Raw genomic sequence first — 57,671 nt, 5'->3', positions numbered from 1 at the left:
TGGGGTTTCGTCGCCTCGGGATCAACTGCGAGATCGATGGCACCGACCTACACGTCAACGGATCAGCCGAACACGTGGTGCAAAACGACGCATTTGGTCACGTGCCTAAGCTCGACGACGGGCCGTGGCCCGCATTCCCGGCGGACCTGACCTCGATCGCAGTCGTGGCGGCAACACAGTGCAAGGGCACCGTGTTGCTCCACGAAAAGATGTTCGAATCGCGAATGTTCTTCACCGACAAGCTGGTCGGGATGGGCGCCTCCATCATCCTATGCGACCCGCACCGAGCTGTAGTTGTCGGCCCGACTCCATTGCAGGCTGGTGTGGTTGAGAGTCCTGACATTCGAGCGGGCATGGCACTCTTGATCGCCGCACTAGGTGCCCACGGCACGAGTCGGATTCGCAATATCCGCCAGATCGAACGGGGTTATGAGTCCATCGACAGTCGACTGTCTGCGCTTGGAGCGAAGATTGTTCGCGAAGACGATGGGTCTGATTAGACACCTTGTGTTGAAGCACATCGTCCACGAATTACGTAGGGTTTGGGAGTGGCGAAACGCTGCCAAGCCAATTGACCTAAGGGGTTGTCATGACTGACGACACGAAAAGTGCCAAGGACAAGGTGTCCGACGGTATTAAGCAAGGAATCGGGGTCCTGTCCGCGTTCAAGGAAGCCTTGGAGGAGACGATCAATGAAGCGCGCGAGCGCGGAGATCTGTCCACAGACCGCGCCAAGGAGGTCATGAAAGATGCTCTGGACAAAGCCCATATGGCCGCGGAAGGTGCTAAAGAGAAGCTCGACCTTGTGCATCAGAAGGAGTTCGACGGGCTTCGCGACGCCGTTGATGCTGTGAAGGATCGAGTCAGTGCGCTCGAGGCCCACCTAAAGGGGGATGACACTACTGCGGAGGCGGAGGGTGACGGCTCCGCTGCGGTCGCGGCAGAAGGCCAATCAACTGAAGCGTAAGAAGGCGCGGAGGAGTCCACGACGGAGTATCAACCGAGAGGCCCGGAACGCCAACCTTGAGTGCATTTCGGGCCTCGCCTATATTATCGCGCAGGAAGGGGCCGCCATCGGGCGGATTTTTGAAGTGGGGGAGCAGTTCCGCCCCCGCTTTTTTGTTCGATGAGAATTTTGGGGGTATGTCGCTCCGGCGGTGTACCCCTGTTGATTGGGAGCCGTTGATGCGCGCTGTAGCGAAAGTTGAGCGTGACCTCGAAGCCAGGGTGGAAGACCTCGGCTACGAGCTCGTTGAACTGCGCTGGGGTGGCAGCAAGAGGCGGCCTCAGTTGCAGTTGCGGATCGATAGGCCGGACTCGCTACCGGGAGAGGGCGTCAATGTTGACGACTGCGCCGTGGTGAGCCGGGCTCTCGAGGCTTGGTTGGATGAGCATGAAGGGTTGTCTGAGAGGTATGTGCTCGAGGTTTCGTCTCCGGGACTGGATCGTCCGTTGACGAAGTCGCAAGATTTTGAACGATTTCGCGGCGAGAAAATCGCTGTGAACGGAGACGGGGTGCTGGCTGATCGAGCGACTAGGCTTGAGGGCGAGCTCCTTGGATTAGAAAAAAAGGAGGGCGAGGCAGAGGCAGTTGTGCTTCGGCTGGCCAATGGTGACGAGGTGACGGTTCCGCGATCGAAGATCCGGAAAGCGCACCTGGTCTTCACCTGGAAGTGAGGGAATAGAAATGGCGAACGCGGCCCTGATCGTTGCGGCGTTTAGAGATGTTGCGGCCACCAAGAACCTGACCGACGACGAGATGACCGATCTCGTCAAGGACGGTATGCTTGCTGGCCTCGGAAGGATCTATGGTCCCACCGTGCAGGCTGAAATCGACATCAACGACATCACCGGCGAGTTCGACATGGTGGTGCTTCGTCGCGTCGTAGCTGAGGTCGAAGACTCCGCGTGTGAGATTTCGCTCGAAGAGGCTCACTGGGATGATGAGACCTTCGAAGTCGGAGACGTCATGGAAATTCCGGTGAACTTTCAGGAGTTCGGCCGAAATGCTGTGATGGCCGTGAAACAGCGCATTGTGCAGCGAGTTCGGGAAACCGAGCGCGAGCGCATCCGGGACGAGTTCACCGGCGAGGTTGGCGAACTCCTCTCCGGTGAAGTCCAGCAGACCGAAAGGGGCAAGCTCGTCGTTTTACTGAATCGTTCCAGGGATGCCGATGCGATCATCCCGTGGAAAGACCAAAATCCGCGCGAGCGTTTCCGTCAGGGTGATCCGATCCGTGCGGTGCTTAAGAAAGTAGACGAGACGCCGAAGGGCCCTCGTCTGATCTTGTCCCGGGCCGATCCTCTGTTCGTTGCTGCGCTCTTTAAGCTCGAGGTCCCTGAGATCCATCAGGGTATCGTCGACATTCGGGAGATCGCTCGAGAGGTCGGTGGGCGCACGAAGATCGCGGTGTACAGCTCTGACGAGTCGATCGATCCTGTGGGCGCCTGCGTAGGGCTCAAGGGTACTCGGGTCCAGGCGGTTGTTTCCGAGTTGGGCGGTGAGCGAATCGATATCGTGCCGTGGCATCCGGACACCGAAGTCTTCGCCCGTCGGGCTTTGGCCCCCGCTCGGGTGTCTAAGGTCATCAGTGACGTCGAGCGTCAGGTCATCACTGCGATCGTGGACGAGGATCAGCTCTCGCTGGCGATCGGACGAAACGGACAAAATGTGCGACTCGCGTCTCAGCTAATCGGGTGGCAGCTGGACCTCTACGGGTCGCGTGAGTGGCTCGAAAAGGGCCAGGACTTGGCCCTCCTTACAGTGTCCCCTGAAGATCAGTATGAGACTGCGGATTTCCCGCTTTCTGAGCTGGATCTGGAGCTTCCGACTCTGGCGGCTCTCCGGGACGCTGGATATGATACTTTTTTGCAGATCATTGACCTGGAGCGTCGGGATTTCCTTGTGATTGAAGGACTTGGCGAGCCGGACGCCGATCGACTCTTACAGTTGATCGACGAGTTGACGGTCGTCGAGGGCGATGCGGCTGAGGGCGAGGAAGCGGCGGCTGAAGAGCCAGTGGGTGAGCTTGCAGAAGTGACGGCCGAGGTTGATGGAAAGGAGTCCGGGGAAGAGGCGGTAGCCGAAGCCCCGGAGGAGACGGATGAAGGAGAGCCAGAGGCCTAGCGCCTTTCGGCTCTTGGGCCTGGCCCGACGGGCCGGCGCAGTGGCTCCAGGCACGGATGCTACGCGCCGATCAATCCGTAGGGGCGAGGCCCGATTGGTTTTGGTGGCTAGGGACGCTTCGAGTGTCCAGATGGATAAGGTTAGGAAATTGATGGTGAAGCGGCCGATCCCTCAGGCAGTGTTGGGGGATCGAGCCACGTTGGGCGCTGCGATCGGGAAGGGTCCGACTTCGGCGATAGCAGTGACAGACGAATCGTTCGCAAAACTGCTTCTGGATTATCTCGAAGCAGCCAGCGAAGTAGAGGATTAGCGACAGTATGCGGGTTATTGAGCTAGCGCAGGAACTAAAAGTCGACGTGGGGGCGCTTATCGCCTTGCTGCGCCAGATGGGTATTCCTGTCTCGGATGCGGACGCGGAGATCACCAGTGGCCAGCATGCCAAGGTGCTCGCGAAGGTAGAGCGGGAACGGCGCGCGGGGCATGAAGATCCCTCTGAGGCGATTCAAGCGGCCATGGGGGAGTCTGCAGCGCCGGCGACTCGCCGCCGCCGCCGCCGCAAGGTCGAAGAAACGCCCGAACCAGAGCCCACCGAGGAGGCTCCGCTCGAAGCGGAGGCTGAGGCGGAAGGCGAAGAGGCTGGGGGCCAAGAGTCCGTCGAGGCTGTGCCCGAGTCGGTCGATATTGATGTCGTCACGGAATCCGAGGCTGAAGTCGAAGTCGAGGTGGAAGAAGTAGCGACTGCGGAACCTCCTGCGGCTGAAAAGACGGCTGAGCCGGAAACCGCCGAAGCTGAAGAAGTAGTCGTCGAGGTCGAGGTTGAGGCTGACCCCGTCGAGGCCGTTCCTGCGAGTGAAGCCGCGGCCCCGGCCGCCGCCGACACACCTGCGCCCGCGAGACTTGGCGCTCCGGATGGTGCGGTCCGCACGATTCGTCGCCCGACTCCGGCTCCTGCAGCCAGCGCGGGTCCCGGCGGGCAGGTTCGCATTCAAGCCTCGGGGTATACCCCTGACGGACGACGTGAGCAGAAGGACAAAGGCAAGAAGAGCCGAAAGAAGGGCGTCGATCAGAATTCCGTGCAGTCCAATATCCAGCGGGTCATGGCCGAGATCAAAGGCGGCGGTAAGAAGCGTCGTCGCAAGAAGGGCCGGATCTCTGCCGAGGAGGCCGAGGCGCAGGAGGCGCAGCATGCCGAGGAGCAGGAGCGCGAGCGCACCACGGTTCGTGTCAATGAGTTCCTGACGGTCGCTGAATTGTCAGAGCTCGTCGATGTTTCGTCGACCGAGATCATCGGGTCTGCGTTCAAGAACCTCGGGTTGCTCGTCACAATCAATCAACGTCTGGACTTCGACCAGATCGAACTGCTGCTCGACGCGTTCAACTTCACCGCGGTGAAAGAAGAAGCGTACGAGGCCGAAGAAGTCGTTGACGTCATTCTAGACGCTCCCGAGTCTCTCGAGCCGCGTTGGCCGGTCGTTACGGTGATGGGTCACGTCGATCACGGTAAGACGCTCCTCCTCGACCGCATCCGAGAGACGAACGTGGTTGCCGGTGAGGCTGGCGGCATCACGCAGCACATTGGTGCGTATCACGTCGAATTGCCGGACGGCCGCAGTGTCGCTTTCCTCGATACGCCCGGTCACGCCGCGTTTACCGCTATGCGTGCTCGCGGTGCGGACATCACCGACGTGGTCATCTTGATCGTTGCGGCAGACGACTCCGTCATGCCTCAGACGATCGAGGCGATCAGTCACGCCAAGAACGCCGGTGTGCCTCTCATCGTTGCGATCAACAAGTGTGATCTGCCGGCTGCGGATCCGATGCGGGTGAAGCAGGAACTCCTGCAGCACTCGATCAATGTTGAGGACTTCGGTGGTGACGTCATGGTCTCCGAGATCTCGGCTAAGACGGGGCAGGGGATCGATGAGTTGCTAGACAAGGTCCTTCTGCAGGCCGAGATGCTCGAGCTGACCGCGAACCCGAACAGGGAAGGCACCGGTACGGTGGTCGAAGCTCAGTTGGACGTGGGTAAGGGCGCCGTGGTCACAGTGCTCGTACAGGCAGGAACACTGAAAGTGGGTGACTCGTTCATCTGCGGCATGTTCGACGGGCGTGTCCGCGCTATGCTCGACGAGCGAGGCCACCCCATCGAAGCCGCCGGTCCTTCCACGCCGGTTCAGGTGCTTGGTGCTGGCGGGGTGCCGCAGGCCGGTGACTGGTTCCAGGCGATGGAGGCCGATAAGGCTGCTGAGATCGCGGGCACGCGTCAGCGTCTGGATCGTGAGAAGCAGCTCCGGATTCGCGAGCGTGGTGTCAAGCTCGGAGACTTCGGAGCTTTGGCCGCACGCGGTCAACTCTCAACGCTTCCCTTGGTCATCAAGGGAGATGTGGACGGTTCGGTTCAGGCGCTTTCGGATTCGCTCGAAGCTCTCGGAACCAAGGAAGTGCAGGTCGAGATCATCCACAGCGGCGTGGGTGCGATCAATGAGTCCGACGTACTCCTGGCGCAGACCGCAGGTGCAGTCATCATCGGCTTCCGGGTCCGTCCGCAGACAGCGGCGCGACTACAAGCCGAGCGAGAGGACGTCGAGATCAATGTGTACGAGGTCATCTATGAGGCCGTCGACGAGATCACCGCAGCGCTCGAAGGACTTCTTTCACCAGAGAAGCGTGAGACCGTCGAGGGTAGCGCTGAGGTCCGCGAAGTGTTCAAGGTCAGCAAGGTCGGGACGATCGCGGGTTCGTATGTCACGGACGGTCGCATTGACCGGAAGGGACACGGTCGGGTTGTTCGCGAGGGAATCGTGGTCTATGACGGTGCGATTTCCTCGCTCAAGCGCTTCAAGGATGACGTCAAGGAAGTCCGTGAGAGCTTCGAGTGTGGAATCGGTATTCTGAACTTCAACGACCTCAAGGTCGGCGACGTCATCGAGTGCTACACCATTGAGGAGTTTGCGCGGACTCTCGCCCAAACGCGCTGAGTCCGGGGTTAGGGCTCGGACATGGTTGTGGCTTCGTTGACGTGGGACTTGGCGTTGCCAGGCTGTAGCTCGTTGAAGGAGAAACGCTCTGTGGTACGTTCTCTTCGGGACCGGTTGGCGCACAAGTTCAACGTGTCGGTCGCTGAGACTGCCCATCAGGACGTTCATGCCCGCGCCCAAGTCACCGTGGCGCTCGTGGCCTCCGATGGTCGGCTTGCGGAGTCCATGCTCGATAAACTCGACCACTTCGTTGAAGAGTACAGCGGCGCGTTGATTACGTCCGTCCGAAGGGAAAGCTACTAGTGGCCAGCAAACGCATCGCCAGACTGAACGAGCAGCTCAAGCGCGAATTGTCGGACATGATCCGCGTCCAGGTTCGAGATCCCAGGGTGGGGCCAGTGACCGTAACCGCCGTCGACACGGCGGGTGATATTGGGTCGGCCAAGATCTATGTGCGGATCATCGGAGATGAGGGCCAAGTCGCTGAGTCTGTGGCGGGCTTGGAAGCCGCGGCGGTGTTCCTGCGGCATCAGTTGGGTCAGGTCCTGCGCCTTAGGAAAGTACCTGAGCTTCGATTTCGAGAAGATCGTTCGCTGGATCGTGCCCAACGTATTGAGCAGATCCTGTCTGAAGTGATCTCGGAGGAATCCTCGGAAGACGAAGACGCAGCGGCCCCCTCGGAGGAACAGCCGAGCGAAGAGGCGTGAGCGGGAACTTCATCCTTCCGGTGGATAAGCCCGTAGGTCCGACGTCTCATGACATCGTTGCCCGGGCTCGCCGCGACTTGAACGTCCCGCGGATCGGACACACGGGCACACTCGACCCGTTCGCTTCGGGTCTGCTATTGCTGTGCGTGGGACGTGCGACGCGGCTCGCTGAATACCTGACCGGGCTCGCGAAAGGATACGAAGCGGTTGCGCGACTCGGGGTCTCGACTGACACGGAGGACCATCAGGGTGAGATCGTCGAAGAACGGTCCGGCTGGGAGTCTCTGACAGAGGACTACATTCGTGCTGCCATGACCGACTTCACGGGGACCATCGATCAGATCCCACCGCAGTTCTCGGCGAAGAAAGTAGACGGCGTTCGGATGCACGAACGGGCTCGCCGTGGAGAACACGTGGAACTCCCGGCGCGGTCCATCACCGTGCATGAACTCGAGTTGATCGAGTTCTCTGCACCGTTCGTGCGTTTTCGCACCGTTTGTTCGTCAGGGACGTATGTGAGGTCTTTAGCGCGCGACCTTGGTGAGGCGCTCGGTGTGGGTGCACACCTCACCGAACTGCGGCGGACGTCTATTGGCCGCTTCTCTGTGACCGACTCGGTTTCTGTCGACACGATTCAGGATCCCGGAGCTGTCGATACCGCTGCGATCGCACCGTTGGCGGCGATGGCGCATCTACGCACGCTCGCGGTGGGACAGGACGATGTGACCCGCATCTCCCACGGCCAGAAGGTCACTGTGGAGGGCGAGCCTGACGGTCCGGTAGCGGTCGCCTTCGGTGAAGATCTCGTGGCGGTGGGAGAGGTTAATGATGGTAGGCTCCGTCCTAAGAAGGTCTTTGTGACATGACCGCCTCGGTCCGATGGGAGCACGGCCCGGGGATCCCGACCGATCGGGGGACGGTTGTGACTGTGGGGACCTTCGATGGTGTGCACCGAGGGCATTGGGCCGTGCTGCAGGAGATCCGCGCGCGTGCGGCATTAACAGGACGGCGAAGCGTCTTGGTAACGTTCGATCCGCACCCGCTTCGTGTGGTCCGACCGGACCAAGCTCCGCCGTTGTTGACGACGCCCACTGAAAAGAAGGAGATCCTCGCCGAGAGTGGCCTCGACTACGCGGTCTTCGTGTCGTTTACAGAGACGCTGAGTCGCTACGAACCACGACGATTCGTCGAAGAAATTCTTCTCGGTCGCCTCAATGTGGAAGAACTGGTCATCGGGTACGACCACGGGTTCGGACGGGATCGCTCCGGAAACGCAGATACTCTTCGGGAGATCGGTGTTGATCTGGGCTTCGACGTGGATGTGGTTCCCCCGGTTCAAGCCGATTCTGAAGCGATTTCCTCGACTCGGATCAGAAGCGCGGTTGCCGAGGGGCGCATGGATGAGGCACACCGATGTCTCGGTCGTCCCTACTCGGTCCGCGGCATCGTGGTTCGGGGCGAAGGTAGAGGAAGGGAACTCGGCTTTCCGACGGCGAATCTGCGCGTTGACGGGGGAGGGAAGCTGATTCCCCCCGCAGGGATCTATGCCGTACGTGGTATTCTGAAGTCTGGGACGTTCGATGGTGCCCTACACCTAGGGCCGCGACCGACCTTTAAGGGCTCGCCTCCGTCGGTCGAGCTCTTCTTGATGGATTTCGACGCGGACATCTATGGGGAAGAGCTGCGCGTGGACTTCGTTGAATACCTGCGCCCGGTGCTCCCTTTCGACAGTGTGGAAGCGTTGGTGTTTCAGATGAGCGCAGACGTCGCCAAGGCGAGGGACGTGCTGGCCATTGACGACAACGCCCGGCCGTAGACGCAAGCCTCCGATTGATTAGCTTTTTAGGCTAACACGACAACGGACACGCACTCTGCGGGTCCCGCATCGCTTCCCCTGTAGCATACTGACTCCTGAGGAGGCACGACGCCCATGGCGATCGTCAAGGAAGAAACAATCAAGAAGTACCAACTCCACGAGAACGATCGTGGAAGCGCCCCGGTCCAGATCGCGCTCCTCACCGAACGCCTCAACGATCTGCGGAGCCACTTCGACGCGCACAAGAAGGATCATCACAGCCGTCGCGGCCTGCTGAAAATGGTAGGACGTCGCCGTCGCCTCCTCGAATACTACAAGCGCATGGACCTCGAAGGGTACCGCGGGCTGATTAAGGACCTCGGCCTGAGACACTAGAAGTACCAGTGTCGGCCGTCACGAAGGCGGTCGTCGCTGTTTTTTAGCCGAACGTTGTGCGTCTCGGTTGGGAGACGGCCTACAACCTGCTGCAGAACCGGGCCCACGGGTTTAAACGTGCCCCGCGCGGCGGTCGCTCTCTCCTCCAGTTCCACGACGCTTCGGCATTCAATCCAAGCTGGGGACGTTCCCCGGCGACACCGAAGTGAGTAACACAACATGATTCAACGGATAGAGCGCCAGTTCGCAGGTCGGACGCTCTCGCTCGAGTTCGGCCGCATGGCCAAGCTCGCGCAGGGTTCCTGCCTCGTTCAGTATGGCGACACCGTCGTTCTTTGTGCCGTTACGGTACAAAACAAACCGTCACACCTTCCTTTCTTCCCGCTCACGGTCGAGTACCGTGAGAAGTCTTACGCAGCAGGGAAGATCCCGGGTGGCTTCTTCAAGCGTGAAGGCCGCCCCGGAGAGAAAGAAATTCTCTCCGCCCGCTGCATCGATCGGCCCATCCGGCCGCTCTTCCCGAAGGGATTCAAGTACGAGACGCAGGTCGCGTGCTTCATCCTCTCGGCAGATCAGGAAAACGACGCGGACACGATCGCGCTGTTGGCTGCCTCCGTGGCCCTCAACATGTCGAAGATCCCGTTCAGCACGCCTGTCGCGTCGGTCCGCGTGGGCCGCATCGCTGGCAACTGGGTGCTGAACCCGACGTTCCAGCAGCTTGAGTACTCGGACGTCGACATCGTCATTTCGGGTACCGCTGACGCCATCACGATGGTCGAAGGTGGCGCGATTGAGGTGCCGGAAGACGAGATCCTCGAAGCGCTTCAAGTCGCGCACGATGGCATCAAAGAGCTGTGCGCCATGCAGCTCGAGTTCCTGGACGGACACACCGTTCCGGACATGGAGTGGACCTCAGTCGCGCCTGACGCTGATCTTCAGGCCAAGGTTTCCGAGCTGGCGGCCGCTGGTGTTGCGGAAGCGCTGACGCACGGTGATAAGGCTGAGCGCGGCGCGGCAATGTCTGCGGTTACCGCAGAGGTCATTGCGACGCTTACTGCAGAGGACGAAGCATACGCTGATCAGAGCAAGGACATCGGCGAGATCGTCCGCGACGTCGAGAAGACGACGCTGCGTCGTGTGATTCTCGAGACGGGTGTTCGTCCAGATGGACGCGGTGTCGACGACATCCGGCCGATCACTTCCGAGGTGGGTGTTCTTCCCCGGACGCACGGTTCTGCCCTCTTCACGCGCGGTCAGACACAGGCGTTGGCCGTGATCACGCTCGGTACCTCGCGTGACGAGCAGCGCATCGACTCGATCGATTCGCGCGAAGAGATCAAGAAGTCCTTCATGCTTCATTACAACTTCCCGCCGTTCTGCGTGGGTGAGGCGAAACCGTTCCGCGGCACGTCTCGTCGCGAGATCGGTCACGGAAACTTGGCGGAGCGCGCGATTCAGCCGCTCCTGCCAGCGTACGACGACTTTCCTTACACGATTCGTGTCGTCTCTGACGTGCTCGAGTCGAACGGTTCTTCGTCGATGGCCAGCGTCTGTGGTTCTTCGCTCGCCCTGATGGACGCGGGTGTGCCGATGAAGGCGCCGTGTGCAGGTGTTGCGATGGGCCTGATCAAAGAAGGGGACGACATCGCGATCCTGACCGATATTCTCGGTCTTGAAGACGCACTCGGCGACATGGACTTCAAGATTGCCGGTACGCGTGATGGTGTGACTTCGATCCAGATGGACATCAAGATCGATGGCCTCACAGTCGACATCATGAAGGAAGCGCTGCAGCGGGCCAACAAGGGCCGCATGCACATCCTGAACCTCATGGATGAGACGTTGAGTGCCGGGCGAACTGAACTGTCCGACTACGCACCGACCATCGTGTCCATCCAGATCAACCCGGAGAAGATCGGTGAGATCATTGGGCCAAAGGGTAAGACGATTCGCGCCATCCAAGAGGAGTCGGGTGCGCAGATCGACATCGATGACAGTGGTATCGTGAAGATCGCAGCCGTGTCCGGTGAAGCCGGTGCGCGTGCACGCGAGATGATCGAGGCGATCGTGAAGGATCCCGAGGTGGGTCGCATCTACGAGGGGCCGGTCAAGAACACGACGACCTTTGGCGCCTTCATCGAGATCATGCCTGGCACCGAAGGCCTGTGCCACATCTCAGAGCTGCAGGAAGCGCGGACGGAGAACACCGAGGACGTGGTCAAGAAGGGTGACATCGTCAAAGTGAAGCTCCTGTCGATCGACGAGAAGGGTCGCCTCCGGTTGTCCCGGAAGGCCGCACTCGCCGAGGAAGCCGCTGGTTCGGATGACGCTGATGCTGAAGGCGACGCCTGACCGCATGAAGCACAGCAGGAGCACGAGGGGGCACGGGCGCTTGTCCGTGCCCCCTTCGTCGTCCATCGACCTGCGTGTCGGTGATGAGGAGTTCGTGTCGGAGACTGAACTCGACAATGGCGTGCGCGTGCTCAGCGAACGGATCCCGTCGGTGCGATCCGCATCGGTCGGGGTGTGGGTTCGGCAGGGTGGTGCGCACGAAGGTCTGGATGAGCATGGGGCCAGCCACCTGCTAGAGCACATGGTGTTCAAGGGGACTCGGAAGCGAAGCGCGGCTGATATCGCGATGGCGCTGGAGAGTCTCGGTGGTTCACTCGACGCGTATACGAGTCGGGAGCACACCGCCTACCAAGCCCGGGTCCTTGATGAGAACCTCGGAGAGGCGCTCGATGTGTTGGCGGACATGGTGTTGACACCGACGATTGAGCCGGATGATCTAGCGTTGGAACGTGAGGTCGTACTCGAGGAAATCGCCCAAGTAGAGGACACCCCAGACGACCTCGTCTATGAGATGCACTCGAGCCTCATGTGGGATGGGCATGCATACGGAAAGCCGATTCTCGGGAGCAAGGAGTCGGTAGCGGAGATGTCGTCGGACACCCTGCGTGCGCTCCATCAACGCCGTTACCGGGGTGAGAATCTGATCGTCGCGGCGGCTGGGAATATCGATCACGATACGTTGGTCGACTCCGTAGGTGATCTCTTTGCTCAGGCAGGAGGCGGAGAGCCTGCCGAGGCGGTGTCCACGCCGCTGAGTACGCGATCTGGACGTGAAGTGGCGCATCGCGATAGCGCCCAGACTCACGTCGTTTTCGGCACCGATGTGCCTGGACGAGGGCACGAAGATCGGTACCCGCTGTCACTGGCCTCTTCGGCTCTTGGCGGTGGAATGAGTTCGAGGCTCTTTCAGAAGGTCCGGGAAGAGATGGGACTCTGTTATTCGGTATACAGCTATCAGTCGTTCTATAGCGCCTCCGGAGTTTCGGGCGTCTACGTGGGGACCCGCCCGGCCACTGCGGATGCGGCAGTGTCTGCGATCGAAGGCGAACTCACACGGTTGGCGGAGGACGGCCTGGCTGACGAGGAACTCGCCACGGCCAAGCAGCAGATGAAGGGACAGGTCATGCTTGCCCTGGAATCGACCGGGTCGCGGTTGTACCGCCTCGCGTCGTTCGCGCTTCACGGGGAGTCGTTTCTCACCCTCGACGACCTGCTCGAACGCATCGACGCGGTGACAGCCGAGGAGGTGAAACGGGTGTGTCGGAGATACTTCGACCCGAGTCGCCAGATGGTGCTGCGACTGGGCCCGACGCAGGCGAGTTAGGTCGTTCCGATAAGCGGGAAACGCCGATACTTTTAGTGACTTTGCACGCTCGAAACCAACGAAACGCAACAACAGCGAGATACAAATGCTGATCGGTGTACCGAAGGAGATCAAACCCGACGAATACCGGGTCGCTTTGACGCCCGCTGGCGCTGAAATGCTCAGCCAGGCTGGCCACGAGGTAGTGGTTGAAAAGGACGCCGGCGTGGGGAGCGGATTTACAGACGACTTCTACGAGGGTGCCGGAGCCACGATTCTCGACACGGCAGACGAAGTCTGGGCCAAGGCCGAAATGATCATGAAGGTCAAGGAGCCGATCGCTCCTGAATGGCCCCGGATGCGGAAGGGGCAGCTGCTGTTCACCTACTTCCATTTCGCCGCCGACCAGCCGCTGACCGACGCATGTGTTGCCTCGGGCGCGACCGCGATCGCCTACGAAACCGTTGAACTCTCGACCGGTGAACTTCCGCTCCTGACACCCATGAGCGAAGTCGCTGGGCGGATGGCGATTCAGGAAGGCGCCAAGTATCTCGAGAAGCCTCAGGGCGGTCTCGGTGTGCTGCTGGGCGGAGTCCCGGGCGTTCTCCCGGGAAAGGTCCTGATCTTGGGTGGTGGTGTCGTGGGGACACAAGCCGCGAAGATGGCGGCTGGCCTGGGCGCTAGGGTCCACATCATGGACATCAACCTCGAGCGGCTGCGCTATCTGGACGACACGATGCCGGCCAACGTCCATATGCTCTACAGCACGCGCTACGCCATCCGTAAGCAGATTCAGGATTCCGACCTCATCATCGGCGCGGTCCTGATCCCGGGAGCGAAGGCGCCGAGCCTTATTACGAGAGAAGACCTCGGTCAGATGCGGCCGGGAACGGTCATCGTCGATGTCGCGGTAGACCAGGGCGGCTGTGTCGAGACAGTCAAACCCACCACACACCATGACCCGGTCTATACGGTCGATGGCGTCATCCACTATGCCGTGGCCAACATGCCGGGCGGCGTGCCGCGCACGAGTACGCTTGCGCTCACGAACGCAACGCTTCCGTACGCCATGTCCCTCGCGGGTAAGGGTTGGAAGCAGGCCTGCTCGGACAACGCAGCGCTCAAATTAGGCGTCAACGTCGTGGACGGGCACGTGACCTATCGGGGCGTTGCGGACGCCTTCGATATGGAATGCCGCAACGTGGACGACTTCCTGGCTTAAGAGTTGGGTCACTTCGACAATCGATCACCGAGGAGATGATGTGGGCCTAGTGCGATTTCAGCGACTGCCATCGAACCCTGATTTGCCGCTCCCAGAACGGGCCACACCTCAAGCGGCAGGGTACGATATTCGATCAGCTGAGGATGAAGTTGTGCTCGCCCCGGGGGAAATCAGGTTGGTGGGCACGGGTTTGCTCATGGAATTACCTGAGGGCGTCGAATGCCAAGTGCGCCCTCGGTCGGGTCTGGCGCTGAAACACGGGATCACCCTTCCCAACAGTCCCGGCACGATCGATCCTGATTACCGTGGTGAAGTCAAAATTATCATGCAGAACTCGGGGACGAAGTCCGTCACCTTGTCTCGGGGCGAGCGAGTCGCGCAGTTGGTGTTTGCGCGATTTGAAGCCCTGGATGTCGAAGAAGTCGACGGATTGTCGGACACCGAACGGGGTGCCGGAGGGTTCGGTTCAACCGGTACGGCGTAAAGCCATACGGGACACTGGCATCCCGGCAGAAGAAAACATATGTTCTCAGGCCCATCCGCCCTGAATCGACGGAAAATAAGGGCTTGATTGAGCCCAAAACACAGCTTGGAAACTGATTTTGTCCGCACTGAGCAACTGGATTAACTCGGGGCGTATCGTCCCGGTCAATGACATTGCCGTCGATCTAGGCACGGCGAATACCCTCGTCTATGTCAAAGGTGAGGGGATCGTCCTCAATGAACCCTCGGTTGTTGCAGTAGAGAGGGGCAACCGGAAGATCATGGGCATCGGGCTCGAGGCGAAGCGGATGCTCGGGCGCACGCCTGAGGGAATCGAGGCGATCCGGCCGCTCAAAGACGGCGTAATCGCCGACGTTGATGTGACCGAGATGATGCTTCGGCACTTCCTGAAGCAGGTCACTCAGAAGCGGGTCTTCCGCATCAAGCCAAGGGTGATTGTTGGTGTGCCATCCGGGATCACCGAGCTGGAGCGACGGGCCGTTCGTTCGTCGGCTATGTCCGCGGGGGCCAAAGGTGTGTACATGGTCGATGAGCCCATGGCGGCTGCGATCGGCGTTGGGCTTCCTGTGGAGACTCCCACCGGAAACATGGTCATCGATATCGGCGGAGGGACCACCGAAATCGCTGTTATCGCGCTCTCGGGTATCGTCTCGAATACGTCGATCCGGGTCGGTGGCGACGAGCTGGACAGAGCCATCGTGACCTTCTTGCGCAAGAACTACAATCTCCTCATCGGTGAACCCACCGCTGAGGCCGTCAAGATTCAGATCGGCTCCGCGTTCGATTTTGGCGAGGACCGCGAGATGGACGTGAAGGGTCGTGATCTCGTTTCCGGGATCCCGAAGACGGTCCTTGTGCACTCTCAAGAGGTACGCGAGTGCATCCAGGAGCCCATCCAGGCGATCGTGGAAGCAACCCGGAGAGCGCTCGAGATCACGCCTCCGGAGTTGTCGTCGGACATCGTCGATCGTGGTATCGTGATGACCGGCGGTGGATCTCTCATCCGTGGGTTAGACAAGCTACTCCAGCACGAGACCAACCTCCCGATTCACGTGGACGAAGAGCCACTCACGTGTGTGGTGCGAGGGGCGGGCAGAATCCTCGACGACCTGCACAAGTTCCGCACCGTCCTGGTTCCGTAGGTCGGCCGGGTGCGAGGATAGAGCGGAGTGCCGGCGTACGTTTCTGAGCCGGAGCGCGCGGGGGTCCGCCGTCAGGGCATGCTAGCCATCATCGTTCTGATCCTCGCTCTCGCAACTTCCTACCTCCCAGAAATCGCGCAACAGCGCGTCGCTTTCGGGCTGCAAATGACGATTTTGCGCCCGTTCATCGCGATCCAAGAGCGCTTGGTGACGGCGCGCTTTCGTGCGAGCCAGGTTGAGGGTCTCCAAGAGCAGGTCGACTCACTCATCGCTGTGACGTCCACTCACGGGATGTTACTCGATGAGAATCGCACCCTGCGGGAATCGCTCGATTTGGGAGCCCGGGTCGGGCCGTCGTTCCTTTCTGCCACCGTGATTCGTCCCGGCACGCCGGGATCTGAGAGCATGTTCTTGGTGGAACTGGGCTCTGCCGATGGAATTAGGGTAGGTGCACCTGTTCTAGGCCTTTACGGTCTGGTCGGAGTGATTCGTGAAGTGCGAGAAGGTATCTCGGTCGGGATGGACTGGACCCATCCGGATTTTCGCGTGAGCGCCATGCTGGCCGATGGGACTACGTATGGGATGGTCGAGGTGAGGAGAGGGAGCTTCCGTGAAGACGACCGACTCATCCTGAATGGGACGGCATACCATGAATCTGCTCCGGCGGGCACGGTCGTACTCACGAGTGGCTTAGGCGTGATCCCGCGCGGTATTCCGATCGGCAAAATCGACGGGGTAGAGGAGGTGCAAGGAGGATGGCGCAAGAGTTATTGGCTCAGGCCGATGATTGAACCGGGTTCGGTGACGCATATCTTGGTCGCGACTCACGATTCTGGGTCTGATGTCACGGATCGGTGGGTCGCAGATTCTCTGTTGACGAGGGACGAGGCGATCACGGGACGGGTGCCGTGAGGACGAGCAGCCGAATGTGGCTTTCGGTCCTGGTTCTTTTCGTCTTGCACTTTTTTCTTCACGTCGGTCTCGGATTTGAGTCCGGCGCGCCTGACATGCTGACGGTTGCGTTGCTCCTCTCGGCCCGAGAAATCGGCATGGGACGTGCCGCGGGAGTAGGGCTCTGCTTCGGGCTGATTGAAGACGCCTTGAGCGTTCTCGCCTTTGGCGCCAACACCGTTGCGATGACCGTGATTGGAGTGTTGGGCGCGGGGACACGAGACCTCTTTGTGGGCGATTCACTTGTCTTCCTGGTCTCCTACTTCGTGCTCGGGAAGTGGCTGGGGGATTTGGTCCGCTGGGTGATGGTCGGAGAAGACCTGAGACAGCCGTTCGTCGATCAGGTGATGGTGCAGGGTCTCGTGGGAGGGTTGTACGCAGCCGCAGTCGGGATCGCGCTCATGGCGATCACCGGACTGTGGAGGAAGACGCCCGCATGAACGTGTACCATTCGCACGAACGCCGTCGGCGTGCGATGGGCGCCTACGTCATCATTGCGCTCTTCATGGGTGGGCTCTCCGTGTCCTTCTTTCGAATCCAGGTGCTCGGTTCGGATCGCTGGGAATTGCGCGCGCGTTCGAACCGGATCCGACAGCTCCCCGTCCCGGCGCCCCGCGGCACGATCTATGACCGGAACGGCCGCATCATCGCGGACAACGCGCCCGGATATGCGATCACGCTAATGCCGGGGCCTCCCGACTCCATTCGTGCTACACTCGAGCGGATGCGCGAACACATGGAGATGTCCGAGGCGAGGATCGATCGGCTGCTCGGTTTCCTGGCTCGCTACGGGAGGCAGGCGCTCGTCGTAGACACGGACGCAGACTTCCGGGTCGTAAGTGCGCTCGAAGAACGAAGAGTTGAGTTCCCGGACGTCCACATAGAGATGCGCCCCAGGCGTCGGTACCTGACCGGTGAAGCTACCGGACACGTGCTCGGCTATGTGGGCGAGATCACTCGCGAGGAACTCGAGTACGATGAGTACGCTGACGAGCGCTACGAGCAGGGCATGGTCGTCGGGAAGACCGGAATCGAGAAGCAGTACGAGGCTCTTTTGCAGGGTCGCCAGGGCCTGAAGTACGTCGAAGTTGATGCTCGCGGGCGCATCGTGGGCGACTTTGCGGCCTTCCGCACGGATCCCGGCGAGTCCGGCCAGGATCTCCATCTGAACGTCGATATCGAGCTGCAGGAGTGGATCCACTCCATCTTCCCAGATTCGATGTCGGGGGCGGTAGTTGCGCTCGATGTCGAGGACGGCGGGATCTTGGCGATGTATTCGGCGCCTTCGTACGACCCGAACGCGTTTGTTGGCGGCGTAGACAACGAGTATTGGACCGCGCTCAACCAGAACGAGCGCTTGCCGTTGTACAACCGGACCGTGATGGGACTCTATCCACCTGCGTCCACGTGGAAGTTGGCGGCGGCAGCGATAGGTCTGGATCTCGGGGTGATCACCGCGGACGAAGAGATGCCGATCCCGTGCACGGGAGGCATGTCCTTTGGTTCCGATTATCGCAGGTGTTGGAACCCTGCGGGGCATGGCTTCAACAATCTCTCTGAGGCCATCGGAAACTCCTGCAACGTCTACTTCTATCAGCTTGGCCTGAGAATCGGTTTTGAACCGCTCATGCAACGGGCGACCGAGATCGGATTCAGCGAGCGTTGTGGCGTCGACCTTCCTCAGGAGATGGAGGGCGTCTTCCCCGCAGGACCGCAGTTCTTTGAAGACCGCTTTGGGTACAGGCCGCTCGAGAACGAGGTCCTCTCGCTTTCGATCGGGCAGGGGCCCAACTCACAGACGCCGCTCAAGATGGCCCAGTTCTATTTGGCTCTTGCGCGCGACGGTTCAGCGCCGACACCCGCCTTGGCGCGAAACATGGACCTGGGCCCAGGGTGGGTGCTCGATCTTCAGGCAGAGGACATCGGGTCGATCTATCAGGGGCTTGCGGCGGTGACCGCGCAGGGCGGGACGGCACATGTGGGCACTTCGCTTGAGCACTGGCAGGTTGTGGGAAAGACAGGCACCGGGCAGAACGCGCAGAGTGTCCAGGGAACAGCTGGCAACCATGCGTGGTTCGTGGGCATGGCAGGGCCATGGGGTGAGCGGCCCGAGATCGTGGTGGCCGCGCTCATCGAATACGGGGAGAGTGGGTCGGGAATGGCTGCTCCCATCATGGCCAAGACGGCGGACTTCTATTTAAGGAAGAAGCACAACATCCCCATCGATACGATCCAGACGTATGGGGAGCACCTTCGGCGCGGTACCGTACCCCAATGGTACCGCGACCGGTACCGCCCAAGAGCCGCACCCGGCGGATGATGCGACTGCTGGAGAAGTGGGCCATCGACCCGCCGCTCGTCTTCGCGATTCTGGGGATGACGCTCTTTGGTATCGCCATGATCTACTCGGCGGGTGCCATTTACGTGCCGAACGACGTGACTGAGCTCGCTTGGCTCCGACAGGCCAGATGGCTCGTTATCGCGCTCGTCGCGTTCTCGGTCCTCTCCCGAGTGCCGCTTCGATGGATCGAATGGGTCGCGGTCCCGGCTTATGTGTTCTCACTCATTCTATTGGTGGCGACGCTGGCGATTGGTACCGGTGCCGGCACCGCGGCAGGCGTGAAGAGCTTCCTCGGCTTTGGTGGATTCCGCTTTCAGCCGTCAGAGGTCGCGAAGATCTCTACCGTGCTGGTGCTGGCACGACTGCTGTCGCAGCGGAAGGAGCCTCTGACGACGCTCCGCGAGCTCTTGGTCCCGTCCCTGCTTGTGGGGGCCCCGCTCGCGCTCGTCATGCTGCAGCCGGACCTGGGCACGGCGATGGCGTTCGGTGGAATCCTCTTCGCCATGCTCTTTTGGGCGAGTACGCCGGTTGCACTCCTTTTGTTGGTAGCGAGTCCGATTGTGGGGTTGATCCTCTCGTTCGACACCTTGATCTGGTCTGCATACATCGTCGGAGTAGTCGGATTTCTCTACTTCTACCGCTATCGGCTCTTTCTCTTCGAGTCGGTGGCCGTTGTGTTGGCGAATATGGCGGCCGGCACGATTTCGGGACCGCTGTGGCGATCTCTGAAGGAGTACCAGCAGAACCGCATCTTGGTGTATTTGGACCCTGAAGTGGATCCACGAGGGGCGGGCTATCAGGTCATCCAGTCCAAGGTGGCGATCGGAAGCGGGGGCATGACCGGACAAGGGTTCACAATGGGCCCACAGAAGCGTTTCGATTTCCTGCCCGAGCAGCACACTGACTTTATTTTTAGCGTGGTAGGGGAGGAACTCGGGTTTATCGGGACCGCAGGAGCCATCCTGGGATTTGCGTTCATTCTTTCGCGTCTGGTGCGCATGGCGGAGCAGTCTTCTGATCCCTTTGCCGGCCTAGTCCTACTCGGTATCTTCGGAGCTTGGCTGGTCCATATTTTTGTGAACGTCGGTATGACTGTGGGTGTTGTGCCCATTACCGGTATTCCTCTGCCCTTCGTCAGCTATGGCGGCACGTTCCTCCTGATGTCTTGGGTGGCTGTCGCAATTGCCGTGAGGGTGGCTCACGAGCGTTAGCTCGCTCCATGACCATCGGACTGCATGGCCTGGTTCCGTAAGGACAAAAAGCCGCTCAAGGCGCAGGACAAGCGGGATCTTCCCTCCGACGTATTCGACAAGTGTCAGGCGTGTGGTGAGATCCTGTACAGGGAGCGCCTCGCGCAGAATCTCAATGTCTGTCCCACATGCGGTCACCACCTCCGCATCGGGGCTGAGGCGTATCTGTCGATTCTTATCGACAGCGGGACGTTCACGGAGATGGACGCAGGCCTACGTGCCTCCGATCCCCTCGAGTTCCGCGACCTGAAGCTGTACGCAGACCGGATCGCGGCGGCCGAGGCGAAGGGCACAAACGAGGCTCTGATCTCTGGCACTGGCGAACTCGAAGGGATCGCCGTCGCGGTCGCGGTCATGGACTTCGGCTACATCGGTGGCTCGATGGGTTCGGTGGTCGGGGAGAAGATCACGCGGGCCGCGCACGCGGCGTTGAAGCAGAAGATTCCACTGATCATCGTGTCCGCGTCGGGGGGAGCTCGCATGCAAGAGGGGATCTATTCCCTCATGCAGATGGCGAAGTCGTCCACCGTGTTGGCCCGGCTGCACGAGGCAGGCATTCCGTTTGTCTCCGTACTGACCCACCCCACTACGGGTGGTGTTACGGCCTCATACGCAATGCTGGGTGACGTGAACATTGCCGAACCTGAGGCGTTGATCGGGTTTGCGGGGCCCCGAGTCATTGAAGAGACCATCAAGCAGGACTTGCCTAAGGGCTTTCAGCGAGCCGAGTTCCTACTCGAGCACGGGATGGTCGACCGCGTCGTAGATCGTCGAGAACTCAAAGAAACGATCGCACTCATTCTCCGACATCAGTATGCGGGATGGACCGACTAGCCGGCTCACACATCGTTGCGCCGGATCGCCTGGATCGACCCTTCTCGGATCCTCTGGTGGTGCGGCTCTTCCCACCGTTGGCCACCGGTGTGCACTGGGGACTCGAGCGCACGGCGCGAGCCTTGGAGGCGCTGGGCGATCCCCATCGAGCATACCGCACGATCCATGTCGGGGGCACGAACGGAAAGGGCTCAGTTGTCACAACCCTCGCTTCAGTCCTCAATGCCTCGGGACTCCGAGCAGGCTGTTTTACCTCACCGCATCTCTGTTCTTTTCGGGAACGGATGCTCGTGGGAGGGGGACCTTTGTCCGAAGAGGAGATCCTCGCCTGTGCAGAAGAAGTTCGGGAGCCGGTCCTCCGGTTCGGACTGACCTTCTTCGAAGCGATCACCGTCCTCGGCTTTCAGGCGTTTGCACGGGCGGGCGTTGATGTAGGTGTGTTCGAGGTTGGTCTCGGTGGTAGGCTCGATGCGACCAATGTGGTTCGACCGGAGGTCGCAGCGGTGACGAATATCGCTAAGGATCACGCTGAGTACCTTGGCTCCACGTTGGAGCTGATCGCTCGCGAGAAGGCCGGCATCGTGAAGCCGGGTGTACCCCTCGTGACCGCGGAGGCTCGTCCGGAGTTGGTTGATGTCTTCCGGGAGGTCACGAGGTCAGTTGGTGCGCCCTTCGTTGCAGTTGATCCGGACGCATTGGGGGAGGTCGAGGTCGCCGCAGATCACACGGCGTTTACGCTGCCCACGAGGGCTTGGGGTGATCTTAGGGTCCGTACCCCTCTTGTGGGGCGTCACCAGGCAACCAATGCCGCTTTGGCGATTGCGGTGCTGGAGTATCTGCCTGATGAACTGCGGCCCACAGCCGAGGCCGTGCAATCGGGTATCCGCTCCGTTGAGTATCACGGTCGGGACCAGATTGAAGTCGACGAGGGTGGGACGTGGTTGTTCGATGTAGCTCACAACGTCGCAGGGACCCGGTCCCTGGTGGACACCATCGACCGGCTCGAACTTCCTCGCCCGCTCGTCATGGTTGTGGGAGTACTCGGTGATAAGGATTGGCGAGGCATGCTGCCTCCTTTGTTCTCGAGGGCAGACCAGGCGATTCTGACGCAGGCTCCGTCTGCTCCTCCTGAGAGGCGTTGGTCGGTGAGAGATGCGGGGGACTCAGTAGGGACCATTACGCACGTGACGGTGGAGGAAGACTTCGAACGGGCCATGCAAAAGGCTCGCGCCGAGGCAGGGAAGGGTACGGTGCTCGTTACCGGTTCGGTGCACACCGTTGGTTCGGCGTTGAGCGTCCTAGGCCTTGAGCCACTGAGCAAGTGGTAAAGGGACCAAAGCTCTTTCCGACCTGGGCTGGTTGAACACCAGTCTGAGTCTGCTAGATTCCGCGCCACCATGGCAAGCTCAGCTTTTTCGCGGCTTCCGGGGTTTCGGGACTTCGCCCCTGAGGACTTCGCACTCCGTTCTTACATCTTCGACGCGTGGCGACGGGTCTCCCGACGCTACGGGTTTTTGGAGTATGATGGTCCTCCGCTAGAGCCACTCGGCCTCTATGTGGAGAAGAGCGGTGAAGAGATCGTGGGGCAGCTCTACAACTTCGTAGACAAGGGGGACCGCGGCGTGTCCTTGCGCCCCGAGATGACTCCGTCGTTGGCGCGCATTCTCGGAGATCGTTCACGCGGAATGAGCAAGCCGATTCGGTGGTTCTCGATCCCGCAGCTGTTCCGGTACGAACGGCAACAGAGGGGACGGCTTCGCGAACACTTCCAGCTGAATGTTGATATCGTGGGCGAAGGCTCCGTCGCCGCGGACGTCGAGATTGTTGCAGTCAGCATCGACGCCCTGCGCGAGCTCGGCCTCACAGCAGTCGACTTCTATGCGCGTGTTTCGGATCGCCGCCTTCTGACTGCTGTTCTCAATGCATCGGGAATCGATGGCGAGGGGCTCCAGGCGGCGTTTGGAATCGTCGACAAGATGGAGCGCGCGCCGAAGGAGAAGTCGCAACAGCGTCTCGTGGCCGAGTGCGGACTCACCGAGGACGCCGCAGATGCATTGCTCACGCTACTCGACACCACGGGATTGGATCAGATCCGGGAGCACTTCGGTGAGGACGAGGCGGTTGCCACGGCCCTTGAGCCACTCTCCGAATATCTGGTAATGCTGGAGGCGATGGGGTTGGGGGACTACGTGGAGGTCGACCTCCGCATTGTTCGTGGTCTGGCGTACTACACGGGCATCGTGTTCGAGCTCTTCGACCGGAAGGGTGAACTGAGGGCGATTTGTGGTGGTGGACGGTACGACCGCCTGCTCGAGTTCGTAGGGGGAGATCCCCTTCCAGCTGTGGGCTTCGGAATGGGTGACGTTGTACTGGGCGAACTCTTGAAGGATCGTGGCCTCCTGCCGGAATACGAGCGGGCCGTCGACTACTACCTTGTGATCGTCGGCGAAGAAGAACGAACGGAGGCTCTACGGATTGCCACGCGCTTGCGCGCCGCCGGTCACAGCGTCGCGTACGGCCTGCGCGAGCAAGGTGTCGGCAAGCAGATGAAGGCGGCCGCGAAGGAAGGCGCCCGCCAGGTGTTCATTGTCGGCCCAGACGAACTTGCGCGGGGCTCCGTGATGGCGCGTGATATGGTGACGGGTGAGGAGCGGGAGATCGCTCTCGACTCACTGTGACCAGCGTTCGTAGCGCGGATCGTGAGGCTGCCGAGGCAGCCAAGCGTGTGACCAGGCGGGCGATTCGCCGTCTCGATATTCTGGAGTGGGTCATCATGGGGGGTGCGATGCTCCTAGCGACGGCAGGCGGGGCAGTCGTCGCATGGCTCACCGGGGAGCCGTCGGGATTCGGCTTCCGACCTACTTGGGTGGTGGCATCCCTATTTTTGTTCATAGTCCCGGGATCCATCGCCTTATACCGCTTGCGACGCGACGCCGATTCTTGGCGAACCACGATCGACCGAAACAACGAAGAGAACGATGGCTAAAGATAAAAAACTGACGCCCCAGGCCGAGGATTTTTCCGCCTGGTATAACGAAGTGGTCCAGCGGGCAGAGCTTGCCGATCACTCCCCTGTGCGCGGGAGTATGGTGATCCGACCCTGGGGGTACGGAATCTGGGAACTCATGCAGCGTGCTTTGGACGACATGTTCAAGGAGACTGGACATGAGAACGCATACTTCCCGCTTTTGATCCCAATGAGCTTCATTGAGCGCGAGAAGGAGCACATTGAGGGGTTTGCTCCTGAACTTGCGGTGGTGACTCAAGCAGGCGGCAAGGAGCTCGAAGAGCCTTATGTGATCCGGCCGACCTCCGAGACGATCATCTATCACATGTATGCCAAATGGGTCCAGAGCTACCGCGACCTGCCCATTCTGATGAACCAATGGGCGAACGTCATGCGCTGGGAGATGCGTACCCGTCTCTTCCTCCGCACGTCCGAATTCCTTTGGCAGGAAGGCCACACAGCGCATGCGACGGCCGAGGAAGCGGAAGAAGAGACTCTGTTGATTCTCGGCGTGTACCGAAAGTTCATGGAAGAGTGGATTGGCATGCCCCCGCTGACAGGGCTGAAGTCTGAGTCCGAGAAATTTGCGGGTGCGGTGCGGAGTTATGCCTGCGAAGCGCTCATGAAGGACAACAAAGCGCTTCAAGCCGGGACGTCTCACTTCCTAGGGCAGAACTTCTCGAAGCAGTTCGAGTTGAAGTTTCAGACGGAGGACGGTCAGGAAGAGTACGCGTGGAACACATCATGGGGGGTGTCGACCCGGTTGGTCGGTGGGCTCATCATGACCCACGGTGACGATGATGGCTTGATCATTCCGCCGCGACTCGCTCCCGTCCAGGTGGTCATCATCCCGATCCTCCGCGGGGACGACGTGACTCCTGTCCTTGAGAAGGCCGAAGAGGTCCGGCTGCGTCTTAAGGACCAGGGCATTCGCGCCAAGATTGACGCGCGTGACCATATCTCCCCCGGGGCGAAGTACTTCGAGTGGGAGCGAAAGGGAGTGCCCTTCCGTATTGAGATCGGGCCGAAGGATCTCGAACAGGGGCAGCTCGCTCTGGCGAGGCGCCTGGTTCCCGAGGGAGAAAAGCGAAAGGCATTCCTTCCCGAGGCACAGGTGCTCGGTGAGTTGCCTGACCGATTGGAGGGTTTCCAGACCGAGCTCATGCAGGCGGCTCTCGCCCGCCGCGAAGAGAACTCCGTTCGGGGTGTGAAATCCTTGAGCGAGCTCGAGGAAGCCTTCAAGGACGGAGCGGGCTTCGTGTACACGGGCTGGAGTGGTGACGGTGCAGTCGAAGAGATTGTGAAGGAACGCATGAAGGCAACAATCCGCGTGCTCCCGAGTGAGGAGTTCCGTTCGACGGATACGCCGACCAAGTGTGTCTCGGGTGAAGGCGACTCGGTGACGGAGGTGGCTTGGGCGAGAGCTTACTAACGCCGCCCTTCGGCCGTGTAAACGGCCAGCTCCACTGCGGTGACGTGCCCGCGGCGGAGTTGGCCGAGCGCTTTGGTACCCCGCTGTATGTGTATGACGCCCGCCGAATCGAGGAACGTGTCCAAGCCTTCCGCTCCGCGTTTGCGGGGGTGGACCACCTGATCGCGTACTCGGTCAAAGCGAACGGTAATCTGTCGATTCTAAAACGCCTGCAGGCGCTGGGATGCGGGGCGGACATCACAAGCCTCGGTGAGCTCTTTCGGGCCAGGCGTGCCGGCTTCGCCCCTGAGCACATTGTGTTTGCGGGCGTTGGAAAGACCGAAGAAGAGATCGAGACGGCTCTTAAAGAACGGATCTATGCGTTCAACGTCGAAAGCCGGGAAGAGTTGGAGCGAATCGATTCGGTGGCTGGCCGAATGGGTGTCGTCGCTTCATTCGGCGTTCGGGTGAATCCAGATGTGTTCGCGGCGACTCCGCACGACTACACACGGACCGGTACGAGGGCGACGAAGTTCGGCGTGCCTTGGAATGAGACGCGCGAACTCTACCTATGGGCCCGGGGCAGAGCAGCGCTCAAGCCGATCGGTATCGATATGCACATCGGCTCTCAGATTATTGACCCGCGTCCCTATGTCCACGCGTTGGAGAGAGTCCTCAAGCTCGTGTTCGAGTTGAGTGAGGCTGGGATCACACTCGAATATCTCGACATTGGGGGTGGTTATGGCATTCAGTATGACGACGACCCCGGCTTGGACATACATCAGTTGGCAGCTGAGGTAATCCCTCGGGTACAGGCCGCAGGACTGCGGCTGGTCCTGGAGCCGGGCCGCTCCATCGTTGGAGACGCCGGCGCCTTGCTCACGCGCGTCCAATATGTGAAGAAGACGGAAGGGAAAACCTTCGTCATCGTGGATGGGGGGATGAGTGAACTCATCCGGCCGAGTCACTACGGTGGCTATCACGCCATCGAGCACGTGGCGGACCCGGCGCAACTCCCGGAGGACGTGGTAGACGTCGTCGGACCGATCTGTGAGACCGGAGATTTTCTGGCACTGGATCGGACGTTGCCCCTCCCCCGAGCGGGGGACCTCCTCGCGGTCCAGACGGTGGGCGCCTACGGCTTCACCATGGCCTCCAACTACAACGGCCGCCTCCGACCTGCCGAGGCATTGGTGTACGGTTACGAGATCGAACTCATACGGCGTCGCGAGACCTTAGAAGACCTCATCCGAGGGGAAGAATGACCCAAGAGCATGATCGAGTCCTGATTCTGGATTTCGGCTCCCAGTTCACCCAGCTCATCGCGCGCCGGATTCGCGAGGAACGTGTGTACTGCGAGATCCATCCGTCGACACGTTCTCTTGAGTGGATACAAGAGTGGGTGCCTGCGGCCATCATTCTCAGTGGTGGGCCCTCGTCCGTTTATGACGAGGGCGTCCCGACGACGGATCCCGCGATTCTGACGCTAGGGATCCCTGTGCTCGGGATCTGTTACGGGATGCAGCTGATCGCCCACATGGAAGGTGCCGAGGTTGTCCACGGGCACCGCGAGTACGGACGGGCCGAGTTGCGCGTGGAGACGGACGAGGGCCTGTTCGCAGGCTTCTCGATGGACGAAGGCACGCAGGTGTGGTGTTCCCACGGCGATCATGTGGATGAGCCGCCTCCGGGATACGTGAAGACCGCCTCGACCGCGACCTTGCCATGCGCAGGCTTTCGCTCGGAGGATCGGCCCATACATGCGGTGCAGTTCCACCCCGAGGTGGCCCACACCCATCGCGGCGGCGAGATCATTTCCAACTTCCTCTTCAAAGTCGCGGCGGTACGGCCCACTTGGACAGCTGGTGCCTTCATCGACGATACCATCGCTCGCATTCGCGACCAGGTCGGAGAGGGTGCGGCTGTATGTGGACTGTCCGGAGGCGTGGACTCGTCGGTCGCAGCAGTACTCGTCCACCGCGCGATCGGGGATCGACTCACGTGCATCTTCGTCGATCATGGCATGATGCGGAAAAATGAGCGCGATCAGGTCGAGCGGATGTTCCGGCATCACTACAACATGAAGCTTGTGGTTGTGGATGCCAGCGAGGCTTTCTTAGGTGACCTGGAGGGGGTCACGGAACCCGAGGCGAAACGAAAAGCCATCGGGAGTCGATTCATTCAAGTGTTTGATGCGACCGCGAAGAGTGAGGAGACTGGCGCGGGTTTCCTGGTGCAAGGCACTCTTTATCCGGACGTGATCGAGTCGGTTTCCGCCGGAGGCCCATCGGTGACCATCAAGAGCCACCACAACGTGGGGGGTCTTCCAGAGGACGTGCCCTTCGACCTGATAGAGCCTCTCCGGGAATTGTTCAAGGACGAGGTGCGTCAGGTAGGTCGAGAGCTCGGTCTGCCCGAGGACTTCGTGGGCCGTCACCCATTCCCGGGGCCCGGCCTCGCCATTCGCGTCCTCGGGGACATCACCGAGGAACGCCTCGCCGTGCTTCGGGAGGCCGACGCGATCTACCTTGATGAGATCCGCGAGGCCGGCCTCTATGACGAGATCTGGCAGGCGTTCGCCGTGCTGCTACCGGTTCAGTCTGTCGGGGTGATGGGTGACGCACGGACCTACGAGAATGTCCTTGCCCTTCGAGCGGTGACGTCCCGTGACGGGATGACGGCCGATTGGTATCCGTTCCCGCACGACGTGCTGGCACGGATCTCGACGCGGATCATCAACGAGGTCAAAGGCGTGAACCGGGTCACGTACGACGTGAGTTCGAAGCCGCCCGCGACCATCGAGTGGGAGTAAGTGGCGCGACCGCCAAAGTCGGAGTGGAAATGGGCGGCCGCGCCGATTGGTCAGCCAGGGACGATCACCGATCCCATTTTGAACGCGACGGGGCCACCACCCCCGAATCCGAATGACGGCGAGACCTTGATGTACACCGTCTCACCTGCGGCGACATCGGCGTTCAGCGACTCGTTCGTGAGCACTCCGCTCTGATCTTGATCCGAGCTGTCGAAGGGGTCTCGAAAGTCGTCCGCTCGGAAGATCTCGAGCTTTAGGTCACCCTCCGCCGTGTTGTTCGCCCGGGTGAACACGATCAGCACACCTGCCGACTTCGCTGTGATACTGAACCAGTCCCACGCATCACCGACGGAAGGATCGATTGTGGCCTCGTGCATGGTGCCGACAGTAAGCGAAAGCGCTCCGCTCGGACGCCCGTCCGGATCAGGAATGCCGGCGGCGAGGGCTGTGCTCAGGAACGCCCCGCCGATTTCGAAATCGACAGTGGCGTCGCCGTAGGGGAGCTCGACGATGGTGACGTACGTACCTGCCTGCGGGATACGCACGACGACTTGCTCGGCGCTCATGACGCCGCCCAGATCTTGATCGGAGCGTCCATCCGGGAGCGTCTGATACTCGTTGTCGGTCACCGAGAGGAGCAAGTCCTCCTCGCCCCCCTTTTCTTCACGCACGACGACCGTCAGGAAGCCCGGTCCATCTAAGGTGACGCTGAATTCGGCCGGAGAGCCGGGGGCGGCGCTCCCACTCGAGGTTTCACCCATCGGGAGAACCGCCTGGGCGCTCGCGCTCATCGGGAGCAGGCCGAGGAATGCAGCGAACCACAACTGTCTAGATTTGATCATGATGTCTTCTACTCCAGGTTGTCGGATGCGTCGCTCAAGACGACCGCGTCCGCTTCGATCTCGATTAGCATGTCCGGGTCGATCAGTCGCCTAACTTCCACCATGGTCGTGGTCGGGGGAAATTCACCAAACACCTCCCCGTGAGCACGACCGTACTCTTCCCATCGATCAATGTCAGTAACGAACATTCTGGTGCGGGTGACATCTGCAAATCCCGCGCCAACCGCGCTAAGCGCCGTTGCCATGAGCTCGAAACAGCGCTGCGCCTGGGCGTAAGCATCTCCGGGGGCGAACGCGGATCCGTCTTCGTTTACCGCCGCTGTGCCCGTCACGAAGACGCGATCGCCCACTCGGAGCGCACGGCAATAGCCTACACGCTTCTCCCATGGAGCACCACTGAAGACACGTTGGAACGACACTCGCACCTCTGTGTTCACGCTACTGAGCCCGAATGGCTCCTTCACTTTGACCGAATCTCGATTCTGTTGCAACCGGGAGATTCGTCTGTGCGCAAGTTCGCCATGACCGCTGCACTCTTCGTCCTCTGCGCCGCAGCTCCGGCCTCTGCTCAGATCGCTTCGGAGGGGCCCTCACTCGTGGGGCCGGCGCCCCCGACTGACTTTCCCGTATTCGTACTGAGTCCTCGCCGGGGAGTGGTCTCGGCGCGCTTGCGACTCGGCTCCATCGGCGGGGGACGCCGGATATGGGCGATCGGGCCATGGTGGGCGAGGGCGCGTCCGGACCCATGGCGATCGCCGCCGGGATCGACATCTCGGGTCCCCTGAGAGTCGCAATGCGCGGGCGATCGGAGTACGAATCCCCAGTGGATCAGGGCGCGCACAGAATTAAGTGGCGGAGCTAGCGACCTTCATCGACTGAAGGGCGCTGCGCATCGAGTCTCAATTCGACGTCGTTCCACACGTCCCGCATGAAGGTGATGTTCTCACCGTGGTAGTTCACGAACGCTACGAGTTGATCTTCGGTGACGGTGTGACGGGCGAGAACTTCCGCTCGTCCTTCGTCGGTCAGCTCACCCTCGGCGGTGGTCAGGGCTTCGACGCGCAGATCAATGTAAGCGGCGATGAACACCTCACGATCGGGGACCTCCGCCGGTGCTGGCCCCGACGTACTGCCTCCGCAGCCAAAGAACAAGGCGCCGACCGCGAGAACGGCGAGCCACGATGTGCTTGAGGATCTATGCATCGAAATGACGCCACCGGGTTTGTGTGATTGGTGTGCGAGTGATATCCCGAACGACGTTGAGAGATCCGGGGCATGTGGTTTTGGCCCGGTCTTGCGATTATAACGGGGGAACCGAAACAAGGCTGCCGATATGGCAGGGGGTAGATATGCTCAGTGCAGACAGACTCACGGTGAAGGCTTCAGCGGCACTCCAAGGTGCCGCCCTTGAGGCGCGTCAGCGCGGTAATGCCGAAATCCATGGCGTCCACCTCTTGGATGTACTGCTCGGCCAGGAAGAGGGCATCGTCGTGCCCATCCTGCAGAAGCTCGAGGTGCCGGTTGGGCTTGTGCAGTCCAGGGCCAAGGAGGCGCTCGATCGTATGGCCCGGATCGAGGGCGGTTCCGACGCCAATCTATCCAGAGATCTGAGAGTGGCCCTGGATGGAGCCGAGGACATGTCCCGCGAACTCGGAGATGAGTTTGTGTCGACCGAGCATCTCCTCTTGGCCCTGACGGGGGAAAAGGACGACGCGGGGAGGATCCTGAGAGACGTGGGGGCAACGCTGTCCGAAGTGCGAGCAGCCGTGGAGGCGGTCCGGGGCTCGCATCGTGTGACCGACGACACCCCCGAAGACAGCTATCGAGCTCTGGCTCGGTTCTCGCGTGATCTCACCGAGACGGCCAGGCGGGGGAAACTCGATCCGGTGATCGGCCGTGACGAAGAGATTCGTCGCGTCATCAAGGTTCTGGCTCGTCGCACGAAGAACAATCCGGTGCTGATTGGTGAGCCCGGAGTGGGTAAGACTGCGATCGTGGAGGGCCTAGCCCAGCGAATGGTCGAAGGTGATGTGCCGACCTCGTTGGCCAACAAGAAGCTGTTGCAGTTGGATATCGCGTCGATGCTCGCTGGGGCCAAGTACCGGGGTGAATTCGAGGAACGAATGAAAGCAGTGTTGAAGGAGATCACTGCCGCGGACGGTCGCTACGTGATGTTCATCGACGAGATACACACCATCGTAGGTGCGGGGGCTGCAGAAGGCGCGGTGGACGCTGGAAACATGCTCAAGCCAGCCCTAGCGCGCGGCGAACTACGTCTCGTAGGTGCGACGACCCTGGATGAATACCGAAAGCGCATCGAGAAGGACCCAGCTCTAGAGCGCAGGTTTCAGCCGGTCTACATCGCCCCGCCATCGGTTGAAGATACGGTCGCCATTCTTCGTGGCCTCAAAGAGCGCTACGAAGTCCATCACGGCGTCCGCATCACAGACGACGCGGTTATCGCTGCTGCGAAGCTGTCGGATCGTTACATCGGCGGGCGTTTTCTTCCGGACAAGGCGATCGATCTCATCGATGAAGCCGGGAGCAGACTGCGTATCGAGATCGACTCGCTACCCCAAGAGATCGATGAGGTGGAGCGTCGTCGTGTCCAACTCGAGATCGAGCGGCAGGCGCTGCAGGAGGAGACCGATGGGCCTGCCCGCGAACGACGACGGGTGATCGAGGCGGAGCTTGGCGAGCTCACGGAGAAGGGCCAGGGTATGAAGGCGCGCTGGCAGGCAGAGAAGGACGTGATCGAACAGATTCAGGCATTGAGGACTTCCATCGACGAATTGCGTGGCGAGGCCGACCGCACGACACGAACTGGCGAGCTGAACCGCGCCGCCGAAATCAACTACGGTGAAATTCCGAATGCCGAGGAAGAGGTTGAGGTGCTGGCCGCCCGTTTAGCCGAGCTACAGAAAGACCACAAGTTCCTGAAGGAAGAGGTGGAGGCGGACGACATCGCGGGTGTCGTCGCGGAGTGGACTGGGATTCCTGTCACTCGCCTCATGGAGTCAGAGCGCCAACGACTCACACACCTGGAAGAACACCTTGGCGAGCGGATCGTCGGGCAGGCGGAGGCGGTGACGGCTGTGTCGAACGCGGTACGTCGTTCCCGGGCTGGGTTACAAGATCCTGACCGGCCTGTCGGATCCTTCATCTTCCTGGGGCCCACGGGCGTCGGAAAGACTGAGACCGCTCGCGGGTTGGCGGAGTTCATCTTTGATGACGATCGCGCGATGGTCCGCATCGACATGTCCGAATACATGGAGAAGCACGCGGTAGCACGGCTGATTGGAGCGCCTCCCGGCTACGTCGGATATGAAGAAGGCGGTCAACTCACCGAAGCCGTGAGGAGAAGGCCACACGCTGTGGTGCTCTTTGACGAAATCGAGAAGGCGCACCCCGAGGTGTTCAACGTCCTCCTGCAGATCTTGGACGACGGGCGACTCACAGACGCACAAGGGAGAACGGTCGACTTCCGTAATGTCGTGATCATCATGACCTCGAACATCGGAAGCCAAGACATCCTCGAGTTGGCCGACGGTGCTGATTGGGAGGCTGTAGATGGGGCGGTGCGGGGCCAACTCAACAGTCACTTCCGACCCGAGTTCCTCAACCGGGTCGACGACATCGTCGTCTTCCGGCCCCTAGGGACCCCCGAACTCGCGCGCATTGTCAAACTCCAACTGGAGCGCGTGTCCGAGTTGACAAGCGATCTCGGTATCGTCCTTGAGGTTACGCCTGCCGCGCAGCTGTACCTGGCGGAGGAAGGCTATGAACCGGCCTACGGTGCACGCCCCTTGAAGCGCGCCATCCAAGGTTCGATTCAGGATCCGCTGGCGCTATACCTGTTGGAGGAGGAGGTTCCGGAAGGGACCAAGGTCCTCGTCGATGTGGCCAAAGACCGCACTGGGTTGGACTTCGAAGCAGTTCCACCGAACGCGTTGGCCGACAGCCCGCCATCCGTAGGGTGACACCTTCCTCGACACGCCCGATTTGTCGAGATTGCGTCGGCGGACGGAATCCCTGGCCTAGGAGCAGCATGCCTCAGACCGCGCGTGACCCCAGATTTGTGATCCTCGGACTTGTGCTGCTGACGACGTTGCTCTCCGCATGCACGACGACGATTATCGAGTCTGGTGCCGCAGCGGCTGTGCTCCCGCAAATCTCTGTTGAGCGGTTCTTGCAGGCTGCTAATTCCCGGGACCTCCACGGTATGGGGCGGATCTTCGGGACGACGGACGGCGACTACATGGAGACTCGCCGTCGCGAAGATGTCGAGATCCAAATGGAAGCGATCTCGTCGATTCTCGAACACCAAGATTACCGGATTGTCCGGGAAGAAATGGTTGCTGGGCGATCGGTTCCGGCGACGAGGATCTACGTGACGTTGACGGTGGGGAACAAGGCGATCAGCAACGTCCCCTTCGTTGTGGTCCAGACGAATGACGGCCGCTGGCTGGTAGAGCAAGTAGACCTAGCGATGGTGATGGCTGGCCGCTAACTGCTGCTGGGAACCGCAAAGTATTTGATCTACGGGCGACCTGATGGGTCAGTCCGAGTGCTGTACGAGCTCGACCAACACCCCACCGGTGCTGGAAGGGTGCAGGAAGGCGACGAGACCATGGGCTCCGGGGCGAGGCTCCGAGTCGATGAGTCGAATGCCTTCCGAATTGAGTCGGGCGAGTTCTGAAACGATGTTGTTGGTTCGGTATGCCACGTGGTGGAGCCCGGATCCGCGACGCTTGAGAAAACGCCCCACTGTGGTGTCCGGACCGAGAGGTTCAAGGAGTTCGATCATGCCGACAAAGGTGACACGGACTCCTTGAGATTCGATGGTCTGGGGCGGGGAACCGGTTTCCCCTGATATGAGTTCGAAGAGGCGAAGAGCTTCGTCGATAGACTGAACGGCCATCGCGACGTGATCGAGCGGTAGAGCGGTTTCGAATAATTGCGACATGGTCCTGTGCCGACTTGGCTTGGTATGGGATGTGGGCTGACGGACACGCGTCGGCCCGTCGAAAGGACACAAAGGAGAGCCTAAATGGCAACGAGTGACGCGATTTTGGAAGTCACGGATGCAAACTTCGCCGACGAGATTGAAGCCGGTGAGGGGCTGCAGATGATCGACTTCTGGGCCACATGGTGCGGCCCGTGTAAGATGGTAGCACCCATCGTTGAGGAACTTGCCGGCGAATACGCGGACAAGGGACTTCGGGTTGGGAAGTTGAACGTGGATTCGAACCCGAGCGTGACGACACGCTTCCGGGTGACGTCGATTCCGAGCATCCTGTTCTTCAAGGATGGTGAGTTGGTGGATAAGGTGATCGGCGCGGTTCCGCGTCCCCACCTGGAAGAGAAGATCCAACAGCATCTATAGGGAGTTGGAATAGGGGCTGCCTCGGCGGCCCGTGCGCCCTAACGATTGATACATGAGAGGCCGGCCGGGGGCCCCCTGGCTGGTCTCTCGCTGTATGTTTTTGCGTGGCTACCCTCTATCTCGTCAGCACCCCGATTGGAAACCTGGGCGATCTGTCCGCGCGAGCCGAAGCTGTGCTTCGTTCGGTGGACCGGATTCTCGCCGAGGATACCCGCCGCACGCGACCTTTAGCTGAGCGCGTGGGCGCTGAGGCACGTCTCGTGTCGCTGCATCAACACAACGAAAGAGGGCGAGTGGCGTCCGTCATGGGATGGCTCGATTCCGGAGAGAATGTCGCGCTCGTGTCCGACGCAGGGACTCCATTGGTGTCCGACCCGGGCGAGTCGTTGGTGAAGCGAGTCGCCGACGCCGGACACGACGTCGTGCCGATTCCAGGTGCTTCAGCCGTGCTCGCGGCGTTGGTCGGGTCGGGTCTTCCGACGGAGCGTTTTGCCTTCCTCGGCTTTCCGGACAAAAAGGGAGGTGGGCGACGGGCTCTGCTCGAGCGTGTGAGGACGTCGAACGAGACCGTTGTACTCTTCGAATCTCCGCAACGTACCGTCCGTCTGCTTCAAGACCTGATGGACGCCTGTGGGGCACAGCGAGAAGTCGCCGTAGCGCGTGAGTTGACGAAGATCTATGAAGAGTTCCAGAGAGGCACTCTCGTGGAGGTGCTCGCCTACTACCAGGAGAATGAGCCGCGGGGCGAGGTCACGTTCGTCGTTGCTCCGAGCGGTGATGAGGAGTCCGAAGAGGTTCACGCGCAGCTGATGGACCGGGGGCGGGAAGTGGCTCGTGACCTCCTCTCCGAGGGGGTCAAGCCTTCTGAGGCTGCAAAGGATTTGGCCGCCCGTCTCGACCTATCGCGGAACGACGCGTACCGTATCGTCCAAAGCCTCCGTGAGGACACAGAAGACGTATGAGTTGGATGCTCCTGACAGCCCTGTTGGCGGGTCCCATCACACCTTCAGTACCCGTTGCCACCGATTCGATAACGATCGCGCGGCTACAGTACGAAGGTGGTGGAGATTGGTACGCAAACCCGTCGTCACTCTCGAATCTGTTGTCCGCGATTCGAGAACGATCCGGCATTTCCGTAGCGCGCGAAGAAACTAATGTTCGCCCTCTCGATCCGGGTTTGTTCGATCATCCATATTTGTACATGACGGGTCACGGTGACGTCCGATTCTCCAACGCAGAACGGGCGACGATACGCGAATACCTGCTTGCAGGCGGATTCCTGCACGCGGATGACAACTATGGGCTCGATGAATCGTTCCGGGAGGAGATCGCGAAGATCTTTCCGGATGCTGAACTCACGGAGATCCCGCCCGAGCATCCTGTCTTCCATACGTTCTATGACTTCCCGGAAGGGTTGCCGAAGATCCACGAGCATGATGGCGCACCGCCTCAGGCGTTTGGGATCTTCTACGAGGGACGAATGGTGGTGTTCTACTCGTTTGAGTCGGATCTGGGAGATGGGTGGGAGGATGCAGGTGTTCACGAGGATCCTGCAGATGTGCGCGAGCAGGCGATTCGTATGGGCGTGAATCTGTTCCTTTTTGTACTGGGTCAGGGGGTGTCTTGAGTCCAGCATCGGGGAACTTGGACGGTCGCGTTCGTGCCGTCCGTGAGCATCTCAAGAAGAGAGCTGCGACGGCCGCGGTGATTTGGACTGTCACAGGTGTCAGCCTGCTCCTGGTCGTCGCGTGGTTTCTGGCCGGCCCGAATGGATGGAGGCCAGGGAGCGACGTGCCCGCGATTCTCGACGGCATCGCCCTCGTTCTCGTGGTAGGCGGGACGCTGTTCTATAGAGGGCGTGTGTCGGAGTGGTTCGCTGAGGCACCCCTCTCTTCCGCGATCGAAACGGCTGCTGGGCTTCGCCCAGGTGTCGTGCGTGGGTCCATTGAGCTGGCGCGGTCACTTCCCGACGGGGTGTCTGCTGCCCTGGCCGGCCGGGCTGCCGAACGCACCGTAGCTGACCTTGGGGACAGAGTGCCTAAGGAGCTGGCAGGTGGGTTGGGGGAGACGGTTTCGCTGTGGACGAAGCGTGGCTTGGGTGTGTTCGGGACGATTGCGATCGTCTTGATTGGTCTTGCTGTGGCATCACCAACCCGATCGGCCCTTGCTTGGTCCTCCTTGTCGTCTCCAATCGGGACGATGCGAGATCCAGTTCTGCTCCCGATCGTGGTCTCACCTGGTACTGTCGAAGTTCTCCGAGGCTCCGACGTGCAAGTCATGGTTCAGGCTCCCGGCCGACTCGGGGCGGTGCTCTCTTGGCAAGCCGCAGGCGACGTCGCCCGCACAGAAGTCCTCGAACTGATCGAGGAACGCGGGGGCTACCTGTTCCGTTCGGTCGGTGCCCCGATCGATTACCACGTCACCGGGGATGACGGGTCGGAAACAGAGCGCTTCCGCATCTCTCCCATCGATCCGCTCTTCGTGAGCGACTTGATCGTCAGCGTGGTGTATCCGCCTCATACGGGATTGGCGCCCGACGAGTATCGGGGAGACCCGCCTTCGCTCCGGCTTCCGGTCGGAACGACGGTCAGTTTTGAGGGTCGTGCGAGTCGCGCCCTTGTGACAGCGGCTCTTGTGGACTCCACCGGAGCCCAGGCCGTCTCTTTGAGTGTCTCTGGGGCCACGTTCCAAGGCTCGTGGTCGCCGAGGGTTGATGGGGTATTCGACTGGGACTTCGTAGACGATCAGGGTGATCCGGCGGAGATCCAACCTGAGCCATTGATGGTGTCGGTCGTCCCTGACTTGGCACCCCATGTGGGGATCCCGCTGCCAGGGCGCGACACGATTCTCCCCCTCAATCTGCGTCAGCCGCTGATTCTTGAGGCCACCGACGACTATGGCCTCCGGCGCGTGGAACTGGTCGCATACCGCGTGACCTCGTTCGGCGATCGACTGGAGCCAACGGTTCAAGCCATGGACCTGGGCGGGACCCGAGCGGCCTTGGCGCGACCGCTTCTCGACCTGAGGACGTGGGGGCTGCTCCCGGGCGACACGATTCGATACTTCGCACGAGCCGTAGACAACGCGCCTGGTGCGCAGACGGCGGTCACGCGCGAGTACATCCTCCGAATGCCGGATGCAGTGGAGATGCAGCGTGCGGCCGAAGAGGAGCTGGACGATGTTGCGAATCGATTGGAGGAGTTGGCGGCAGAGGCAGCCAAACAAGCTGAGGCCAACCGGGATCAGGCCATGGAAACTGCTGCCAATGAGGGGCAGCAGAATCAAAGACAGGACCAGGCCGGATTCGAGGAGCGGGAAGAGCTGGAGAATGCGCTCGAGAGTCAGGAGCAGCTTGCAAGCGAGGTGGACTCTCTCCGCGCCGAGCTAGAAGAGCTCGAGAGGATGATGGAGAATGCGGGCCAGGCGGACCCAGAGCTCTCCGACGACCTCAAGGAACTTCAGGAGTTGATGGAGCAGTTGAACGGCAGCGATCTCCAACAGCGTATGGAGGAGCTGTCGGACGCTCTGGAGGAAGACGACCTGGAGCAGGCGAACGAATCGCTGAGCGAGATGGCGGAAGAGCAGGAGGACTTCCAGGCGCGTCTGGAGGAGTCACTGGAACGCTTCCGCAGAGCTGCAGTGGAACAGGACTTCCGAGCGACGACGAGCGAAGCAGAAGAGCTCGCACGCCAAGAAGAGGCCCTGGCTGACGCGATGCGCGAAGAGGACAACCCCGAACTTCGTGCCGAGCAGCAAGAGGAACTGGCCGAGCGCTCAGAACAGCTTGAGGACCAGATGGAACGGCTAGAGGAACGCCTGGGTCAGATTGACGAGCAGGACGCCCAGGAGGGTGTGCAGAAGGCGCGAGAGTCGTTGGAGCAGGCTCAACAGCAGATGCAGCAGGCGCAGCAGCAGGCCGACCAAGGTGAAAACCAAGAAGCGGGTGAGACCGCTGAAGAGGCCGCCGAGGAAATGCAGGACGTGGCGGAAGAACTTCAGGAAGCCCAACAGGAGATGGCTCAGCAGCAAATGGAGCAGGCTCAGGCGGCCCTCCGGCAGACGGCGGACGATGCGCTATCGCTGGCGCGCCGACAGACGGAGCTCCGAGAGCAGATGAGGGGTGCTAGCCAGGAACGAATCTCCGCGATGCGCGCGGACGAGGCTTCGTTGCTTCAGGGCGTGCAGAATATGGCCGACAATCTTCAGATGGCGTCTCAGGGTGGCGTGCAGGGACAGCGGGAATTGTCTGCGCAGATGGGCATGAGCATGGAGTCCATCCAGAAAACCATCGCGGCGATGGAGAATCGTCGCGGAGCTACTCCGTCGCCGACCGCACAAGCCGAACAAACGGTAGGTGACCTGAACCAACTTGCCCTCATGGCCATCGCTGGAGCAGAGCAGATGAGCCAGCAGGGTGAGGGCCAGAGCGGTGAAGAGGTCTCCGAGCAGCTTGAGCAGCTTGCCCAGCAGCAGGCGGAGTTGATGAATCAGACCAGCCAAGTCATGCCCATGGAGCTGGGGGAGCAGGCGATGGCTGAACAGATGCAAGAGATGGCGCAGGGTCAGGAGTCCGTAGCCGACGAACTCGGCGAACTCGCGGACGAGCCGGGGGCTGAGGAATCACTCGGAGACCTCCAGCAGCTCGCCGATGAAGCCGCCGCGATCGCGCAACAACTCGCCCAAGGACGTCTCACTCCGGATATGACGCAGAGGCAGGAGCGGCTCTTTCATAGGCTGCTTGACGCCGGCCGCTCCCTTGAGCGTGAGGAGTACTCCGACGAACGTGAATCGGAAACCCCTGAAGCATTCGAGCGGGGCCAGGTGATTCCACTCACTGCCGACCAAATGGGGGCGCTCCGATTCCAACTCCCGGACGCAAGCCAGCTTCAGAATCTCAGTCCGGCGGTGCGACAACTCGTCATTCAGTACTTCGACCGATTGAATCGAGGCGGATCTGGGGGGAGCGGACGATGAGACGCTTCTTCGACTTCCGCTTGCTCGGCATTGCCATGATCGCTCTCGCGCTGACGGCTGCGGCCGGCTCCGCCCAGAGTCGTCGCAACAGTAGTGAAGGGCGCCTTCTTCGGGACGCCGCGGCCCGTGAGTCCCGAGGAGACTTCTCCGGGGCCGAGGAGCTCCTTAGGCAACTCCTCGAGGAGGATCCAGCTTCGTCCGGAGGACTACACGCCCTGGAGCGGGTGCTTCGCGCGAGGGGTGAGACCGCCAGGATTCTTCCCGCGGTGGACACCTTTTTGGAACACGAGCCGTCTTCCTCGGGCGTCCGCTACTTGAAGCTCCGACTCCTCATGGAGCTGGACTCGCTCGACGAGTTGGAGCGAGAGGCTGAACTGTGGTTCGAACTCGATGAGGACAGTGAGGTCCCCTATCGGGAGGTCGCTCGGGTGTACGAACGGGCGTTTGGATCCGAACGAGCCTTGAGCGTCCTGCTCAAGGGACGACGCGAAATGGACCGCCCAGAGGCGCTCGCCCTGGAGGTGGGAGATCTCCACGCAGCCATGGGCGACCGTGAGGACGCCGTCGAAGAGTGGGCGCTCGCGGTTGGCGATGATGGGGCACAGGCGGCCGCCATCGCTCGGAGAGTGCAGGGTTTGACCGAAGGGGCAGAGGAGGCCGGCAAACAACTCGTGGGGCTTCTCGGGGAGTCTGACGTGCTTGCCAGGCGCCTTGCGGGCGCGCGCGTCGCGCTCGATCTCCGCTTGGAGGAAGAGTCGTTCGACCTCGCGCAGTCGGTGGCTGCCGATCTGGAAGAGAGGGCGCGAGCCAGCTTCCTGGCCGACGTTGCACGGCGTGCCCGTGAAGGTGACCTCGCGCGCACCGCTTCGTGGGCGTACGACGAACTGGGTCAAGATGCCTCCAGCCCGTCCGAGCGGCGACAATTCGACCAACGAATCATCGATGTGGCGCTCGCCAACGGAGATACAGCAACGGCTCTGGAGGCCCAGCGGCGGGTCGCGGATTCCTTCTCTCCAGGATCGGTCGACCGCAGGCGTGCGACCGCGCAGGTGATTCGCCTCGAGAGTACAGAGTCCGACCCGGGTCGCCTAGGTGTACTTCTGAGGGACTTCAGGGATGCCTTCCCGAACGCGCCGGAGTTGGACGACTTGGCGGCCACGGTAGCTGGCGGCCTTCAAGCACGCGGCGACCTAGGAGGCGCCGCGGCAGTCCTCGAGGGTATCGAAGGTCCGAAGAGCGGCCTGGAAAGGGGCTACTTGCTCTTGGACGCGGGTGAACTCGAAGCTGGACGAAGAGCTCTTCTCCTGGCCATTGGTGGGCTTCCCCCCACAGAGGCCACCGACATCATTCAGTTCGCAGGGCTCATGGGGAGGGCTTCCGAGACCGGTGCGGTTTTGCTTGCCGAAGCGGGCGTCCTCGCGCATCGAGGTCAAGGCGCCGCTGCCGCGCAGATACTGGCGGAGGCCGCCGGCGAACTCGAAGAAGAGGAGCGTGCGCCTTTGGTAGCGGAGGCGGCTCGCATCGCTGACCGCGCAGGCGCCAGTGGAGTTGCCGCCTCCATTCGAGAAATCTTGGTGGCCACCTATGAAGACACGCCGGAGTTCGGCGAAGCGTCCCTCTCTCTGGCCCGCCATAAGGCGCGTACTCCCGGTGGGGTGGCAGAAGCCATCCTCTTGCTCGAGAGCCTCATTGTCGCGCGACCGAACGCTGCTGTGGTTCCCGATGCCCGCCTCGAACTCGAGCGCCTGAGAGCACGTACCCGATGAAGCGCCTGTGGATCGTGGTCTCTGCCACCCTGATGATGGTTGTGGCGTTGTCGCCGGCTTCCATAGAGGCACAGTGGCTCCTGGTGCCTATGGACGGGCAGCAACAGAACCATCTACGAGCCTACGGCCTGACCTACTGGGCGCTCCAACAGGACGAGAAGAGCGAATGGCTCCTCAACTACCGCGGGGGCTCGTTCTTATTGCCGGACACACCTGAGTTGCGGCGTGAGGCAGCCGTCAGGGGCGTATCGATTTCCACGGTTGATGCTTCTGCGGAGGCACGTATTAGAGCGACGATTGCGGGCTCGAACATGGAGGCTGTTCCGCTCGAGCGTGCCCCAAAGGTCGCGATCTACACACCGCCAAATTCCACCCCGTGGGATGATGCGGTCACCATGGTACTGGAGTACGCCGGCATTGAATACGAGACGATTTGGGACCCTCAAGTGCTGAACGAGGACCTGAACGACTATGAGTGGATCCATCTGCACCATGAGGACTTCACCGGTCAGTACTCGAAGTTCTATCTGACGTACGCGGGGGCACCGTGGCTTCAGGAGGAGGTGGCACGTAATCAGGAGGTGGCGCGCTCTGGTGGCTTCTCCGATGTGCCCGCGTTGAAAAAAGAGGTTGCCGCGCGCATGCGCGCATACGTCGAGAACGGCGGGTTCCTCTTTGCCATGTGTTCAGCGACTGAAACGCTCGAACTCGCCTTGGCAGCGCGAGACGTGGACATCTCTGCCGCCTATTCGGACGGAACTCCCCCTGACGCGAACGCTTCAGCTCAACTGGACTGGGGGCAAACGCTCGCTTTTGAAGGTGCGGAGGTGCAGATCGCGCCGTCGGTGAGTTCCTTTTCCGACATCGACGGGCATCAGGTGAACACGCCGTGGCGGAAGGAGCTTGGTGTCTATACGCTCTTCGATTTTTCCGCCAAGTTCGACCCGGTTCCCTCCATGCTGACTCAGAACCATGAGTCGGTTTTGCCCGATTTTTACGGACTCACGACGTCGTTCCGTGAGGACCGCATCAAGTCCGGCACAATCGTTCTCGCCCAGGAGGGTGGCTGGGCGAAGTACGTGCATGGCAATCTGGGTGAAGGCACTTGGACGTATTTCGGCGGCCATGACCCCGAAGATCCAGAGCACCAAATTGGGGATCCTCCGACGGACCTGGCTCTGCATCCGAATTCGGCTGGATATCGCCTGATTCTCAACAACGTCCTCTTCCCGGCCGCGAAGAAGCAGAAGCTCAAGACTTGAGCCCCGGCGACGTCCCAGACGGTTTCCCTCTGCGTCTTCCTAAGGAAGTCCTGGTCGGGTTGGACGGTTTGGAGGAGGAGGATGTGCCTGCGGGGCCCAAACGCTCCGCCCCTCCTCCCACACCCTTGTCACTGTCGAGTGACGCGAGTGCTCGGATCAGTGCGGAGATCGAGCGTGCGGGGGGGCGGGAGGTATGCTTCCTTGCCAAGGTCGACGTGGACCGAGTGATCACGGAGCCTCGAGCGGTATCTCGCGGCAACTTCGACGCTGTCCTCGTTGCAGCCCGAGACGCCGAAGAAGGTGGGGTCATGATTCATAACCACCCGAGCGGAGTGCTCGAGCCATCCGACGCGGATATGAACGTTGCGGCGCACCTGTATGAACAGGGTATGGGGACGGCGATCGTGGATAATGCCGCGACAAAGTTGTATGTCGTGGTCGAGCCGCCGGCGCCGCGCGTCGTAGTGCCCCTCGACGCTGACGGCCTAGATGCGCTCATCGCGCCTGGAGGGGCCCTGGCCGCAAGGTTTCCGGGGTATGAAAACCGTCCGGGGCAACGAGAGATGCTCCGAAGCGTGGTGGATCGGTTCAACGAAGGGGGCGTCTCCATCGTTGAGGCGGGGACGGGGACGGGCAAGTCCCTCGCGTACCTCATTCCCGCGGTGCGATGGGCACAGGAAAACGGCGAACGCACGGTCCTCTCCACGAATACCATCAACCTCCAGGAACAGCTCGCCAGGAAGGACCTACCGCTGGTCCAGTCGATCGTCGGGGATGTCCGATGGGCTCTGGTAAAGGGGCGGGGCAACTACATATCCATCCGCCGGGCTTTTCTGGCGGCGGAGGGCCAGGCCTCACTATTCGAGGATGACAGGGCCGAAGAGATGCGAGCGCTGCTGGAGTGGGTTGAATCGACCGAAGACGGTTCCCGGTCGGACCTCCCGTTTACGCCGCAGAACGACACCTGGGATGAGGTCCGAAGCGACCCGGATATGTGCCTCCGGGCCCGCTGTCCGCACTTCCAGGCCTGTTTTTATCAGAATGCGCGGCGGAAAGCGGCATCGGCTGAGGTCCTGATCGTGAACCACCACCTGCTGTTCACCGACCTTGCCGTCCGTCGTGCCACGCAGAACTACACCCAAGCCGCGGTGCTCCCGGCATATACTCGGGTCGTACTGGACGAGGCCCACAATGTTGAAGACGCAGCTACGTCGCACCTTGGTGTCGAACTGACCCGAGTTGGCCTCTTTCGGATGCTCTCGAGGCTCGATCGTAGGGGGCGGGGCGTCCTCACCGCGGTTCACGAGGCCTTGGCGGGATTCGACCAAGGCCCTGATCTCCGTGAACGGCTGGAGAATCGGGTGCGGCCAGCGCTTTCCCGTGCTCGCGGCAGCGTCGAAGGCTTCATTGAGACGATGGAGTTCTTCGTGCCTCCTGGGGAGAGCACTGTGCGGCTTGGGCCGTCCGGTATTGGGGAGCCAGCAGATCGTGAGGATATCCGGGAACGGCTGAACGCGACGGTGTCGTCGCTGAACACACTCGAGCGTGAATTGAGAGAATTGCGCACGCGCATCGAAGTGTTTGAAGAGATCACGGACGCGCTACAGGGAAGGGTGTTGGACATCCGCTCTGTCGAACGGCGCATTTCCGGGGCTACGCATGGACTCCAAGTGGTCCTCGCCCCGGACGAGGAGTCTCACACCTTCGTTCGTTGGCTTGAGACTCGGGGGCAGGGGAAGCACCGGAACATCGTCATGGCAGCGGCTCCGATCGACCTTGGGGAGCTACTCGTGGATGGCCTATTCACCCGAGCCGATACGACCGTACTTACTTCGGCCACGCTGACGACCCGGAACCGCTTCGATTTTCTCAAAGGCAGGCTCGGCTTAGACCAAGCGCATCTGAAACACATAGAGAATGTGCCTGAGATACATGAACGTAAGGTGCTGTCCCCCTTTGAGTTCACGGAGCAGTCCCTACTTGTAGTGCCGACCGACCTGCCCGCTCCGGAGGGAGGGGCGAGTGAGTTCCAGGCGGCGACGACGGAGATCACGATCGAGCTCGCCCAGATGAGTGACGGGGGCCTTTTCGTCCTCTTCACGTCCCATAGCGCTCTGAGGCGAGTAGCAGAATTATTGAGGGTCCGGGGAGCGGACGGGAAATGGCCACTTTTCGTACAAGGGGAGGACACCCGCCATCGGCTGTTGGATCGATTTACGAAGGCTGGCCGCGGTATTCTGCTTGGCACCTCTTCGTTTTGGGAGGGTGTGGATGTCCCCGGTGATCCGCTCCGGGGGCTCATCATCCAAAAACTGCCGTTTCGGGTCCCGACCGAACCCATCACGGCGGCGAGAATGGAGGCCATAGAACGTGCCAATGGCGACCCATTCCACGACTTCATGCTCCCTCATGCAGCATTGCGCTTGAAGCAGGGATTCGGGCGACTGATTCGGTCGCGTACGGATCGCGGGGCGGTTCTCATCTTGGACGACCGTATCGTTTCCAAGCGATATGGACGGTATCTCCGAGAGTCGCTTCCAGACGCGCCTTTCGTGAAGGGTGCCTGGACTGACGTTCGCCGCAAGGTTGCTGCGTTTTACGGAGAGTCTTGAGTCGGTCTGAGCCTCTTGGTTGCACCGCTTCTGGCCCCTAGATTCCTTCGTTGCCGGGCCCTTGGGCCCGCCAGGTCACTCAACAATTGATGGGTTCCATGAAACGGATCTTCGGAATGGGCGTGGGCGTAGTTTGGCTCGGAATGGCCTTCGGTGCCTTTCGCACCGGCAACGCCGGATGGGCGAATGGCCACGCCGACCTGGGCTTTTGGTATATGGTGATCGCCGGCTTTCTCGCGATCGCGGGATGTGGCGCGTTGATCGGGACGTGGATCCATACCCAGCCGGCCAAGGGCTGACCCCGGCCGCAACCGGATGACTGTGGAGGCCGCTCGGACTAGGTTCGAGCGGCCTCTTCGTGTTTCTATAGCTGTGCCCCTAGGAGATTTGAATGTCCCTTCCGTTCCCGTCCAAAATCGTCTGCGTGGGTCGGAACTACGCCAAACACGCAGCGGAGCTCGGCAACGACGTCCCCGCCGAGCCCCTGATATTCCTCAAGCCACCGTCGTCCATCGTGAGGCAGCGAGACACGATCGTCATCCCGACGTGGGCTGGCCGGATCGACTACGAGGGTGAAATCGGTGTAATAATCGGTGTCGAGTCTCGACACGTGCATGCGGCCGATGCCTGGGCCCATGTGGCTGGGCTGGCACCCCTCAATGACGTGACTGCTCGTGACCTGCAGCGCTCGGACGGCCAGTGGAGTCGTGCGAAAGGCTTCGACACCTTTTGCCCCATCGGCTCGGTTACCCCGATCCAAGACATTGACGTTGACGGGCTCCGCGTGACCACGAAAGTGAATGGAGAGGTGCGGCAGGATGCTCCGGTGTCTGACATGGTATTCTCGATTCCCGTCCTGATTGAGCACATCACGCGTTTCATGACGTTGTCCCCTGGAGATGTGATCGCGACGGGGACGCCGGACGGTATTGGGCCACTGTCGGACGGCGATGAGGTCCACGTGAGTGTTGAGGGTGTCGGGTCTGTGTCCAATCCGGTCCGCTTGGAGGCTTCATGACCCGAGCGAGTTCCAGAATGGGCGATTTGCCCCCGTATCCGCTCCTTGCCATGAAGGAGACCCGGCGGCGCTTGGTGGCAGAGGGGGTAGATGTGATTGACCTCGGTGCAGGGGACGCCGACCTCGATCCGCCCCCGGCCGTAACGGAGCGTCTCCGAGAGGTGGCCGGCGAAAAGAAATACGGTCGGTATGGCTTTCAGTCTGGTCTGCCCGAGTTCCGTGAGAGTGTGGCAGCCTGGATGGCCACGCGTTTCGGTGTGGAGGTCGATCCTTGGGCAGAGATATTGCCCCTCATCGGTTCGAAAGACGGCATCGCGCATCTGCCGTTCGGCTACCTGGATCCCGGTGACGTGGCGGTAATCCCGGACCCGGGATACCAGGCGTACGCGGGTGGCATCGCCCTTTCGGGCGGCGAAGCCCACAGGGTGGCACTTCGGCCGGAGAATGACTTTCTGATCCCGCTGGAAGACATCCCGAGCGATGTCCGAGACCGCACCCGCATGCTGTATCTGAACTACCCGAATAATCCCACGACCGCTGTCGCGCCGGATACCTACCTGGAGGAGTCCGTCGACTTCTGCCGCCAGCAGGATGCGATCCTCCTTCAGGACAACGCATACTCCGAGATCGCCTTTAACGGCTATCGACCGCGCAGCATCTTGGAGTTCGATGGAGCAAAGGACGTTTCCGTCGAGTTCCATTCGTTCTCCAAGACATACAACATGACGGGGTGGCGGTTGGGTTGGGCTGTGGGGAATGCAGAGGCCATCGGCGTCCTATCACGTGTGAAGTCTTTCATGGACACAGGACAGTTCATGGGGATCCAGGCGGCGGGCGTCGCAGCACTGGAGAGCTGGGCCGAATGGGTGCCGGGGAACGTGGCCGCGTTTGAGGGACGAAGAGATGCCGTTGTGAAGGCGCTTAATGACGCCGGATATTCTGTCGTGTCGCCGCAGGCAACCATGTACGTGTGGGTGCCGGTCCCAAAAGGCGAGGCTTCGGAGCAGTTTGCGACACGGGCATTGGAACAAGAGGGAGTGATCGTGCTGCCGGGCAGTTCGCTTGGAGCGGGCGGCGAGGGCTTCTTCAGGATCGCGTTGACAGTGAGTGCGGAGCGGCTTGTCGAGGCGGCGAAGCGCCTTGGGCGCGTTATTTAGGGACGCGGGGGAAGCGCGGTGGTTTAGGAACCGCCTTCACGACCTGGGTTAGGAAGACGAATGCATCAAAGGCCTGGCGAAACGGGAAAGTCCTCGGGCCGGGGTAACGACCACAGGAGGTCGGGCCTCGGTTCACGCCGAGTCGTAGCCATCGCCTTCGCTCTGTCCTTCGCGATCCACGTCCTGGCCGTCTTGATGTTCCCCGTTGCGACGCGGTTTCTTCGCCCGGACGGTATGAGCTTCCGGCCACCGACCACCGCAGGGGAGCCACGAGGCCTTCAGATGCTCGACCTCGTCGAGGTCTCGACAACCGTCGATCCAGAAGAGCCAGAGGACCCGGAGGAGATCGAGCAAGTCGAGACCCCAGACGTGACTCCATTGCCGGTGCGCATCGAAGGTGACCCGGGTGCCTTGGAGTTCGCCCCGCCGCCAATCAGTGGAGCGGAGCGTATTCGGCCTCGCTTCTCGGATGCCCGGCTGTGGCAGCCGCTCCAGGAGACGATTACCAAGTTATCTGATCAACAGCGTGAAGAGCTCCTCTTGGCGGGTCGTATCGGGGAATTCTACGACTCGCTCGCGATCGCTGAGGAGGCCGAACGTAAGCTCACCGATTGGACCTTCACGGACGACGATGGGAAGCGCTGGGGCTTCGCGGACGGAAAGATTTACTTGGGTGACACCGTCCTGCCCGGGACCCACATCTTCGGTGTGCCCGTAGGCAAGCGAGATGAGGTGGCAGAGCGTATGTGGCAGTGGGAGGAGATCCAGCGGCAGGGCGCCCGCGCCGAAGTGATCGAGTCGTGGAGAGAGCGCCAAGACGCGATCCGTGAACGCCGAAACCGTGAGCGGGCGGTACGTCCAGACACGACGCGCGCGCGCCGCTGATCCCAGCACGTAAATATTGGACCTGACGCTCCATATGATCTAGGCAAGCTCGCGGTGCCTCTTCGCGTGCTGACTAAGCGGGGTCGCCTGACCGAGGAGGAGTTCTCGTACATCAGGGAAGATCCTTCAGACGGTGCCGACATTCTGAAGAGTATCCCCTCCTTGCAGCACCTGACGACGGGTGCTTGGTAGCACCACGATGGTTGGGACGGGACGGGTTATCCGGAGGGACTGTCAGGCGATCGTATTCCGAGGATCTCGCAGATCATGGCGGTGTGCGACGACTACGACGGCATCACTTCAGGTTGGGCGTACCGGGTGGGGCGGACGCACCCTGATGCTATCGCGGAAGTGAAGCGCTGCTCAGGCGTGCATTTCGGCCCAACGGGAGTGGCTTCTTTGCTTAGGATTCCAGCCCGATTCTTCGAAGCGGTGGAGGTCGAGCCGTTCGAGGAGGTGTCGCCCTTCACGCGGGAGGCTCCTCTCTTTCTAGGGGAAGCGTCTCGGGGTGTACCGAGGGCCGGGGCTAGCTAGTCTAGGGGAACATGGGAACTTGCCCGGTCGGAAGGCCGTATAGCCGGTTCCGAACCTCAGAAGACCTCGCCATCTTTCGGGCCTATGTTCGAAGAAACCCCGCACCCGTGTGATCGGAGCAGTGAAGTTGTCTGAAGAGCTCGCCCCACGACTTGATCCGAAGGCCATCGAGCCTGCCCGCTACAAGGCTTGGCAGGACGGCGGGTACTTCCACGTTCCCGCATCACGCGTGCTGGAGGATGGCGCCGATCCGTATGTGATCGTGATTCCCCCTCCGAACGTGACCGCTGTTCTTCACATGGGGCACGGGCTCAACACCACCATTCAGGACGTGCTCATCCGCTGGCAGCGGATGAGGGGTAGGGCCGCCCTTTGGGTGCCAGGTACGGACCATGCGGGCATCGCGACGCAGAACGTGGTCGAGCGTCGCCTCGCCGCAGAGGGATGCCACCGGGATGACTTGGGTCGGGACAAGTTCGTCGAAGCTGTGTGGCGCTTCGTGGGTGAGACGGGTGGGGTCATTCTCGACCAATTGAAGGCCATTGGGGCCTCGTGCGATTGGGATCGCACGCGCTTCACTCTAGATGAGGACCTGAGCCGCGCCGTGCGCGAGACCTTTGTGCATTTGTACGAAAAGGGACTCGTGTACCGCGGCGAGTACATCATCAATTGGTGCCCTCGGTGTCTCACCGCGCTCTCCAACGAGGAAGCGGAGGGCCACGAGTCCCAGGGCAAGCTCTGGCATCTGAGGTACCCCCTCGCAGAATCGGCGTTCGGCGCAGCGGAGGCAGCTGCAAAAGCGGGCGCCGACGCGCTCGGCCAACTCGAAGACGGTACGTGGTACCTCACGGTATCTACGACTCGTCCTGAGACTATGCTCGGTGACACTGGCGTGGCGGTGAGCCCGAAGGATGAACGCTATCGGGCGCTCGTGGGTGCGGAAGCTCGCCTCCCGCTTACAGGTCGGACGATTCCCATCGTGGCGGACACCCATGTAGATGCCGCCTTCGGGTCAGGTATGGTCAAGGTGACCCCGGCGCACGATCCGAACGACTTCGATATTGCCGGCCGGACCGGGCTCGAGGTCATCAACGTGATGACTCCCGGCGCCCACATGAACGACAACGTTCCGGAGGCGTTCCAGGGACTCGAACGTTTCGCCGCGCGAAAAGCGGTCCTCAAGGCGCTCGACGAGTTGGGACTCCTGTCCGGCGAAAGCGACCATACACACTCTGTGCCGCATTGTTATCGCTGCGACACCGTGGTCGAGCCGCGTCTGAGCCTACAGTGGTTTGTGAAAATGGGCCCGCTGGCAGAGCCGGCCCTCAAGGCGTCGCGGGACGGTACGATCACGTTTACTCCGCCCCATTGGCAAAAGGTGTACGAGCACTGGATGGAGACCATCCGGGATTGGTGCATTTCGAGGCAGTTGTGGTGGGGGCACCGGATTCCCGTTTGGTACTGCGAGCAGGGGCACGAAACGGTGGGCCGCGAGGACCCGACGGAATGCGGGGAATGTGGATCGACCGTGCTTGAGCAAGATCCAGACGTGTTGGACACATGGTTCTCGTCGCAACTCTGGCCGTTCTCTGTATTCGGATGGCCTGAGAAGACGCCTGATGTGGACGCGTTCTACCCGGGGCACTCAATGGTCACCGCGCCCGAGATCCTCTTCTTCTGGGTCGCGCGCATGATCATGATGGGATACGAGTTCTTCGATGAACCGCCGTTCACCGAGGTGTATCTCCATGGAACCGTGCGGGACGCGAAGGGCCGCAAGATGTCCAAGTCGCTCGGCAACGGGATCGATCCTCTGGAGGTCGTGAACCAGTTCGGCGCGGATGCGATGCGGTACACGCTGATCAGTCAGGCGGCGGTCGGGACCGACATCAGCCTCGACCACGAAGACGTTGAGGCGTCATTCGCGAATGGGCGCAATTTCGCGAACAAGATTTGGAATGCCGGACGATTCGCTCTCCTGAGCATTGGCGACGGGCCGGTGAAGCCGTTGGCAGAGGTGGAGAATGACCTCGCACTGGAAGACCGGTGGATCCTGTCGAGGGTGGAGAAGGCTGCTCAAAACGCGACAGACGGTCTCGCGCGGTACCGGCTGCACGATGTGGCTGAGAGCCTCTACCACTTCTTCTGGGGTGATGTGTGTGACTGGTACCTGGAGCTGGTGAAGGCACGGATGTTCGATGACGCGGAGCCCGCGACGCGAGAGGCTGCTCGTTCCACACTGGTGTTCGTTCTCGATCAAGCGTTTCGGCTCTTGCATCCGATCATGCCGTTTGTAACGACGGAACTGTGGGCTCGGCTCCCATGGCCAGCGGGGACGGATCGTCCGAATGATTTGATTATCGCTCCATGGCCGGAAGGCGCGCATGCGCACGATGACGCTGCGGCGGAGAGGGACATGGCCGTTCTGCAGGAACTCGTGGTTGAGGTGCGTCGTCTCAGGAAGGAGTACGGGGTACCTGAGGGAGGGCGAATCACAATTCACTGCGTCGGTGCAGATGCTGATCTTACGGCGACGCTCGCTGCCCAGCTCCCGTCTCTGGAACGGCTGGCGCGCGTAAACAGGTTCGAGACCGAGCCCGGCACAGGTGCCGGCGCGCATGCCGTCTTGGCGGGTGGGGCGGAGTTGTTCCTTCCTCTTGAGGGGGTCATCGACTTGGACCGGGAGCGTGCGCGACTCACCGCAGAGATCACGCGCCTAGAAGGCCAAGCTACGGGCACGGCAAAGAAGCTGGAGAACGAGAATTTTGTCTCACGAGCGCCGGACGATGTGGTACAAAAAGAGCGCGACAAATTGGCGCAGTTCCAGGAACAGGCGTCGAAGCTTCGAGAGAAGCTGACCGAGTTGGAGGGAGGTGCCTCCTGAAGAGCGTTCGATTGTTGGCTACCGGCTTTTCGATGGGGCTCGTGGGCTTCGTGGCCGCGTGTGCCCAGCAGGGCGTCCCGCCGGGGGGCCCTGAAGACGTCCGTCCGCCTGTGGTCGTGGCAACGTTCCCGGACACGTTCGCGATCGTCCCTGACTTCAACGGACCCGTACGCTTCGACTTTGACGAGCGAATCAGCGAACGAGGCGCTGGGGGGGCACTCGACGACGCTGTGGTGATCTCGCCGCGCACGGGTGACGTCCGTGTGAAGCATGAGCGACGTAGCGTAATCATCGAGATCGATGGTGGATTCAAGCCAGGTTACGTCTATCGGGTCACCCTGCTACCTGAGGTGAGGGACCTGTTCAGCAACCAGATGCGTGACCCGTTCGAGTTGGTGTTCTCTACGGGACCACAGCCGCAGCCCACGACCATTGCGGGCGTCGTGTGGGACCGTATTACCGGTCGAGGTGCCGCCAACTATGAAGTCCAGGCGCTTCCCGCGAACATCGGGGGGGACCAGGCAGATTCCGCTGTGCATCTGGCCAGAACGGACACGGGCGGGGTCTACGCGTTCCGGTTCATTCCTGACGGGCGTTATCAGATCACCGCCTTTGAGGATCAGAACAGGAACGACACGATCGACGCATCTGAGAGCCAAGGTTTCACTCGTCAGCTGATCGGTGTGGGTGACACGCTTTTTACCGCCAATATTTCAGTGCTGCGACCGGATACCACACCGGCCATCATCACGAGTGTGGAAGCGTTGGACTCCATTACGCTTCTTCTCGAATTCGACGACTTCCTCGACCCGACCATCCCGCTTCAAAATGTCGGTGTGGCGATCCTCCTCAATGAGGACAGCACGGAGGTGGGTCTCGGGCAGGCCAGGCACGTTCATGATTACGTCGCGTACGCCGAAGCCGTGGCCGACTCGTTTGCTGTCCTGGATTCGATCGATGGAGTCGCCCGTGATGCGGCTCGGGCCGCTGCCGACTCGCTCAAGGTAGAGGCTCAACGGCAGGACAGCATCGCAGCCGCAGAAGCAGGTGACGTCGTGACTGATTCCGCTGCCGCTTCCGCGGTCGACACTGCCGGTGTCATCGAGGGGGTATTGGCCGATTCTCCGACTCGCCGGAGCGCGCCCATAGGGCTGAACGGAAGGCCTCAAGCGAGGCTCCAGGTGGACTCAGAAACTTCGCAGAATCCGGCGTCGCGAGGACTGACTGGGCCCGGAGGAGAGCAACTGCCAAGCCAGCAGATCGTCGCCATCCTCAACATGACACTCGTGCCCAACACCGCTTATCAGGTCGTGGTGTCCGGGGTCCGGAACATTGCTGCGATTCCCCTCGGTGGTGGTGGTGCGGCGCTAGTCATGGAGCCACCTCCCGCGCAGGATTCGACTCTGGCAGACACGACCGCTGTTCAGGACACGGCCAACATCACCGACACGCTGGCTGCAGATTCCACGCAGGTCATCGATACGGTGCGTGTGCTCGGGTTGAGGCGATGACGGATCCTCGCCGAAGTATCCCGTCTGTCGACGCGTTGCTCGCTGCCGAAGAATTCGTTGGTCTTGTCGGTGACTACGGACATGAACGAGTCGTGGCGGCCGCGAGGAGGGTCCTCGATGCGGTCCGTGGGGCGATCGCCGCAGGCGATGTACGAGGCGGACTAAGTGAGATTGCCTCCTACGTCTCTGATGTGGCAGACGTGCTGGAGCGAGATGCGGTGCCCTCTTTGAGGGAGGTGGTGAATGCCACGGGAGTCGTGTTGCACACCAACCTCGGTCGGGCACCCTTGGCGGATGTCGCGGCCCAGGCCATGGCGGCTGCTGCGCGAGGGTATTCGAACTTAGAGTACGACATCGACGCTGGGGCCCGCGGTTCGCGCTACGACCATTGTGTGTCGCTGCTCCGCGAGCTGACTGGGGCTGAAGACGCGCTGGTCGTGAACAACAACGCCGCTGCGCTCGTTCTTGCGTTGAATACGCTCGCTCGGGGTCAAAAGGTTGTGGTGTCCCGAGGAGAGCTGGTCGAAATTGGTGGTGGGTTCCGCATTCCGGATATTCTCGAACGGTCCGGTGCAGGCTTGGTCGAGGTGGGGAGCACGAACCGGACTCGGATCGCGGACTACAGGGGAGCCGTGGAGAACGGTGGTGTGGCGGCGATTTTGAAAGTGCATCGGTCGAACTTCCGGATCACCGGCTTCACTGAAGACGTCGAAGTCGCCGAGCTCTCGGATCTTGCTCGCGAAGCTGGTGTGCCCCTCATCCATGACCTTGGGTCGGGCTTATTCGTTCGGGCAGAAGAACTGGGACTGCCTGAGGAGCCCCTCGCCGTGGATTCGCTCAAGGCCGGTGCGGACGTCGTCGCCGTGTCTGGAGACAAATTGCTGGGCGGGCCGCAGGCTGGCCTGCTCCTTGGGAGCAAGGACCACATCGCGGCGCTACGTGCGAACCCGCTTTGTCGCGCACTCCGTGTCGACAAGATGACGTTGGCAGGATTAGAGGCCACGCTTCGGCTCTACCGGGACCGATCCAGGGCCCTCGTAGAGATTCCGACGCTGCGCATGCTGGGGGCCGATGTGCAGGAGTTATCGGAACGAGCTGAGTCGATGGCTTCGGCGCTCTCCGAAGCGGGAGTGAGTGCCGAGGTCGTAGACGGGATGGGCGCGGTCGGAGGTGGGACGTACCCGGGAGTGACGCTCGACAGCGCCGTCGTCGCCTTGCCAACTACCGGCGCGGGCGCGAGCGAAGTGGCCGCGCGCCTCAGGGCTGGGAGCCCGCCCGTCGTCGCCCGTATCGTGAGCGACCGGGTGGTCCTGGACCCCAGGACTGTCCTCCCAGGGCAGGAAGTCGATGTGATTCGGGTGGTGGTTGAAGCGATCGGTCCAGTCTCCGGCGCCCCCTGAACGATGAGTGGACTGCGTCCAGCCGTTTTCATCGATCGGGACGGCACTGTCATCGAGGAGAGGGTTTATCTGTCGGATCCGGACGGTGTTGTGCTCTTCCCTGGCGCTCTGGAGGCGCTGCGCACGCTTCGTGACGCGGGCTTCGCATTGGTTCTCGTGACCAACCAGGCAGGCATCTCGAAGGGGCATTATTCCGTCAAAGACTATCACGCGGTCGCGAAGAGGCTCGACGATATTCTGGGCGAGGCTGGGACAGCGCTAGATGGCACGTACTTCTGCCCACATCACCCCGAAACCACGGGCCCCTGCGACTGTCGGAAGCCAGGAGTCGGGATGTATCGGCAGGCGGCGGGAGAATTAGGGCTGGACTTCGAGAAGTCGTATTTCATTGGTGACAAGCTCACCGATGTCGTGCCTGCGATCGAACTGGGGGGGCGCGGAATTCTTGTGAGGACAGGGTATGGAACGGAGTTGGAGGGTGACGCCCCCGAGCAGATCGCGGTTGTCGACGACCTCCAGGCGGCTGCGGCTTTCATCGTCAAAAGCCTGGGCCGTTGACCCGATTTTTGGCCTCGGATAGCTTTCGGTCCTTGACCCCCCATATGGCCGCGACACCGGTCGGAGGGGAGAGTAGAGAGTGCATCAGACGAGCAGAACGAGTGCTCGCCACATCCTTCGAGGAGGACCCGACACCATGATGAACTTGACGGTGACGGCGGTGGACAAAATCCAGGACTTCATTACCGACCACGGTGTGGAGGGTGACGCTGCGGGTCTTCGCGTGGCGGTCCTTCCCGGTGGTTGCTCCGGCTTCCAATACGGCCTGAACATCGAGGACGCACCGGAGTCGGACGATGAGGTTATCGAGATCCAGGGTGTGAAGGTTTTCGTAGATCCGTTCTCGGCGCAGTACTTGGAAGGCATCGAGATCGACTACGTGACCAGCCTCATGGGGCAGGGGTTCACGTTCAAAAACCCCAGTGCCAGCGGCGGATGTGGGTGCGGGAGTTCCTTCACGGTTTGACCTCCGACGTCTCTCTCTCGGGGTGCAACTGACGTGATGGATGTCCGGACCTTCACTGGTGGAGGGTTCGGGGAGAACGCCTACCTGGTCGCCTGCTCGGAAACCAACCACGCCGTTGTCGTAGATCCGGGCGGTGCCGCACATGATATCGTGGCTGCGCTCCACGGCAGTGACCTGAAGCTCGACGCGATCTTGCTCACCCACGCACACCTCGACCATGTCGAAGGCGTCGACGACGTTCGCGCCTTCGCTCCTGAGGTGCCGATCTGGCTCCACCGGGACGACTACGAGCTCTACATGGCCTTGCCGTGGCAGGCGAGCCTGTTCGGATTAACGGCGAAGGATCAGCCGGCGCCGACACACGAACTCGAGCACGGGCAGCGGTACACGTTCGGCGACTGCGCATTCGATGTACGCTTTACTCCGGGGCATTCCCCCGGGCACGTCATCTTCGTGGCGGTCGGAGAGCCATTAGCCCTTTCCGGTGATGTCGTCTTCATGGGGTCGATCGGACGGACGGACCTGCCGGGCGGCAATTTTCAGACGCTCATGAAATCGATCCGTGAGGAAGTACTGACGCTTCCCGACGACACCGTTCTTCATAGCGGCCATGGTCCGGCGACAACCGTGGGGCATGAGCGGGTGGGGAACCCCTTCCTCGTTCCGCACTACCGCGGGGAAATGGCGTGAACGAGCGGATCAACGTTGTTGTGTTCGCATCTGGGGGCGGGACGAACTTTCAGGCCTTGCTCGACGCGGCCCAAGGCGCGGAGCATTGGCGGATTGCCGGGTTGATCACGAACACCCCCACCGCCGGAGCGCTCGATAGGGCGAGAACAGTCGAGACGCCCGCTGAAGTGATCCCCACGAAGGATCGCGATCCAAGTGAAGTGGCCTCAGACATGCTCTCGGCACTCGACGACTGGAAGGCGGATGTGATCTGTCTCGCCGGATATATGCGACTGTTGCCGGCTGCTGTCGTTGCACGATTTCGGAATCGAATTCTCAACATCCACCCTGCGCTGCTTCCATCTTTTGGAGGGAAAGGGATGTATGGGATGAACGTGCACCGGGCCGTTCTCGCGGCAGGTGAGACGTGGTCAGGCGCGACCGTACACTACGTCGACGAGCGTTACGACGAAGGGTCGATCATCGCGCAGTCGCGGGTACCTGTTGAGGCTGGTGACTCGCCCGAGGCGCTGCAGGCCCGGGTCCTGAAGATTGAGCACAACCTCTATCCCGCGGCCCTCCATCACGTGTGTGCCGCGCTTCGGCGCGGTGAAGAGCCGGGGCCCCTCCCGGCAGAACCAACCCATCTCCACATCCTTCCCGAGGAAATGTCATGAAGCGGGCGCTGCTCAGCGTATCCGATAAGTCACTTATCGTCGAATTCGGCCGTGCACTCACCGAACGTGGGTGGGAGCTTCTTTCCACCGGTGGAACCGCCAAGACGCTCCGTGATGCGGGCCTCGAGGTGACCTCCGTCTCTGATGTTACCAAGCATCCCGAGATGATGGACGGCCGGGTGAAGACGCTGCATCCGGCGATTCATGCCGGGTTGCTTGCCCGTCGGGATCGCGAAGACGACATGGCTGCGCTCGAGGCACAGGGCTACGGTCCGATTGATCTGGTCGCGGTGAACCTCTATCCGTTCCGGGAGACGGTCGCGCGGGGCAATGTCTCCGTGGACGAGGCGATGGAGAAGGTCGACATCGGCGGTCCTACCATGATCCGTGCAGCGGCCAAGTCACACAAAGACGTGCTGGTTGTTGTCGATCCGGAGGACTATGACGCGGCGATTGCGGCGATCGATGGTACCATCGATGCAGAACCTCTTCGGCGTCGGCTGGCCGCGAAGGTTTTTCGGCATATCAGTGGTTATGACAAGGCTGTCGCGGACTTCCTGGAGGGCGATGGTTGGGAGGCGCTTCCAGAACGTCTAGAGGGGTCGCTGAAACGCCTCCAGGAATTGCGCTACGGGGAGAACCCGGACCAGCAAGCGGCGTTCTACGGCCCTGATACCCCCGCTGGGCTGTCGGCGCTCGAACAGCTTCATGGGAAGAGTCTGTCCTACAACAACCTGCTCGACCTGGACGGCGCGCTCCTGTCCCTGTCGCCTTTTGCGCGATCACCTCGTCCCGCTGTGTGCATCATCAAGCACACGACGCCCTGCGGCCTTGGGATCGCTGACACCTTGGCGGAAGCCTACACGAAGGCCCTCGCGACAGACCCGATGAGCGCCTTCGGCTCGGTGATTGCGGTGAACCGAGAAGTGGACGGTGCC

At 61.1% G+C, this 57,671-nt stretch carries 52 protein-coding genes (1 of these 52 running past the window's edge); 48 read left to right on the top strand and 4 right to left on the bottom strand.

The window, feature by feature from the left end:
• The 27 genes from murA to guaA all read left to right on the top strand — a co-directional run.
• Nucleotides 1–500, top strand: the end of a protein-coding gene (gene murA, locus P8L30_11370; GenBank protein ID MDG2240792.1) for a UDP-N-acetylglucosamine 1-carboxyvinyltransferase. 790 nt of this gene lie to the left of the window's left edge; 500 of the gene's 1,290 nt are visible here — the last part of the coding sequence; the start codon falls outside the window, past its left edge; the stop codon is at nucleotides 498–500.
• Nucleotides 501–589: 89 nt separating this feature from the next.
• Complete coding sequence (locus tag P8L30_11365; GenBank protein MDG2240791.1) at nucleotides 590–967, top strand: hypothetical protein; 378 nt, start codon at nucleotides 590–592, stop codon at nucleotides 965–967.
• A gap of 218 nt (nucleotides 968–1,185) precedes the next feature.
• Nucleotides 1,186–1,677, top strand: coding sequence for a ribosome maturation factor RimP (rimP, locus tag P8L30_11360; protein ID MDG2240790.1), 492 nt, complete (start codon nucleotides 1,186–1,188; stop codon nucleotides 1,675–1,677).
• Nucleotides 1,678–1,687: 10 nt separating this feature from the next.
• Nucleotides 1,688–3,127 carry a transcription termination factor NusA gene (gene nusA, locus P8L30_11355; GenBank protein ID MDG2240789.1) on the top strand — a complete coding sequence of 480 codons (1,440 nt, stop codon included), beginning with the start codon at nucleotides 1,688–1,690 and terminating at the stop codon, nucleotides 3,125–3,127.
• Nucleotides 3,105–3,437, top strand: a complete 333-nt coding sequence (locus P8L30_11350) for a ribosomal L7Ae/L30e/S12e/Gadd45 family protein (GenBank protein MDG2240788.1) — start codon at nucleotides 3,105–3,107, stop codon at nucleotides 3,435–3,437. Before nusA ends, P8L30_11350 begins: the two co-directional genes overlap by 23 nt.
• A gap of 7 nt (nucleotides 3,438–3,444) precedes the next feature.
• Entirely contained in the window at nucleotides 3,445–6,105 is a 2,661-nt protein-coding gene (gene infB, locus P8L30_11345) for a translation initiation factor IF-2 (protein MDG2240787.1), read from the top strand.
• Between the two features lie 21 nt (nucleotides 6,106–6,126).
• Nucleotides 6,127–6,408, top strand: coding sequence for a DUF503 domain-containing protein (locus P8L30_11340; protein MDG2240786.1), 282 nt, complete (start codon nucleotides 6,127–6,129; stop codon nucleotides 6,406–6,408).
• Nucleotides 6,408–6,812, top strand: coding sequence for a 30S ribosome-binding factor RbfA (gene rbfA, locus P8L30_11335; protein MDG2240785.1), 405 nt, complete (start codon nucleotides 6,408–6,410; stop codon nucleotides 6,810–6,812). The genes P8L30_11340 and rbfA overlap by 1 nt, the downstream gene beginning before the upstream one ends.
• On the top strand, nucleotides 6,809–7,678 hold the full coding sequence (gene truB, locus P8L30_11330) for a tRNA pseudouridine(55) synthase TruB (GenBank protein ID MDG2240784.1): 870 nt from the start codon (nucleotides 6,809–6,811) through the stop codon (nucleotides 7,676–7,678). Before rbfA ends, truB begins: the two co-directional genes overlap by 4 nt.
• On the top strand, nucleotides 7,675–8,628 hold the full coding sequence (locus tag P8L30_11325) for a bifunctional riboflavin kinase/FAD synthetase (GenBank protein ID MDG2240783.1): 954 nt from the start codon (nucleotides 7,675–7,677) through the stop codon (nucleotides 8,626–8,628). Before truB ends, P8L30_11325 begins: the two co-directional genes overlap by 4 nt.
• Before the next feature lie 114 nt (nucleotides 8,629–8,742).
• A complete protein-coding gene (gene rpsO / locus P8L30_11320; protein MDG2240782.1) occupies nucleotides 8,743–9,003 on the top strand; it encodes a 30S ribosomal protein S15 in 261 nt (86 codons plus the stop codon).
• Between the two features lie 219 nt (nucleotides 9,004–9,222).
• Nucleotides 9,223–11,355, top strand: coding sequence for a polyribonucleotide nucleotidyltransferase (locus tag P8L30_11315; protein MDG2240781.1), 2,133 nt, complete (start codon nucleotides 9,223–9,225; stop codon nucleotides 11,353–11,355).
• Entirely contained in the window at nucleotides 11,336–12,679 is a 1,344-nt protein-coding gene (locus tag P8L30_11310; GenBank protein MDG2240780.1) for a pitrilysin family protein, read from the top strand. Before P8L30_11315 ends, P8L30_11310 begins: the two co-directional genes overlap by 20 nt.
• A gap of 85 nt (nucleotides 12,680–12,764) precedes the next feature.
• Entirely contained in the window at nucleotides 12,765–13,880 is a 1,116-nt protein-coding gene (gene ald / locus P8L30_11305; GenBank protein MDG2240779.1) for an alanine dehydrogenase, read from the top strand.
• A gap of 40 nt (nucleotides 13,881–13,920) precedes the next feature.
• Nucleotides 13,921–14,364 carry a dUTP diphosphatase gene (gene dut, locus P8L30_11300; protein ID MDG2240778.1) on the top strand — a complete coding sequence of 148 codons (444 nt, stop codon included), beginning with the start codon at nucleotides 13,921–13,923 and terminating at the stop codon, nucleotides 14,362–14,364.
• Nucleotides 14,365–14,482: 118 nt separating this feature from the next.
• The gene (locus P8L30_11295) at nucleotides 14,483–15,526 is read left to right on the top strand and encodes a rod shape-determining protein (protein MDG2240777.1); all 1,044 of its coding nucleotides are present in this window, start codon (nucleotides 14,483–14,485) and stop codon (nucleotides 15,524–15,526) included.
• Between the two features lie 27 nt (nucleotides 15,527–15,553).
• Nucleotides 15,554–16,438 carry a rod shape-determining protein MreC gene (mreC, locus tag P8L30_11290; protein ID MDG2240776.1) on the top strand — a complete coding sequence of 295 codons (885 nt, stop codon included), beginning with the start codon at nucleotides 15,554–15,556 and terminating at the stop codon, nucleotides 16,436–16,438.
• A gap of 14 nt (nucleotides 16,439–16,452) precedes the next feature.
• Entirely contained in the window at nucleotides 16,453–16,917 is a 465-nt protein-coding gene (locus tag P8L30_11285; protein MDG2240775.1) for a hypothetical protein, read from the top strand.
• Nucleotides 16,914–18,797: a penicillin-binding protein 2 gene (gene mrdA, locus P8L30_11280; protein MDG2240774.1), complete on the top strand. Its 1,884-nt coding sequence runs from the start codon at nucleotides 16,914–16,916 to the stop codon at nucleotides 18,795–18,797. Before P8L30_11285 ends, mrdA begins: the two co-directional genes overlap by 4 nt.
• Nucleotides 18,794–20,029 (top strand): rod shape-determining protein RodA, encoded by a 1,236-nt coding sequence (gene rodA / locus P8L30_11275; GenBank protein ID MDG2240773.1) that lies wholly within the window; start codon nucleotides 18,794–18,796, stop codon nucleotides 20,027–20,029. The genes mrdA and rodA overlap by 4 nt, the downstream gene beginning before the upstream one ends.
• A gap of 24 nt (nucleotides 20,030–20,053) precedes the next feature.
• Complete coding sequence (gene accD, locus P8L30_11270) at nucleotides 20,054–20,902, top strand: acetyl-CoA carboxylase, carboxyltransferase subunit beta (GenBank protein MDG2240772.1); 849 nt, start codon at nucleotides 20,054–20,056, stop codon at nucleotides 20,900–20,902.
• Nucleotides 20,890–22,230: a bifunctional folylpolyglutamate synthase/dihydrofolate synthase gene (locus P8L30_11265; protein ID MDG2240771.1), complete on the top strand. Its 1,341-nt coding sequence runs from the start codon at nucleotides 20,890–20,892 to the stop codon at nucleotides 22,228–22,230. The genes accD and P8L30_11265 overlap by 13 nt, the downstream gene beginning before the upstream one ends.
• Before the next feature lie 69 nt (nucleotides 22,231–22,299).
• Nucleotides 22,300–23,580 (top strand): histidine--tRNA ligase, encoded by a 1,281-nt coding sequence (gene hisS, locus P8L30_11260; protein MDG2240770.1) that lies wholly within the window; start codon nucleotides 22,300–22,302, stop codon nucleotides 23,578–23,580.
• Entirely contained in the window at nucleotides 23,577–23,888 is a 312-nt protein-coding gene (locus P8L30_11255; GenBank protein MDG2240769.1) for a hypothetical protein, read from the top strand. Before hisS ends, P8L30_11255 begins: the two co-directional genes overlap by 4 nt.
• Nucleotides 23,881–25,341, top strand: coding sequence for a proline--tRNA ligase (gene proS / locus P8L30_11250; protein MDG2240768.1), 1,461 nt, complete (start codon nucleotides 23,881–23,883; stop codon nucleotides 25,339–25,341). The genes P8L30_11255 and proS overlap by 8 nt, the downstream gene beginning before the upstream one ends.
• On the top strand, nucleotides 25,323–26,585 hold the full coding sequence (gene lysA, locus P8L30_11245; protein MDG2240767.1) for a diaminopimelate decarboxylase: 1,263 nt from the start codon (nucleotides 25,323–25,325) through the stop codon (nucleotides 26,583–26,585). Before proS ends, lysA begins: the two co-directional genes overlap by 19 nt.
• Entirely contained in the window at nucleotides 26,582–28,132 is a 1,551-nt protein-coding gene (guaA, locus tag P8L30_11240) for a glutamine-hydrolyzing GMP synthase (GenBank protein MDG2240766.1), read from the top strand. The genes lysA and guaA overlap by 4 nt, the downstream gene beginning before the upstream one ends.
• 50 nt (nucleotides 28,133–28,182) lie before the next feature.
• Here guaA and P8L30_11235 read toward each other — a convergent pair whose 3' ends face one another.
• From P8L30_11235 to P8L30_11225, 3 genes are all read right to left on the bottom strand, one after another.
• A complete protein-coding gene (locus tag P8L30_11235) occupies nucleotides 28,183–28,974 on the bottom strand; it encodes a hypothetical protein (GenBank protein ID MDG2240765.1) in 792 nt (263 codons plus the stop codon).
• A gap of 8 nt (nucleotides 28,975–28,982) precedes the next feature.
• Nucleotides 28,983–29,438, bottom strand: coding sequence for a RidA family protein (locus P8L30_11230; GenBank protein MDG2240764.1), 456 nt, complete (start codon nucleotides 29,436–29,438; stop codon nucleotides 28,983–28,985).
• 394 nt (nucleotides 29,439–29,832) lie between these two features.
• Complete coding sequence (locus P8L30_11225; protein MDG2240763.1) at nucleotides 29,833–30,177, bottom strand: hypothetical protein; 345 nt, start codon at nucleotides 30,175–30,177, stop codon at nucleotides 29,833–29,835.
• A gap of 146 nt (nucleotides 30,178–30,323) precedes the next feature.
• Here P8L30_11225 and clpB point away from each other — a divergent pair, with 146 nt between their 5' ends.
• On the top strand, nucleotides 30,324–32,954 hold the full coding sequence (clpB, locus tag P8L30_11220) for an ATP-dependent chaperone ClpB (protein ID MDG2240762.1): 2,631 nt from the start codon (nucleotides 30,324–30,326) through the stop codon (nucleotides 32,952–32,954).
• A 68-nt stretch (nucleotides 32,955–33,022) separates the two neighbouring features.
• Nucleotides 33,023–33,484, top strand: a complete 462-nt coding sequence (locus P8L30_11215; GenBank protein ID MDG2240761.1) for a hypothetical protein — start codon at nucleotides 33,023–33,025, stop codon at nucleotides 33,482–33,484.
• Between the two features lie 48 nt (nucleotides 33,485–33,532).
• Here the strand turns inward: P8L30_11215 and P8L30_11210 are convergent, their stop codons facing one another.
• Nucleotides 33,533–33,940, bottom strand: coding sequence for a VOC family protein (locus P8L30_11210; GenBank protein ID MDG2240760.1), 408 nt, complete (start codon nucleotides 33,938–33,940; stop codon nucleotides 33,533–33,535).
• 84 nt (nucleotides 33,941–34,024) lie between these two features.
• On the opposite strand from P8L30_11210, the gene trxA reads away from it, so the two are divergent.
• The 19 genes from trxA to purH form a co-directional block, all read left to right on the top strand.
• A complete protein-coding gene (gene trxA, locus P8L30_11205; GenBank protein ID MDG2240759.1) occupies nucleotides 34,025–34,360 on the top strand; it encodes a thioredoxin in 336 nt (111 codons plus the stop codon).
• Between the two features lie 104 nt (nucleotides 34,361–34,464).
• Complete coding sequence (gene rsmI, locus P8L30_11200; GenBank protein ID MDG2240758.1) at nucleotides 34,465–35,322, top strand: 16S rRNA (cytidine(1402)-2'-O)-methyltransferase; 858 nt, start codon at nucleotides 34,465–34,467, stop codon at nucleotides 35,320–35,322.
• Complete coding sequence (locus P8L30_11195; GenBank protein MDG2240757.1) at nucleotides 35,319–35,987, top strand: DUF4159 domain-containing protein; 669 nt, start codon at nucleotides 35,319–35,321, stop codon at nucleotides 35,985–35,987. The genes rsmI and P8L30_11195 overlap by 4 nt, the downstream gene beginning before the upstream one ends.
• Entirely contained in the window at nucleotides 35,984–39,334 is a 3,351-nt protein-coding gene (locus tag P8L30_11190) for a hypothetical protein (GenBank protein MDG2240756.1), read from the top strand. The genes P8L30_11195 and P8L30_11190 overlap by 4 nt, the downstream gene beginning before the upstream one ends.
• Nucleotides 39,331–41,100 carry a hypothetical protein gene (locus tag P8L30_11185; GenBank protein ID MDG2240755.1) on the top strand — a complete coding sequence of 590 codons (1,770 nt, stop codon included), beginning with the start codon at nucleotides 39,331–39,333 and terminating at the stop codon, nucleotides 41,098–41,100. Before P8L30_11190 ends, P8L30_11185 begins: the two co-directional genes overlap by 4 nt.
• A complete protein-coding gene (locus tag P8L30_11180; GenBank protein MDG2240754.1) occupies nucleotides 41,097–42,362 on the top strand; it encodes a hypothetical protein in 1,266 nt (421 codons plus the stop codon). The genes P8L30_11185 and P8L30_11180 overlap by 4 nt, the downstream gene beginning before the upstream one ends.
• Nucleotides 42,359–44,974 (top strand): helicase C-terminal domain-containing protein, encoded by a 2,616-nt coding sequence (locus P8L30_11175; protein ID MDG2240753.1) that lies wholly within the window; start codon nucleotides 42,359–42,361, stop codon nucleotides 44,972–44,974. The genes P8L30_11180 and P8L30_11175 overlap by 4 nt, the downstream gene beginning before the upstream one ends.
• Before the next feature lie 98 nt (nucleotides 44,975–45,072).
• Nucleotides 45,073–45,273 carry a hypothetical protein gene (locus tag P8L30_11170; GenBank protein ID MDG2240752.1) on the top strand — a complete coding sequence of 67 codons (201 nt, stop codon included), beginning with the start codon at nucleotides 45,073–45,075 and terminating at the stop codon, nucleotides 45,271–45,273.
• Between the two features lie 92 nt (nucleotides 45,274–45,365).
• Complete coding sequence (locus P8L30_11165; GenBank protein MDG2240751.1) at nucleotides 45,366–45,992, top strand: fumarylacetoacetate hydrolase family protein; 627 nt, start codon at nucleotides 45,366–45,368, stop codon at nucleotides 45,990–45,992.
• Nucleotides 45,989–47,149, top strand: coding sequence for an aminotransferase class I/II-fold pyridoxal phosphate-dependent enzyme (locus tag P8L30_11160; protein MDG2240750.1), 1,161 nt, complete (start codon nucleotides 45,989–45,991; stop codon nucleotides 47,147–47,149). The genes P8L30_11165 and P8L30_11160 overlap by 4 nt, the downstream gene beginning before the upstream one ends.
• 60 nt (nucleotides 47,150–47,209) lie before the next feature.
• Nucleotides 47,210–48,034, top strand: a complete 825-nt coding sequence (locus P8L30_11155; protein ID MDG2240749.1) for a hypothetical protein — start codon at nucleotides 47,210–47,212, stop codon at nucleotides 48,032–48,034.
• Between the two features lie 661 nt (nucleotides 48,035–48,695).
• Entirely contained in the window at nucleotides 48,696–51,452 is a 2,757-nt protein-coding gene (locus tag P8L30_11150) for a valine--tRNA ligase (protein MDG2240748.1), read from the top strand.
• 14 nt (nucleotides 51,453–51,466) lie between these two features.
• Nucleotides 51,467–52,963, top strand: a complete 1,497-nt coding sequence (locus P8L30_11145; GenBank protein ID MDG2240747.1) for an Ig-like domain-containing protein — start codon at nucleotides 51,467–51,469, stop codon at nucleotides 52,961–52,963.
• The gene (selA, locus tag P8L30_11140) at nucleotides 52,960–54,363 is read left to right on the top strand and encodes an L-seryl-tRNA(Sec) selenium transferase (GenBank protein ID MDG2240746.1); all 1,404 of its coding nucleotides are present in this window, start codon (nucleotides 52,960–52,962) and stop codon (nucleotides 54,361–54,363) included. The genes P8L30_11145 and selA overlap by 4 nt, the downstream gene beginning before the upstream one ends.
• A 3-nt stretch (nucleotides 54,364–54,366) precedes the next feature.
• On the top strand, nucleotides 54,367–54,921 hold the full coding sequence (locus P8L30_11135) for an HAD family hydrolase (GenBank protein ID MDG2240745.1): 555 nt from the start codon (nucleotides 54,367–54,369) through the stop codon (nucleotides 54,919–54,921).
• Nucleotides 54,922–55,057: 136 nt separating this feature from the next.
• Nucleotides 55,058–55,387, top strand: a complete 330-nt coding sequence (locus tag P8L30_11130; GenBank protein ID MDG2240744.1) for an iron-sulfur cluster assembly accessory protein — start codon at nucleotides 55,058–55,060, stop codon at nucleotides 55,385–55,387.
• Nucleotides 55,388–55,423: 36 nt separating this feature from the next.
• Nucleotides 55,424–56,077 (top strand): MBL fold metallo-hydrolase, encoded by a 654-nt coding sequence (locus tag P8L30_11125; protein MDG2240743.1) that lies wholly within the window; start codon nucleotides 55,424–55,426, stop codon nucleotides 56,075–56,077.
• Nucleotides 56,074–56,733, top strand: coding sequence for a phosphoribosylglycinamide formyltransferase (purN, locus tag P8L30_11120; GenBank protein ID MDG2240742.1), 660 nt, complete (start codon nucleotides 56,074–56,076; stop codon nucleotides 56,731–56,733). Before P8L30_11125 ends, purN begins: the two co-directional genes overlap by 4 nt.
• On the top strand, nucleotides 56,730–57,671 hold a 942-nt coding region (gene purH / locus P8L30_11115; protein MDG2240741.1), incomplete at its 3' end, for a bifunctional phosphoribosylaminoimidazolecarboxamide formyltransferase/IMP cyclohydrolase. The genes purN and purH, both read left to right, overlap by 4 nt.

The sequence above is a fragment of the Longimicrobiales bacterium genome, assembly GCA_029245345.1.
Lineage (GTDB): Bacteria > Gemmatimonadota > Gemmatimonadetes > Longimicrobiales > Gaopeijiaceae > CALFPJ01.
This window is presented reverse-complemented; position numbering and strand designations above follow the sequence as displayed.

Bases quoted from the DNA above. Each gene is read 5' to 3' on its own strand.
- P8L30_11365 (MDG2240791.1), top strand. From the start codon at position 590: ATGACTGACGACACGAAAAGTGCCAAGGACAAGGTGTCCGACGGTATT.
- rimP (MDG2240790.1), top strand. From the start codon at position 1,186: ATGCGCGCTGTAGCGAAAGTTGAGCGTGACCTCGAAGCCAGGGTGGAA.
- nusA (MDG2240789.1), top strand. From the start codon at position 1,688: ATGGCGAACGCGGCCCTGATCGTTGCGGCGTTTAGAGATGTTGCGGCC.
- P8L30_11350 (MDG2240788.1), top strand. From the start codon at position 3,105: ATGAAGGAGAGCCAGAGGCCTAGCGCCTTTCGGCTCTTGGGCCTGGCC.
- infB (MDG2240787.1), top strand. From the start codon at position 3,445: ATGCGGGTTATTGAGCTAGCGCAGGAACTAAAAGTCGACGTGGGGGCG.
- P8L30_11340 (MDG2240786.1), top strand. From the start codon at position 6,127: ATGGTTGTGGCTTCGTTGACGTGGGACTTGGCGTTGCCAGGCTGTAGC.
- P8L30_11325 (MDG2240783.1), top strand. From the start codon at position 7,675: ATGACCGCCTCGGTCCGATGGGAGCACGGCCCGGGGATCCCGACCGAT.
- rpsO (MDG2240782.1), top strand. From the start codon at position 8,743: ATGGCGATCGTCAAGGAAGAAACAATCAAGAAGTACCAACTCCACGAG.
- P8L30_11315 (MDG2240781.1), top strand. From the start codon at position 9,223: ATGATTCAACGGATAGAGCGCCAGTTCGCAGGTCGGACGCTCTCGCTC.
- P8L30_11310 (MDG2240780.1), top strand. From the start codon at position 11,336: ATGCTGAAGGCGACGCCTGACCGCATGAAGCACAGCAGGAGCACGAGG.
- ald (MDG2240779.1), top strand. From the start codon at position 12,765: ATGCTGATCGGTGTACCGAAGGAGATCAAACCCGACGAATACCGGGTC.
- P8L30_11285 (MDG2240775.1), top strand. From the start codon at position 16,453: ATGTGGCTTTCGGTCCTGGTTCTTTTCGTCTTGCACTTTTTTCTTCAC.
- mrdA (MDG2240774.1), top strand. From the start codon at position 16,914: ATGAACGTGTACCATTCGCACGAACGCCGTCGGCGTGCGATGGGCGCC.
- rodA (MDG2240773.1), top strand. From the start codon at position 18,794: ATGATGCGACTGCTGGAGAAGTGGGCCATCGACCCGCCGCTCGTCTTC.
- accD (MDG2240772.1), top strand. From the start codon at position 20,054: ATGGCCTGGTTCCGTAAGGACAAAAAGCCGCTCAAGGCGCAGGACAAG.
- P8L30_11265 (MDG2240771.1), top strand. From the start codon at position 20,890: ATGGACCGACTAGCCGGCTCACACATCGTTGCGCCGGATCGCCTGGAT.
- hisS (MDG2240770.1), top strand. From the start codon at position 22,300: ATGGCAAGCTCAGCTTTTTCGCGGCTTCCGGGGTTTCGGGACTTCGCC.
- proS (MDG2240768.1), top strand. From the start codon at position 23,881: ATGGCTAAAGATAAAAAACTGACGCCCCAGGCCGAGGATTTTTCCGCC.
- guaA (MDG2240766.1), top strand. From the start codon at position 26,582: ATGACCCAAGAGCATGATCGAGTCCTGATTCTGGATTTCGGCTCCCAG.
- P8L30_11235 (MDG2240765.1), bottom strand. From the start codon at position 28,974: ATGATCAAATCTAGACAGTTGTGGTTCGCTGCATTCCTCGGCCTGCTC.
- P8L30_11225 (MDG2240763.1), bottom strand. From the start codon at position 30,177: ATGCATAGATCCTCAAGCACATCGTGGCTCGCCGTTCTCGCGGTCGGC.
- clpB (MDG2240762.1), top strand. From the start codon at position 30,324: ATGCTCAGTGCAGACAGACTCACGGTGAAGGCTTCAGCGGCACTCCAA.
- P8L30_11215 (MDG2240761.1), top strand. From the start codon at position 33,023: ATGCCTCAGACCGCGCGTGACCCCAGATTTGTGATCCTCGGACTTGTG.
- P8L30_11210 (MDG2240760.1), bottom strand. From the start codon at position 33,940: ATGTCGCAATTATTCGAAACCGCTCTACCGCTCGATCACGTCGCGATG.
- trxA (MDG2240759.1), top strand. From the start codon at position 34,025: ATGGCAACGAGTGACGCGATTTTGGAAGTCACGGATGCAAACTTCGCC.
- P8L30_11195 (MDG2240757.1), top strand. From the start codon at position 35,319: ATGAGTTGGATGCTCCTGACAGCCCTGTTGGCGGGTCCCATCACACCT.
- P8L30_11185 (MDG2240755.1), top strand. From the start codon at position 39,331: ATGAGACGCTTCTTCGACTTCCGCTTGCTCGGCATTGCCATGATCGCT.
- P8L30_11180 (MDG2240754.1), top strand. From the start codon at position 41,097: ATGAAGCGCCTGTGGATCGTGGTCTCTGCCACCCTGATGATGGTTGTG.
- P8L30_11170 (MDG2240752.1), top strand. From the start codon at position 45,073: ATGAAACGGATCTTCGGAATGGGCGTGGGCGTAGTTTGGCTCGGAATG.
- P8L30_11165 (MDG2240751.1), top strand. From the start codon at position 45,366: ATGTCCCTTCCGTTCCCGTCCAAAATCGTCTGCGTGGGTCGGAACTAC.
- P8L30_11160 (MDG2240750.1), top strand. From the start codon at position 45,989: ATGACCCGAGCGAGTTCCAGAATGGGCGATTTGCCCCCGTATCCGCTC.
- P8L30_11155 (MDG2240749.1), top strand. From the start codon at position 47,210: ATGCATCAAAGGCCTGGCGAAACGGGAAAGTCCTCGGGCCGGGGTAAC.
- selA (MDG2240746.1), top strand. From the start codon at position 52,960: ATGACGGATCCTCGCCGAAGTATCCCGTCTGTCGACGCGTTGCTCGCT.
- P8L30_11135 (MDG2240745.1), top strand. From the start codon at position 54,367: ATGAGTGGACTGCGTCCAGCCGTTTTCATCGATCGGGACGGCACTGTC.
- P8L30_11130 (MDG2240744.1), top strand. From the start codon at position 55,058: ATGATGAACTTGACGGTGACGGCGGTGGACAAAATCCAGGACTTCATT.
- P8L30_11125 (MDG2240743.1), top strand. From the start codon at position 55,424: ATGGATGTCCGGACCTTCACTGGTGGAGGGTTCGGGGAGAACGCCTAC.